45 protein-coding genes and 6 pseudogenes (1 of these 51 cut by a window edge) are annotated in these 56,548 nt (G+C 70.4%); 24 read left to right on the forward strand and 27 right to left on the reverse strand.

Features of this window, described 5'->3' with window-relative positions:
- Positions 1-262 precede the first annotated feature (262 nt).
- The gene (locus ACZ4RZ_RS31305) at positions 263-898 is read left to right on the forward strand and encodes a hypothetical protein (RefSeq protein ID WP_467749661.1); all 636 of its coding nucleotides are present in this window, start codon (positions 263-265) and stop codon (positions 896-898) included.
- Positions 899-965: 67 nt separating this feature from the next.
- Here the strand turns inward: ACZ4RZ_RS31305 and ACZ4RZ_RS31310 are convergent.
- Positions 966-1,223: pseudogene (locus ACZ4RZ_RS31310) on the reverse strand (site-specific integrase); the annotation flags it as partial.
- A 4-nt stretch (positions 1,224-1,227) separates the two neighbouring features.
- Here ACZ4RZ_RS31310 and ACZ4RZ_RS31315 point away from each other — a divergent pair.
- From ACZ4RZ_RS31315 to ACZ4RZ_RS31325, 3 genes and pseudogenes are all read left to right on the forward strand, one after another.
- A pseudogene (locus tag ACZ4RZ_RS31315) lies at positions 1,228-1,413 on the forward strand (dCTP deaminase); the annotation flags it as partial.
- Positions 1,410-2,507, forward strand: a pseudogene (locus ACZ4RZ_RS31320) (glycosyltransferase family 4 protein). The pseudogenes ACZ4RZ_RS31315 and ACZ4RZ_RS31320, both read left to right, overlap by 4 nt.
- An 82-nt stretch (positions 2,508-2,589) precedes the next feature.
- Positions 2,590-3,642, forward strand: coding sequence for a serine hydrolase domain-containing protein (locus tag ACZ4RZ_RS31325; RefSeq protein WP_467749663.1), 1,053 nt, complete (start codon positions 2,590-2,592; stop codon positions 3,640-3,642).
- Between the two features lie 12 nt (positions 3,643-3,654).
- On the opposite strand, the gene ACZ4RZ_RS31330 is transcribed toward ACZ4RZ_RS31325, so the two are convergent.
- From ACZ4RZ_RS31330 to ACZ4RZ_RS31340, 3 genes and pseudogenes are all read right to left on the reverse strand, one after another.
- Complete coding sequence (locus ACZ4RZ_RS31330; protein ID WP_467749665.1) at positions 3,655-4,344, reverse strand: YdcF family protein; 690 nt, start codon at positions 4,342-4,344, stop codon at positions 3,655-3,657.
- A gap of 53 nt (positions 4,345-4,397) precedes the next feature.
- A pseudogene (locus ACZ4RZ_RS31335) lies at positions 4,398-4,627 on the reverse strand (hypothetical protein); the annotation flags it as partial.
- Between the two features lie 41 nt (positions 4,628-4,668).
- On the reverse strand, positions 4,669-5,520 hold the full coding sequence (locus tag ACZ4RZ_RS31340; protein ID WP_467749667.1) for a helix-turn-helix transcriptional regulator: 852 nt from the start codon (positions 5,518-5,520) through the stop codon (positions 4,669-4,671).
- Positions 5,521-5,605: 85 nt separating this feature from the next.
- Here ACZ4RZ_RS31340 and ACZ4RZ_RS31345 point away from each other — a divergent pair, with 85 nt between their 5' ends.
- Both ACZ4RZ_RS31345 and ACZ4RZ_RS31350 read left to right on the forward strand, forming a co-directional pair.
- Positions 5,606-6,400, forward strand: coding sequence for an SDR family NAD(P)-dependent oxidoreductase (locus ACZ4RZ_RS31345; protein ID WP_467749669.1), 795 nt, complete (start codon positions 5,606-5,608; stop codon positions 6,398-6,400).
- Positions 6,401-6,553: 153 nt separating this feature from the next.
- A complete protein-coding gene (locus ACZ4RZ_RS31350; RefSeq protein ID WP_467749671.1) occupies positions 6,554-7,309 on the forward strand; it encodes an SDR family oxidoreductase in 756 nt (251 codons plus the stop codon).
- Between the two features lie 353 nt (positions 7,310-7,662).
- Here the strand turns inward: ACZ4RZ_RS31350 and ACZ4RZ_RS31355 are convergent, their stop codons facing one another.
- Positions 7,663-8,760, reverse strand: coding sequence for a magnesium and cobalt transport protein CorA (locus ACZ4RZ_RS31355; protein ID WP_467749673.1), 1,098 nt, complete (start codon positions 8,758-8,760; stop codon positions 7,663-7,665).
- 202 nt (positions 8,761-8,962) lie between these two features.
- Here ACZ4RZ_RS31355 and ACZ4RZ_RS31360 point away from each other — a divergent pair, with 202 nt between their 5' ends.
- From ACZ4RZ_RS31360 to ACZ4RZ_RS31375, 4 genes and pseudogenes are all read left to right on the forward strand, one after another.
- On the forward strand, positions 8,963-9,499 hold the full coding sequence (locus ACZ4RZ_RS31360; protein WP_467749675.1) for a universal stress protein: 537 nt from the start codon (positions 8,963-8,965) through the stop codon (positions 9,497-9,499).
- 165 nt (positions 9,500-9,664) lie between these two features.
- Positions 9,665-10,090, forward strand: a complete 426-nt coding sequence (locus ACZ4RZ_RS31365; RefSeq protein ID WP_467749677.1) for an SAV_915 family protein — start codon at positions 9,665-9,667, stop codon at positions 10,088-10,090.
- Positions 10,091-10,103: 13 nt separating this feature from the next.
- On the forward strand, positions 10,104-11,498 hold the full coding sequence (gene lysA / locus ACZ4RZ_RS31370; protein ID WP_467749679.1) for a diaminopimelate decarboxylase: 1,395 nt from the start codon (positions 10,104-10,106) through the stop codon (positions 11,496-11,498).
- Positions 11,499-11,516: 18 nt separating this feature from the next.
- Positions 11,517-12,020 (forward strand): annotated as a pseudogene (locus ACZ4RZ_RS31375) (potassium-transporting ATPase subunit KdpA); the annotation flags it as partial.
- A 138-nt stretch (positions 12,021-12,158) separates the two neighbouring features.
- Here the strand turns inward: ACZ4RZ_RS31375 and ACZ4RZ_RS31380 are convergent.
- Complete coding sequence (locus ACZ4RZ_RS31380) at positions 12,159-12,923, reverse strand: hypothetical protein (protein WP_467749680.1); 765 nt, start codon at positions 12,921-12,923, stop codon at positions 12,159-12,161.
- Between the two features lie 457 nt (positions 12,924-13,380).
- Between ACZ4RZ_RS31380 and ACZ4RZ_RS31385 the strand changes: the two genes are divergently transcribed.
- Positions 13,381-14,130, forward strand: a complete 750-nt coding sequence (locus tag ACZ4RZ_RS31385) for a hypothetical protein (protein ID WP_467749682.1) — start codon at positions 13,381-13,383, stop codon at positions 14,128-14,130.
- A 134-nt stretch (positions 14,131-14,264) separates the two neighbouring features.
- Positions 14,265-14,930: a class F sortase gene (locus ACZ4RZ_RS31390; RefSeq protein WP_467749683.1), complete on the forward strand. Its 666-nt coding sequence runs from the start codon at positions 14,265-14,267 to the stop codon at positions 14,928-14,930.
- On the opposite strand, the gene ACZ4RZ_RS31395 is transcribed toward ACZ4RZ_RS31390, so the two are convergent.
- The 3 genes from ACZ4RZ_RS31395 to ACZ4RZ_RS31405 all read right to left on the reverse strand — a co-directional run bounded on the left by ACZ4RZ_RS31395 (position 14,923) and on the right by ACZ4RZ_RS31405 (position 18,106).
- Positions 14,923-15,672, reverse strand: a complete 750-nt coding sequence (locus tag ACZ4RZ_RS31395; RefSeq protein WP_467749685.1) for a polysaccharide deacetylase family protein — start codon at positions 15,670-15,672, stop codon at positions 14,923-14,925. The genes ACZ4RZ_RS31390 and ACZ4RZ_RS31395 overlap by 8 nt on opposite strands.
- Positions 15,669-17,183 (reverse strand): MGDG synthase family glycosyltransferase, encoded by a 1,515-nt coding sequence (locus tag ACZ4RZ_RS31400; protein ID WP_467749686.1) that lies wholly within the window; start codon positions 17,181-17,183, stop codon positions 15,669-15,671. The genes ACZ4RZ_RS31395 and ACZ4RZ_RS31400 overlap by 4 nt, the downstream gene beginning before the upstream one ends.
- Before the next feature lie 86 nt (positions 17,184-17,269).
- The gene (locus tag ACZ4RZ_RS31405; RefSeq protein ID WP_467749688.1) at positions 17,270-18,106 is read right to left on the reverse strand and encodes an undecaprenyl-diphosphate phosphatase; all 837 of its coding nucleotides are present in this window, start codon (positions 18,104-18,106) and stop codon (positions 17,270-17,272) included.
- Positions 18,107-18,245: 139 nt separating this feature from the next.
- On the opposite strand from ACZ4RZ_RS31405, the gene ACZ4RZ_RS31410 reads away from it, so the two are divergent.
- Positions 18,246-18,650: a BlaI/MecI/CopY family transcriptional regulator gene (locus tag ACZ4RZ_RS31410; RefSeq protein ID WP_467749689.1), complete on the forward strand. Its 405-nt coding sequence runs from the start codon at positions 18,246-18,248 to the stop codon at positions 18,648-18,650.
- 14 nt (positions 18,651-18,664) lie between these two features.
- On the forward strand, positions 18,665-19,675 hold the full coding sequence (locus tag ACZ4RZ_RS31415) for a M56 family metallopeptidase (protein ID WP_467749691.1): 1,011 nt from the start codon (positions 18,665-18,667) through the stop codon (positions 19,673-19,675).
- Here the strand turns inward: ACZ4RZ_RS31415 and ACZ4RZ_RS31420 are convergent.
- Positions 19,627-20,016, reverse strand: coding sequence for an ATP-binding protein (locus tag ACZ4RZ_RS31420; protein WP_467749693.1), 390 nt, complete (start codon positions 20,014-20,016; stop codon positions 19,627-19,629). The genes ACZ4RZ_RS31415 and ACZ4RZ_RS31420 overlap by 49 nt on opposite strands.
- Positions 20,017-20,301: 285 nt before the next feature.
- Here ACZ4RZ_RS31420 and ACZ4RZ_RS31425 point away from each other — a divergent pair, with 285 nt between their 5' ends.
- From ACZ4RZ_RS31425 to ACZ4RZ_RS31435, 3 genes are read left to right on the forward strand one after another with little or no spacing between them, the layout of a single operon-like run.
- Positions 20,302-21,147, forward strand: a complete 846-nt coding sequence (locus ACZ4RZ_RS31425) for a helix-turn-helix domain-containing protein (RefSeq protein WP_467749695.1) — start codon at positions 20,302-20,304, stop codon at positions 21,145-21,147.
- Between the two features lie 11 nt (positions 21,148-21,158).
- Complete coding sequence (locus ACZ4RZ_RS31430; protein ID WP_467749696.1) at positions 21,159-21,338, forward strand: DUF397 domain-containing protein; 180 nt, start codon at positions 21,159-21,161, stop codon at positions 21,336-21,338.
- A 3-nt stretch (positions 21,339-21,341) separates the two neighbouring features.
- Positions 21,342-23,612 carry a serine/threonine-protein kinase gene (locus tag ACZ4RZ_RS31435; RefSeq protein WP_467749698.1) on the forward strand — a complete coding sequence of 757 codons (2,271 nt, stop codon included), beginning with the start codon at positions 21,342-21,344 and terminating at the stop codon, positions 23,610-23,612.
- A gap of 27 nt (positions 23,613-23,639) precedes the next feature.
- Here the strand turns inward: ACZ4RZ_RS31435 and ACZ4RZ_RS31440 are convergent, their stop codons facing one another.
- The 8 genes from ACZ4RZ_RS31440 to ACZ4RZ_RS31475 form a co-directional block, all read right to left on the reverse strand.
- Positions 23,640-24,200, reverse strand: coding sequence for a GNAT family N-acetyltransferase (locus tag ACZ4RZ_RS31440; RefSeq protein WP_467749699.1), 561 nt, complete (start codon positions 24,198-24,200; stop codon positions 23,640-23,642).
- Between the two features lie 123 nt (positions 24,201-24,323).
- Positions 24,324-26,897: a DUF4118 domain-containing protein gene (locus ACZ4RZ_RS31445; protein WP_467749700.1), complete on the reverse strand. Its 2,574-nt coding sequence runs from the start codon at positions 26,895-26,897 to the stop codon at positions 24,324-24,326.
- Positions 26,898-26,912: 15 nt separating this feature from the next.
- Complete coding sequence (locus ACZ4RZ_RS31450; protein ID WP_467749702.1) at positions 26,913-27,596, reverse strand: response regulator; 684 nt, start codon at positions 27,594-27,596, stop codon at positions 26,913-26,915.
- A gap of 136 nt (positions 27,597-27,732) precedes the next feature.
- Complete coding sequence (locus ACZ4RZ_RS31455; protein WP_467749703.1) at positions 27,733-28,401, reverse strand: potassium-transporting ATPase subunit C; 669 nt, start codon at positions 28,399-28,401, stop codon at positions 27,733-27,735.
- Positions 28,402-28,425: 24 nt separating this feature from the next.
- Positions 28,426-30,558, reverse strand: a complete 2,133-nt coding sequence (gene kdpB / locus ACZ4RZ_RS31460) for a potassium-transporting ATPase subunit KdpB (protein ID WP_467749704.1) — start codon at positions 30,556-30,558, stop codon at positions 28,426-28,428.
- Positions 30,555-32,255, reverse strand: coding sequence for a potassium-transporting ATPase subunit KdpA (kdpA, locus tag ACZ4RZ_RS31465; RefSeq protein ID WP_467749706.1), 1,701 nt, complete (start codon positions 32,253-32,255; stop codon positions 30,555-30,557). The genes kdpB and kdpA overlap by 4 nt, the downstream gene beginning before the upstream one ends.
- A gap of 8 nt (positions 32,256-32,263) precedes the next feature.
- The gene (gene kdpF / locus ACZ4RZ_RS31470) at positions 32,264-32,353 is read right to left on the reverse strand and encodes a K(+)-transporting ATPase subunit F (RefSeq protein WP_043188605.1); all 90 of its coding nucleotides are present in this window, start codon (positions 32,351-32,353) and stop codon (positions 32,264-32,266) included.
- A gap of 235 nt (positions 32,354-32,588) precedes the next feature.
- Positions 32,589-34,430, reverse strand: coding sequence for an APC family permease (locus ACZ4RZ_RS31475; protein ID WP_467749708.1), 1,842 nt, complete (start codon positions 34,428-34,430; stop codon positions 32,589-32,591).
- A 225-nt stretch (positions 34,431-34,655) separates the two neighbouring features.
- Here ACZ4RZ_RS31475 and ACZ4RZ_RS31480 point away from each other — a divergent pair, with 225 nt between their 5' ends.
- Positions 34,656-35,210 carry a hypothetical protein gene (locus tag ACZ4RZ_RS31480; RefSeq protein WP_467749710.1) on the forward strand — a complete coding sequence of 185 codons (555 nt, stop codon included), beginning with the start codon at positions 34,656-34,658 and terminating at the stop codon, positions 35,208-35,210.
- Between the two features lie 199 nt (positions 35,211-35,409).
- On the forward strand, positions 35,410-37,386 hold the full coding sequence (locus ACZ4RZ_RS31485; RefSeq protein WP_467749812.1) for an APC family permease: 1,977 nt from the start codon (positions 35,410-35,412) through the stop codon (positions 37,384-37,386).
- Positions 37,387-37,595: 209 nt separating this feature from the next.
- On the opposite strand, the gene ACZ4RZ_RS31490 is transcribed toward ACZ4RZ_RS31485, so the two are convergent.
- Positions 37,596-38,453, reverse strand: coding sequence for a DUF4118 domain-containing protein (locus ACZ4RZ_RS31490; protein WP_467749712.1), 858 nt, complete (start codon positions 38,451-38,453; stop codon positions 37,596-37,598).
- A complete protein-coding gene (locus tag ACZ4RZ_RS31495) occupies positions 38,450-40,942 on the reverse strand; it encodes an ATP-binding protein (protein ID WP_467749713.1) in 2,493 nt (830 codons plus the stop codon). The genes ACZ4RZ_RS31490 and ACZ4RZ_RS31495 overlap by 4 nt, the downstream gene beginning before the upstream one ends.
- A gap of 180 nt (positions 40,943-41,122) precedes the next feature.
- Between ACZ4RZ_RS31495 and ACZ4RZ_RS31500 the strand changes: the two genes are divergently transcribed.
- Positions 41,123-42,697, forward strand: a complete 1,575-nt coding sequence (locus ACZ4RZ_RS31500) for a Na+/H+ antiporter (RefSeq protein WP_467749714.1) — start codon at positions 41,123-41,125, stop codon at positions 42,695-42,697.
- Positions 42,698-42,851: 154 nt separating this feature from the next.
- Here ACZ4RZ_RS31500 and ACZ4RZ_RS31505 read toward each other — a convergent pair whose 3' ends face one another.
- Positions 42,852-44,264, reverse strand: coding sequence for a hypothetical protein (locus ACZ4RZ_RS31505; RefSeq protein ID WP_467749716.1), 1,413 nt, complete (start codon positions 44,262-44,264; stop codon positions 42,852-42,854).
- A 633-nt stretch (positions 44,265-44,897) separates the two neighbouring features.
- Here ACZ4RZ_RS31505 and ACZ4RZ_RS31510 point away from each other — a divergent pair.
- Positions 44,898-45,545, forward strand: a pseudogene (locus tag ACZ4RZ_RS31510) (P-type ATPase actuator domain-containing protein); the annotation flags it as partial.
- A 27-nt stretch (positions 45,546-45,572) separates the two neighbouring features.
- Here the strand turns inward: ACZ4RZ_RS31510 and ACZ4RZ_RS31515 are convergent.
- Positions 45,573-46,802: a cytochrome P450 gene (locus tag ACZ4RZ_RS31515; protein ID WP_467749717.1), complete on the reverse strand. Its 1,230-nt coding sequence runs from the start codon at positions 46,800-46,802 to the stop codon at positions 45,573-45,575.
- A 285-nt stretch (positions 46,803-47,087) separates the two neighbouring features.
- On the opposite strand from ACZ4RZ_RS31515, the gene ACZ4RZ_RS31520 reads away from it, so the two are divergent.
- Positions 47,088-49,043 (forward strand): APC family permease, encoded by a 1,956-nt coding sequence (locus ACZ4RZ_RS31520; RefSeq protein ID WP_467749718.1) that lies wholly within the window; start codon positions 47,088-47,090, stop codon positions 49,041-49,043.
- Between the two features lie 195 nt (positions 49,044-49,238).
- Here the strand turns inward: ACZ4RZ_RS31520 and ACZ4RZ_RS31525 are convergent, their stop codons facing one another.
- The 4 genes from ACZ4RZ_RS31525 to ACZ4RZ_RS31540 all read right to left on the reverse strand — a co-directional run bounded on the left by ACZ4RZ_RS31525 (position 49,239) and on the right by ACZ4RZ_RS31540 (position 53,622).
- Positions 49,239-50,711, reverse strand: a complete 1,473-nt coding sequence (locus ACZ4RZ_RS31525; RefSeq protein ID WP_467749720.1) for a HAMP domain-containing sensor histidine kinase — start codon at positions 50,709-50,711, stop codon at positions 49,239-49,241.
- A 90-nt stretch (positions 50,712-50,801) separates the two neighbouring features.
- Positions 50,802-51,515 carry a response regulator transcription factor gene (locus tag ACZ4RZ_RS31530; protein WP_467749722.1) on the reverse strand — a complete coding sequence of 238 codons (714 nt, stop codon included), beginning with the start codon at positions 51,513-51,515 and terminating at the stop codon, positions 50,802-50,804.
- Positions 51,516-51,898: 383 nt separating this feature from the next.
- The gene (locus ACZ4RZ_RS31535) at positions 51,899-52,504 is read right to left on the reverse strand and encodes an FMN reductase (RefSeq protein WP_467749723.1); all 606 of its coding nucleotides are present in this window, start codon (positions 52,502-52,504) and stop codon (positions 51,899-51,901) included.
- The gene (locus ACZ4RZ_RS31540; RefSeq protein WP_467749725.1) at positions 52,501-53,622 is read right to left on the reverse strand and encodes an LLM class flavin-dependent oxidoreductase; all 1,122 of its coding nucleotides are present in this window, start codon (positions 53,620-53,622) and stop codon (positions 52,501-52,503) included. The genes ACZ4RZ_RS31535 and ACZ4RZ_RS31540 overlap by 4 nt, the downstream gene beginning before the upstream one ends.
- A 139-nt stretch (positions 53,623-53,761) precedes the next feature.
- On the opposite strand from ACZ4RZ_RS31540, the gene ACZ4RZ_RS31545 reads away from it, so the two are divergent.
- Positions 53,762-55,183: an MFS transporter gene (locus tag ACZ4RZ_RS31545; RefSeq protein ID WP_467749726.1), complete on the forward strand. Its 1,422-nt coding sequence runs from the start codon at positions 53,762-53,764 to the stop codon at positions 55,181-55,183.
- Here the strand turns inward: ACZ4RZ_RS31545 and ACZ4RZ_RS31550 are convergent.
- A complete protein-coding gene (locus ACZ4RZ_RS31550; protein ID WP_467749728.1) occupies positions 55,180-56,070 on the reverse strand; it encodes an NADP-dependent oxidoreductase in 891 nt (296 codons plus the stop codon). The two genes, ACZ4RZ_RS31545 and ACZ4RZ_RS31550, sit on opposite strands and share 4 nt — an antisense overlap.
- Positions 56,071-56,193: 123 nt before the next feature.
- Between ACZ4RZ_RS31550 and ACZ4RZ_RS31555 the strand changes: the two genes are divergently transcribed.
- Positions 56,194-56,548, forward strand: the 5' portion of a protein-coding gene (locus tag ACZ4RZ_RS31555) for a winged helix-turn-helix transcriptional regulator (protein WP_467749729.1). It continues 53 nt past the right edge of the window; the window shows 355 of its 408 coding nt (coding positions 1-355); the start codon lies at positions 56,194-56,196; its stop codon lies off the right edge, out of view.

The raw sequence follows: 56,548 nt of genomic DNA on the forward strand, positions 1-56,548 counted from the left end.
CACATACGGAAGATCCCGGCCATCGCGGGGCGCCGTGGGCCGATGCCCGGTACGACAACCGGGCGCGGTCCCCCGGCCATCTGCGAAACTGGGGCTTCGTACGGACAGCTCACATGATTCATGGTGTTCAGAGCCCGCGAAGATCCTGCGGTCAGGTGTTTCAGCGCACGTTTCGGCGTGCGGCCGTGGGGGAGGTCACTGTCACGTTGATCGGGTTGCGTGGCGGGGGTCGCGCGCCTTAGAAAAGCAGTCGGGTGGAGATATGCATCGCGGTGGCGGACTGGGCGAGGGGACCGATGACCTCGGTCCTCGGCGTGCCCGGCGGGGAAGGCACCGGCGCGAGGCGGAGGAAGCGGCCGAGACCCGGGCTGGACAGACACAAGGATCGCAGGGTGGTGACGCCGAGCGGCTGGACCGCACGGTCGAGCGGCTGCGGGCGGGGAGCGGGAATGGTGGCCGGGTGGGGGTGACGTACAAATACTTCGGCGCGCCGGACGGAGCGACGGCGGCCCGCGTCCCGATCTCGATGCGCCCCGAGGAACTCGGCGGCGATGAGCTCGGCATGAACGGCATGTTCACCAAGATCAAGCCCGAGACGATGGCCGCGATGGTCCTCACCGGCATCGAGGGCGTCCCCCTGCACAAGGTGCCCCCGCTGGAGCTGGTCGTCCTCCACCCCGACTACGCCGTGGTCAAGCTCCCCATGACCGTCGTGGACCCCCTCCGCGGCATCGGCGAGGAAGCGGTCGGCGCTGCCGCCTTCATCTGGTCCACCGTGCCGGACCGGGGCGGGCCCCGGGACGCCTTCAACGTCTACCAGCTGCTGCACGAATGGCAGGATTTCAGCCATCGTTTGCATGAGGCGGGGCATCAGCCTTATTGCCTTGTTTGGCCGTGACCTGGGGTTTCGTTTGGTGCGGGCGGGGCTTTCGGGTCCCGCCTTTGTCATGTGCCGGGAGGGGCCGTCAGGCGGCCAGGGCACATTGAGGGCACATTGGTTTCGCTGGTGGCCCTGATATGCCCTGGGCTTCGCCGGTCGGCTGGGCCTCCGGTTCAGTGAAGGCGTCATCGATCGCCTTACGGGTGCGGGTCTCGCTGGACGGCAGCAGGTGTGTGTACATCCGCAGCGTGAAGCCCGGGTCCGAGTGGCCGAGGTACTCGGAGAGCGCCTTGATGCTTTCTCCCGCGTCCAGCAGCACGGAGGCGTAGGCGTGCCGGAGGGCTTACTGGACCCTGGAAATCCGTGCCGCCAGACCCGTCCGCGTCTATCCCCGGATGACCTTCGGCAAGCTCGTCTTCCTCCATTGCCTCGGCACTCCCACCAGCTACCAACAGCACGGCCTCAAGTACACCGCGACCGCCGGCATCGACATCTCGCGCCTCTACGAAGAGCTCGCCGGAGGTGCCACGTGAGTCCTCGGGTAGCGACGGTCCTCGACCTGCCCTTCGGCAGCGCCGGCGGCAGCGTCGAGCTCTTCCTCGACCTCTACACCGGCGAGAACCCGCTGGTTCCGGCCCGCGGCTTCATGCTCGCCCCACAAGCGCCTCCACCCCACCTGCCTACGGGGCTGGAACTGCTGACCGTGCCCGGCAAGTGCCTCTCCGGGCCGCCCTTCACGGCCTACGTCAACGCGTTGCGCGCGAGCGCTGACGCAACGTGTCGACCCGTCCAGCGTCGATGTCCTCCACCTCCAGCACCTCACGTTCGGCGGCACGCCATCGCTGATCCGCGCCCTACCCGCACACCCCCGGATCGCGCTCGTCCACGGCACCGACCTGCTGTTCGCCGAAGCCCACCGCGACCAACTGCGTCTCGTGAAGGAAACCGCGCGTCTCGCGGACGCCATCGTCGTCCCGACCGGCGCAATGGCGGACCGACTCCTCCAGCTCGCGCCCACCACCGAGCGCAGGAAGATCACCAAGATCCCCTGGGGCATCCCCGATCATCTGCTCACCACCCCACCGCCGCGCCCGGCCCGCCGACCGACCGGACACCTCCGGCTGCTCTACGCGGGACGCCTCACCGCCGAGAAGGGCATCGAGGCGCTTCTGCGCGCGATGCCCGTAGCCCAAGCCGTCGAACTGAGCATCGCGGCACCCCGCCACCAGTTCCACGGGCTGCCCCGCTCCTGCGCCTGCTCAAGGTCCGCGTCCGCTACCTCGGCTGGCTCAGCCGTCCACAACTGTGGAAAGCATTCGCCGACCACGACGCCCTCGTCATGCCCTCGACCACCCTCGAAGCCATGGGCCTGGTCGCTCTCGAAGCCCAAGCCTGCGGGCTGCCGGTCGTCTATCAGCCCGTTCCAGGGCTGAGCGACACGCTCGCCGCCACCGGCCTGGCCACCGACTTCACCAACCCGGCCGCCCTCGCCCAGGACCTCAACCGACTCCGCTCCACCCCCGGCCTGCTCCCGGCTCTCCAAGCTGCCGGCCGTGCCAACGCCACTCGCTATCCCCTCACGGCTACCGCCGCTGCCCTGGCCGACCTCGGCAAACAGCTCATCTGACCTGTCCGCGCCGCAACCAGTTTGGCCGCCTCACTACGCTGACCACCGGGACATCTCACGGCCCACGATCGATCGGGAGACCATGGCGCTCGACCTCGACACCGACCGCATCCACCAACTCCTCCACGACGGTGCCCGCGACAAGATCTACCCGGGCGCCGTCTGGGCCGTCGGTGACAGCCTAGGAACCCAGGCCAGCGGCAGCACGGGCGTCCTGGATCCCGAACGGCCCGACGAGCCGATGCGGCACGACACCGTCTTCGACGTCGCCAGTCTCACCAAGATCCTCGCGGTGTGGTCGGCCATCGGCAGCCTCGTCGAGAACGGGAAACTCCAACTCGAAGCGCAACTAGGCGACTTGTGGCCCGAAGTGAGCGAACACCCACTGGCGCAGGTGACCGCACGCCACCTGCTCACCCACACCGCCGGCCTCCCCCTCCGGGCCAACCTCAAGAACCTGTACGGCACCGACCCGCAGGACGTCCGCGACGGCGTCCTCCGAGAAGCCCTGCACCGCCAGCCCGGTGAGGCCGTGGAATACACAGACCGCGCCGCCCTCATCCTCGGCTACCTCGCCGAACACCTCTCCGGCCAGCGGCTCGACGCGCTCGCAGCCGACCGCGTCTGGCACCCGCTGGGCATGACACAGACCTGCTTTGGGCCGTTGAGTCCCGATGCGGCGGCTCGCTGCGCGCCGACCGAACTCGACGACAGCACAGGAACCCATCTCAAGGGGCACGCCCACGACTTCTCCGCCCGCCTGCTCGGCGGGGTGTGCGGCATCGCGGGCGCTTTCTCCGTCCTCGACGACGTCGCCACGTTCCTGCGCTATCTCCTCGATCCGAACCAGCTGAACGCATCACCCGGATTCGGGACGGACTGGATCAAGGAATCTCTCCAGATCCACACTGGTGAACTGACGCCGCCCCGGGGCTTGTTCTGGCATCCCGCACCAGGCACGACGCCGGAAGCCGACGATGTCTGGGTGCACTACGGCTTCACAGGCACCGGCATGTGGCTCTCCCCCAGGAAGGACCGCTGGGCAGCTCTGCTTACCAACAAGCTCTACTACAGCCGTGAGCGGGAGCCACTCACCCGCGTACGCAACGAGTTCCGCTCTCTCGCCTTCGCTTGAGCAGCACCGATTTCACGCTCTGACCAGGCGGCTGTCGAAGCCTGCTCGGACAAGGCGTCGGTAAGCATCACGGACATCGCTGGGTACATCCTGTTCGATGGCGAAGCCAAGCTTCGGGTACTCGATCACCCGCTGCAGGTCGCCGACGAGCATGTCCACGACGAGCTTCCTGTCGCCGATGGACTTGATGTAGTCGTCTAACTCCAGCGGCTCGGAGGCACACACGACGTCCACCTCGGGCCACAGCTTGCGGCAGGTCGCGTACGAGCGGCGCTCCATGTACGGCTTGGAGATCAGCAGCAGCGACTCGACCGTGATGCCGGCCTCGGCCAGCAGCTCGCGGGAGAAGGTGATGTTCTGGCCGGTGTTGGCCGCCTTCGGCTCGACCAGGATCGCCTCTTCCGGTGCACCCAGACCGAGGGCGTGCTCGCGGTAATGGACGGCCTCGCCGCGCGCGAAGCGGGCCCGGGTGGTGCGGCTGTTGCCGCCGCTGAAGACCACGACCGGGAAGAGGCCGGCGCGGAAGAGGTCTACGGCCGTGGTGGCGACGCCGAGGTCGTGGCTGCCCAGGCCGATCGCCGCCGAGCAGGGCCGCTGCTCGTGGCCCATCTGGTGGTAGTTCCAGATCAGCGTCGCGTCGTGGAACTGCTCGTCGGTGATCTGGCGCTGCTCGTGCTGCGGCACTGGCACTCCCTGGCTCATCCCTGCTGGTCCTTTCGGATGCCCTCGATACTGCGCAGCTCGTGGCTCAGTCCCTACTGGCGGGCCATCTGTGCCGCCTGGTCGAGGACGGAGCCCATCCTTCCGGGTCGCCGCATACGACAGAAGGATGCGTACTCGTTGTTGCCCTCTTTGCTCAGCGCCGTACCCACCCAGAGTCGCGCCCTGGCACGGTCGCGAGGGCTCAAGCGCTCGTCCAATGCGAGGAGTTCGTACTGGCAGGCAGAGGATTCCAGCTGGCCGACATCTCCTGGACGACGGCGAGTCGCCCCTGCCGGCGGTGTTCCGCCGTGGCCAGCTGCGGCGCTACCGCAGGTAGTCACTGGCCTCGGCGCCAAGTACGTTCAGAAGTGCCAGCGCATCGGCGCCGGGGGATCCTGGCGGCGCGGTGAAGAGCACGAGGTACTGGTCGCGGTCGGCGAGGGTGAGCGTGTCGCAGTCGACGGTGACCTCGCCGACGGCCGGGTGGTGGAAGGTCTTCGTGAGCATCGGGGCGGCCTGTACATCGTGCCGTTCCCAGAGCCGGGCGAAGTCGGGGCTGGCGTCGCGGAGTTCGTCGACGAGGCCGGTCACCGCGGGATCGGTGGGGTAGCGGGCGACGGTGGCGTGAAGCTGCATCACGACGCTCAGGCGGAAATCGGCGGCGTCGGAGATCCCGTACAGCGTCGCATCGGTGCTCTGCGGCCCGAGGAAGGCCCGGCGTGCGAGGTTGCGGTCCTTGGGGGTGAGCGGGGCGAAGTCCTCCATGAGCGCGGCCGCGAGGTCGTTCCAGGCGAGGACCTCGCATGCGGCGGACATCACGAAGCCGGCCGTCTGAGGCAGCCTCTCCAGGAGCGCGAGGACGCTGGGGCGGACGTCGCGCCGGTGCAGTCCGGTGCGATTCGGCGCGGTGCCCGCGAGGACGTGGAGATGGTCGGACTCGACGTCGGTGAGCCGCAGCGCGCCCGCGATCGCGGCCAGGACGTCGCCCGAGGGGCGTGGCGCCCTGCCCTGCTCGAGCCGGATGTAGTACTCGGTGGAGATGTGCGCGAGGACCGCCACCTCCTCGCGGCGAAGACCTGGTGTGCGGCGTCGCGGGCCGGAGGGGAGGCCGACGTCCTGCGGGCGGAGCCGCTCGCGGCGGCTGCGGAGGAACGCCCCGAGTTCCTGTTTGTCCATACGCCCAGTGTGCGCGCGGCGCGGCGGCGGATCCTGGTACAGCCTGTGCCTGTATCCGGCCGGCAGTCGGCCGGACGCTGTTGCCATGACGAACAACACGCACACCACCGACAGCGCACCCATCGGCCTGCTCACCGGCAAGGTCATCTTCATCACCGGCGCCAGCCGCGGCATCGGGGCGGCCGCGGCCCGGCTCTTCGCCTCCGAGGGCGCCGCCGTCGTGCTCGCCGCCCGCAGCACCGACGCCCTCGACCGCATCGTGAAGGAGATCCGCGCCGACGGCCACGTCGCCGACGCCGTCACCCTCGACCTCGCAGACCCCGCGAGCATCCGCGCGGCGGTCGACCGCGTCGAGGAACTGCACGGACGCCTCGACGGTGCTTTCAACAACGGTGCGATTGTCCAGCAGCAGCCCGGCCCGCTCGACACCACGATCGACGCGGACATCGACGCGCAGTTCGCGGTGAACTTCCGCTCGCACTGGACCGCCATGACCGCCGAGGCCGCGCTCATGCGGCAGAACGGCGGCGGGGCGATCGTCAACACCTCCAGCATCGGCAGCCGCCGCGCGGTACCGCCGCTGCCCGCGTACGGCGCCATGAAGCGCGCGCTCAACAGTCTCACCGAGACCGCTGCGGTGACCTGGGCCCCGGAGGGCATCCGGGTGAATGGCATCACTCCCGGCGGCACGGCCACGGAGATGATGGAGGAGTGGGAGGCGGCGACTCCCGGCATCATCGCGGCCAGTACCGCGGGGACACCGCTCGGCCGCATGGCCGAGCCCCGCGAGGTCGCCGAGGCGGCCGCGTGGCTGCTCAGCGACCGCGCCTCGTTCGTGACCGGCGCGATCGTTCCGGTCGACGGCGGCGCCGGCGCCTGAAAGAGAGCGGCCCGGACCCCGGGCCGCTCCCTCACCGGCACAACATCTGAACGGCGGCAGTACTGCGATCACCGGCGATGCGTCCGGTATCGGTCCCGGACCCGCACGCAAGCCGCGGGACGCCGAAAAGAGAGGAACAAAGGGGAATCAGTCATGACGGATCTCACGGGCAAGGTAGCCGTCGTCACCGGCGCCAGCCGGGGTATCGGGCAGGCGGTCGCGATCCGCCTGGGCCGGCTCGGCGCAAGCGTCGTGGTCAACTATGCGCGGGGCGCAGCAGGCGCCGCCGCAACGGTCGCGGCGATCGAAGACGCGGGTTCGCAGGCCATCGCCGTCCAAGCGGACGTGTCGAAGCCGGACGAGATCGAGGCTCTCCTCGACACGGCGCGCAGCCGGTTCGGCCAGCTTGACATCGTCGTGGCGAACGCCGGCCTCGACGAGGGCCTCGGCCCGGTGCTGGACGTCACCGAAGCCGAATACGACCGCATCTTCAACGTCAACGCCAAAGGCGCGTTCTTCACGCTGCAGAAGGCAGGAGCCATGGTCGACAGCGGCGGCTCGATCGTCTACATCGGATCCAGTTCCACGCTCCGCCCGACGGCCGGCTTCGGCCTCTACACGTCGAGCAAGCTGCCGGCGAGCTTCCTGGTCGGCGTGCTCGCCCAGGAAATCGGCGAACGAGGGGTCACGGTCAACGCAGTCGTGCCGACCGCGACAGACGGCGCAGGCTACTTCACCGAAAGCAAGGCCGACGACCCGCTCCGTCGGCTCGTGCAGAACGCCAGCCCCCTCGGCTCACGCATGGGAACGGTCGATGACGTCGCGGACGCAGTCGAGTTCTTCACTGGCAAGCTGGCCCGCTGGATCAGCGGGCAGCAGCTGCTCGTCAGCGGCGGCGCGCTGAGCTGATCACGCGCCCAGGCCCTTCCTGGGAGTCATCTGCGGCCAAGCCGCGTTCAAGACGGCGATCGGGGTGTCGGCCAGTAGAGCGACCTGCGCCCTCGTCAGGGGAGTCGGAGGGCACATCCAGGGCACATGAGCCTGGGAAACGGCGTTGACCCGTGAGAACTACGGAGATGAGTTTCCCCAGGTCAACGCACATTTCACCGAGAAATCCCAGGTCAGCGCCCCGCCCCTCCCATTCGCTGCACGAATGGCAGGATTTCAGCCATCGTTTGCATGAGGCGGGGCATCAGCCGTATTGCCTTGTGTGGCCGTGAGCCCTTGCGCGGCCGTGCGCCGCAACTGGCGTGTGCGGGCGTTCACAGCCACCCCTTGCGTTTGAAGCCGCGGTGGATGACGAAGCAGGCGGTGGCGATGACGGTGAGGGCGAGCGGGTAGCCGTAGCGCCAGTGGAGTTCGGGCATGTGGTCGAAGTTCATGCCGTAGACGCCGCAGACCATGGTCGGTACGGCGATGATCGCGGCCCAGGCGGTGATCTTGCGCATGTCCTCGTTCTGGGCGACGGTCACCTGGGCGAGGTGGGCCTGGAGGATGGAGTCGAGCAGGGCGTCGAAGGCGTTGAGCTGCTCGGTGACACGGGCCAGGTTGCCGGCGACATCGCGGAAGTACGCCTGTATTTCGGGGGCGATCGTGCGCATCGGCTCTGTGGCCAGGAGATGCAGGGGGCGGCTCAAGGGAGCCGCTGCCCGCTTGAGTTCCAGGAGTTCTCGCTTGAGCTGGTAGATGCGGCCCGCGTCCGCGCTTCGGGGGCTGCGCGGTGAGAAGACGTCCGTCTCCACCTGGTCGAGGTCGTTCTGGACGGCGTCGGTGACAGTCAGGTAGTCGTCGACGACATGGTCGGCGATGGCGTGCAGCACCGCGGCCGGGCCCTTGGCGAGCTGGTGCGGGTCGGCTTCGAGGTCCTCGCGCAGCGGGCCGAGGGAGCCATGGCGTCCGTGCCGTACGGTCACCACGAAGTCGGGTCCGGCGAAGACCATGATCTCGCCGGTGTCGACGACCTCGCTGGTCGCGGTGAGTTCGGCGTGCTCGAGGTAGGTCACCGTCTTGAAAACGGCGAACAGGACGTCGCCGTACTGCTCGACCTTGGGGCGCTGGTGGGCGTGGACCGCGTCCTCGACGGCGATCGGGTGCAGGCCGAACAGTTCGGCGACCCGCGCGAACTCCGACTCGGTGGGTTGGTGGAGACCCAGCCAGACAAAGCCGTGACCGCCGCGCGTGCGGACGCGGGCGACGGATTCCTCGACGCTGGGGGCGGCTTCCTGGCGCTTGCCGTCGCGATAGATGACGCAGTTGACCACCGTGGAGCCGAGCGGGGAGCGGGCCGGATGGCTGAGGTCCACGCGGCGTCCCCGCGTCGCCAGACGGGCGACTCTGCGCAGGTTGTCGACCATCGACATGCGTACTCCTTCGGCGGGTGCGGCCAGTCAGTGTGCCAGGACGAAGTAAGCGGGATGTCAGAGCCGGCGCCTGCGGCGTCAGGGGTGCGTCATGAACCGGGCCTGCGGCGTCAGACAAGCGCCAACGCCCCGGCCCGCTCCCTCCCCCGGCACCTTCCATGAGAGACGGATGTCTGTTTGGGCGTACGCCAAGGGGTGACTGATGGGTGAGAGTGAGCGGCTGCGCGTCGTTGCCGGGGTGAGTGGGTCGCTGGGAAGTCTGGCGGCGCTGCACCGGGCCGCGTACGAGGCCCGTCGTGCCGGTGCCGAGCTGCTGGTCGTGCTCGCCTGGCAGCCGCCCGGCGGTGACACCGCCCACGGGCGCGCGGCGTACCCGTCTCCGCTCGTCGACTTCCGGCGGGAGGCGGGCGAGCGGCTGCTCACCGCGCTGCGCACGGCCTTCGGCGAAGCCGGGCCCGGGGTTCCGTTCCAGGGCCTGGTCGTACGGGGCTCGACGGGGCGTGCCCTGGTGGAGACCGCCGACCGGGCCGACGACCTCCTGGTGATCGGCGCGGGGTGTCGCGGCCGGGTGCACCGCGCCCTGTTCCCTTCCGTCAGCCGGTACTGCGTCGCGCACGCCACCTGTCCGGTGCTGGCCGTGCCGCCCTCGCCCCTGCAGCGCGAGCTCGCCACCGTGCACCGCCGCATCGGCCTGCGGCTGCCGCTCGACGCGCGGGAGCTGACGGACGGCAGGTCGTGACTCGGGTCGTGACCGCCCCGTCAGCGTCGCGTTACGGGTACGGGGCTTCCCGTCAAGTATTCGTCAGCGGGGCGCTCCGTTTCCGGACAGGCGGGCAAAGCTTTCACCGAAGCGCCCAGCCGAATCGATCGGCGGCGCACACAGCCTTCTTCGAGGAGCAGCACGATGTCTGCAGTCGAACATTGCGAGGACCCCGAGCCTTCTGAACCCGTCCCGGCCGGACGTCCCGGACTTCTCTTCGTCCCTGTCCGGTCGGGGCCCGCGGGCTGCACGGCCCGGTTCTTCCGCACCCCCCTGGGCGGCCGTACGGCCGTCGGATTCACATCGGCGGCGAAGCTCACCGCCACTCTGGGCACGGACCAGGCCTGCATCAGGCTCTCCGAACCCGCGCTGCGCGCGCTCGCCGCGCCTCTGGGCGTCACGGCCCTCACCGTCGACCCGCCGCTCTCGGCCCCCGCGGCCGACCGCACCGCGGCAGCGGTCCGTGAACGCGAGAACTCCTGGCGCCGCTGGCATCCCCAGCACGTCGGCGCCCTGCGCGTGACCAGCGCCGCCGCTGTCGTCGCGTGTCTGAACCTGCTGATCGGCTGAGGAGGCGCCCGCAATGACCGTTTCCCTTCCCTCGTCCCTGCCCTCGGATCCCGAGGCGCTGTCCCGCCTCCTCGGCGACAAGGACAGCGACAGTGGCAGTGACCGCGACACCGACGGCCTCTCCGTCTGGCCCCGCTCCGCTCGCCCCGAGGCCGACGGCGACGTCTCCGTCGGCGGGGTCTCCCTCGCCGAGGCGGCCGACCGCTTCGGCACCCCCGTCTACATCCTCGACGAGCAGGAGGTCCGGGAGCGCTGCCGTACGTACCGCACGGCGTTCCCCGAAGCCGACATCGTCTACGCCGCCAAGGCGTTCCTGTGCCGCGCGATGGCGCACTGGGTTCAGGAGGAGGGGCTGGGGCTGGACGTCTGCTCGGCCGGTGAGCTCGCGCTCGCCGTCACCACCGGCTTCCCGCCGGAGAAGATCGTGATGCACGGCAACGCCAAGAGCCCCGAGGACCTGCGCACCGCGCTGCGGCTCGGTGTCGGACGCATCGTCGTGGACAGCACCTCGGAGATCGCACGCCTTGCCGCGCTCACCCCGACGGACACCCGCCAGAAGGTCATGGTGCGGGTGGTGCCCGGCATCGCGGCCGGCGGGCACGCCAAGGTGCGCACCGGCACGGACGACCAGAAGTTCGGCCTGTCGATCATCGACGGGTCCGCGCAGCACGCCGTCACCCGGATACTCGATCAGCCGCACCTCGAACTCGTCGGCCTGCACTGCCACATCGGCTCACAGATCGCCACCGTCAAGCCGTACGTCGCCGCGGTGCGCCGACTGGTCGGGCTGCTGGCCCGCATCCGCGACCAGCACGGCGTGGCCCTCCCCCAGCTGAACATCGGCGGCGGCCACGCCATCGCCTACCGGCCCGGCGAGGAGAGCATGAACGTCTCCGTCCTGGCCGGCCGGGTCCGCGCCGAACTGGAGGACGGCTGCGCACAGGCCGAGCTGCCCGTGCCGCGGCTCACCCTGGAGCCGGGCCGGGCGGTCGTCGGACCCGCCGGAGTCGCCGTCTACCGGGTCCTCTCCGTCAAGCGCACAGGGGAGCACACCTTCGTCGCCGTAGACGGCGGCATGAGCGACAACCCCAGGCCCGCGCTGTACGGGGTGCGGTACGCGCCCCGGCTCATCGGCCGCCCCTCCTCCGCGCCGCCCCGCCTCGTCACCGTCGTCGGCCGGCACTGCGAGGCGGGCGACATCCTCGCGGACGAGGTGGCACTCCCGGGCGACGTACGCCCCGGCGATCTCCTCGCCGTCCCGGCCGCCGGCGCCTATCACCTGTCCATGGCCTCCGGTTACAACCTCGTAGGCCGGCCGCCCGTCGTCGCGGCGGCCGACGGCATCGCCCGCGTCCTCGTACGCCGTGAATCGCTGGACGACATGAGCCGCCGGGACGTCGGGCTGTAGCGCCGAGTCTCCTCATCGATCGAGAACCCGAGCGCCTGGACCAACGCCTTCGAGATCGTGCTGATGCTGCTCATCCCCGCGGCCTGTATCCGCATGTTCGGCCGGATGATCGGCAGCCTGAAGCAGAGCTGGACCCTGCTCACGGTCGTCGGCATCCTCTTCGGCCTGCTCCTCGCCGCGGGCACGCTCGCGCAGAGCGCCCACACCGGCACGGTCACCCAGGCGGTCGGCGGACAGTACGAAGGCACCGAGACCCGCTTCGGCATCCCCGGCTCGACGTTCTTCGGCGTCGGTGCCACGGGCTCGGCCGACGGCGCGGCCAACTCCTCGTACGACAGCTTCTCCAGCCTCGGCGGCGGTGTGCTCCTCGCCGCGATGATGCTCGGCGAGATCGCCCCCGGCGGCACCGGCAGCGGGCTCTACGGTCTGATCATGGTGGTCCTCATCGCCGTCTTCATCGGCGGCCTGATGGTCGGCCGGACGCCCGAATACCTGCGCAAGCGGATCGGATACGCGGAGATGCGCTGGGCGTCAACTTCGTGGTCCTGGCCACGGCCGCGGCCGTCATCCTGGCGCTGCTCAACTTCCTTCCGGCGCTGTCCCTCGGCACGATCGCCGACGGACTCCTGTAACCCCGTACCGGCTGAGCCCCCCGGCCCGTCACAGGCTCAGCCGGTACGGCACCACGCACACGACGACATCGGTACGGGCCCTCAGCGCGGCCGCCAGCAGGAGGCCGCGCTGATTCTGCAGGATCTGGTAGCGGCGGTGGAGGGGCTCGACCTCCGGGATGAGAACGGCGATCTGCCGTCCCCCCTCCGCCGCCCGCCGGACGTAGTCGACGATCGGCTGGACGAGCGAGCGCTGGGGGCTGTCGATGATGTCCAGCCGTACGCCCGGGTCCCAGCGCTCCCAGCTCACCTCCAGGGCACGCGCCTTGGCGGGATTCCCGTGCACGGCGACCGCGACGACCTCGTGGCCGAGGGCGCGGGCCGCCGTCAGCGCGAGCTGGGTGAGCTTGCTGACCTCGCCGACCGGCACGATGACCAGGGAGTCGGTGACGCGCGGCGGGGGCGGGATCTCGCCGAGCGCGAGTTCCAGACCGACGGCCGTGTAGTACCGCTGGACGCGGGCGAACAGCAGCATCAGCAGGGGGATCGCGACCACGACCACCCAGGCTCCTTCCAAGAACTTGGTGGTCAGCAGGACCACGCCCGCCACGGTGGTCAGCACCGCGCCGAACCCGTTGAGCACCGCGCGCCGCAGCCAGCCGGGCGGGCGCTGTGCGGCCCAGTGCCGCACGAGCCCGATCTGGCTGATGCTGAAGCCGATGAACACGCCGATCGCGAACAGCGGGATCATGCGATGCGTGTCGGCGTTCACGGCGATCAGCAGCAGCGCCGCGAGCAGAGCCAGGGCCACCACTCCCCAGCGGTACACCGGGACCTCGCGGTGCAGGGGGCAGCGGGAAGGGCCGTGCGAGGCCAGTGTGACCGGCCCCCTGCGGTGCGGGGCGTCAAGGACGCGCCAAGGTCGGCCTCCCTTCGGAAAAGTGCCACTCTCCCTGCGACTTCCCCTGCTCCAACCGGTCCTGACGCCTCCTCGTGTGCGCAGTCGTGTTGCGACCGATCGGGTTATACGTACGGCGCGCCGCGCGCCATAACGCCGCTGCTGAGCTAATGCGAAACGCCAGGTCAGAAGTGATCCCTCCGGCCCCGGAGCGGGCAGCGGGACGCCCGTGCGCGTGATCTGGGGGGTGCGCCAGGTGAGCGGCTCGAGTGGTGGGCGCGGCAGGACGGCCTGACGGTGGATCACGTCGGGGCCTGGTTTTCTCACGCTGACGCGGTGTCAGCAGCCCGGCTGCGACGGAAGGACACCGACGATGCGATCTGCCCGCATGCTCCTCGCTACCGCGACGGCCACGGCCGCTCTGGCGATCGGTGCCCCAGGCGCCTACGCCGCCGCGGGTGACTGGGACAGCAGCGATGACTCTTCGTACAGCAAGGAGCACGACAAGGACAGCAGCGATGACTCTTCCTACAGCAAGGAGCACGACAAGGACAGCAGCCACGACAAGCCGAGCGGTGGGATGCACACGGGCGGCGGTGCGCTGACCACGGTGCGCAGCGACGACTGGAGCAAAGGGGACGACGAGAATAAGGACGACTCCGGCTCCGGCCACGGCAAGGACGACTCCGGCTCCGGCCACGACAGCGGCTCCTCGGGCTACGACGATGACTCCTCGGGCTACGACGATGACTCCTCGGGCTACGGCGAGGACTCGGACCACGACAAGCCCAAGGGCGGCGTGCACACCGGCGGCGGCGCGCTGGCTCTCCTCAGGAGCGACGACGGGAGCAAGGACGACGGGGACAAGAGGTTCGACCCGGAGACCTACAAGAACAAGGACTCCGGCTCCGGCTCCGACTACGGCAAGGACGACTCGTACGGGGACGACTCGTACGGGGACGACTCGGACTCCGACCGCGACAAGCCCAAGGGCGGCATGCACACCGGTGGCGGTGCGCTCGCCTCGACGGGTGTCACGGCCGGCGGGCTGGCGGTCCTGGGGGTCGCCGGCGCTGGTGCGTACCTGCTGCGCCGTAAGAGTGCGGGGGGCGGTGTGTCCTGACGAATGTCTGACGACATAGGTGACATAGACGTCATAACAGCCTGGGCCGCCGTCCGTGCACCTCGCGGCGGCCCGGCTGGCTCGCTTCGTGCCGTATCCGATCCGCTGCCGTGATCCCAGTGAGGTGGTGCCCGATGGCAGCCCGGTTGTCCTCCCTCGTCGAGCCCGAACCCGTGCCGCCCAAGCGGGGCTTCTGCCGCGCGCTGACCTGGATCGTGTGGTCGGTCCTGCTCCTGGCCGTCGCACTGAACCTGTTCGGCGGCCCCGGCAAACCCTCCGACGATTCCTCCACGCCCCGCGGCTCGGCGGCGCACGCACAGTCGGCCATGGGGTCGAGCGGAAGGCATCTGCCACGCTCCACGCCGACGCGGCTGCTCATCCCGAAGATCTCCGTGGACGCCCCCTTCACCACCCTCTCCATCGACTCCGAGGGCAAGCTCAACCCCCCGCCCGCCGACGACACGAACCTGGTCGGCTGGTACGCGGACGGCGCGTCCCCGGGAGAGGCGGGAGCCTCGATCATCGCCGGGCACATCGACACGGCCACGTCCGCCGCCGTGTTCGCGGGCCTCAGCGAGCTGGAGGAGGGGGACAAGTTCAAGGTCAAGAGGGCCGACGGGCGCACGGCCTCGTTCGTGGTGGACAGTGTCGAGACCTTCGAGAAGGACGACTTCCCCGACAAGCGCGTGTACGCCGACACCCCCGACGCCGAGGTCCGGCTGATCACCTGCGCCGGCGACTACGACCACAGCGCGAAGGACTACACCGAGAACCTGGTGGTCTTCGCCCACCTCATGTGACCGGCCCCGGGATGCCGTGTTCGCGCAGGGGGCCGATCCGCCAGCCGTGGGTCTCGCAGGTGTCGAGGATGCGGGGCAGGGCGGCGAGGGTGGTGCGCCAGGAGCCGGGGGCGGAGGTGCAGTCGGAGTCGTGCAGCAGGACGGTGCCGCCGCCGGACAGGTCGCGGGTGACGGTGCGGTGGACCGAGTCCGGTGTGGCCCGTCTGCGCCAGTCCTCGCCCCAGGCCGTCCACAGGACGGGGGCCAACCCGAGACGGCGGCAGGCGAGATGGGCGGCGGTGTTCATCACCCCGTACGGGGGCCGGAAGAGGGTGGGTGCCCGGCCCGTGACTTCGGTGACCGCGTCACGGGCGCGGGCGATGTCGTCGTACGTGGTTCGGGGGCCGCGCAGCAGCAGCGGGCGGTGGTACCAGCCGTGGATGCCGATCTCGTGCCCCTCTTCCGCCAACTCCTTGGCCAGGCCCGGTGCGCGGTCCAGCATCGAGCCGAGCAGGAAGAAGGTGGCGCGGATGTCGCGGGCGTCCAGCAGCCGCAGGAAGTGCGGGGTGGACAGCGGGTCGGGGCCGTCGTCGAAGGTGAGGGCGATGTGATCGGGGTGGCCGCGTCCGGCGAGGCGGGGCATGGCCCGGTTACGGAGGGGGCCGAAGGTGGAGATCACCGGTGCGGCATGGGCGACGGCGAGCGCGGGCAGGGTTCGCGCCCCGGCCCACCGCGCGGCGCGCACGAGCTGGTCCGCCCTCATCGGTCGTCGTCCTCCAAGTAGTGGGTGAGCGCCCCGAGGTGGTGGCCGGGGGCTTCGCCGTAGGCGTCGGCGAGCGGTGCGCCGATGCCCAGCGAGACGGTGGCCGCCACGGCGGCGAGCATGAGGGTCATCCGGCGCCGGTTCCGTCGGGGCGACGCGGTGAGCCGGGCGGCCGCCGTTTCGCCGAACACCGGCGCCGCGGACGGCACGCCGTCGGGGAGCGTCGGCATCGCACGCCGTGCGACGGCCGGAAGGGCGAGCGCCTCGGATGGTACGGCGGCCGGAAGACCCGGCGCCTCCGACGGCACGGCGCGCCCCTGCGCGCCCGGAGGTGTGGGACGTACGACGGGCAGCGGACGTCCGGCCACGGCGGCGACCGTCTGCGCGGGGCCGGACGCGGCGTTGGTGTAGAGGGCGAGGCCAGCCACGCGCTGGGCGTGGCGGCGGGGGCCGTGCAGGAGTTCCGTCAGGGTCGGTGACAGGCGGTGCGGTTCGCGGATCCAGGGGGCCAGGCCCGCCTCCTCCAGGGCGGCGGCGTTGGTCTGGCCGTGGCCGGGGATGCAGCGGTAGCTGACGACCGGGAGCCCGCTGGCGAGCGCCTCCAGGGAGGTGAGCCCGCCGGCGTTCTGGACGAGGACGTCGCAGGCGTGCATCAGGCCGGGCATGTCGTCGACCCACTCGTGGACGTGGGTGATGCCGTCCGCGCGAAGCCCTTCGGCGAGCGCGTGATTGCGTCCGCACACCACGACGGGCAGCGCGACACCGGTGTCGCGGATCTCGGCGGCGGCCTCCCGCACCGGGCCGACTCCCCACGAACCGGCGACGAGCAGCGCCAGCGGCGCGTCCTCGGGCAGGCCGAAACGGGCTCGGGCGGCGCGCCGGTCGTCCTCGGTGGCGGGGCGGAAGCGCGGGTCGGTCATGGGGCCGGTCACGGTGACGCCCGCGGCGCCCTGCTCGTGCGCCTGGGCGGCGGGTATCGCGTGCGCGGCGAGGTGGGCGTCGATGCCGGGCGCGACCCACAGGGAGTGGACGGAGAAGTCGGTGAGATAGGTCAGAGCCGGTATCGCGAGCCGGCCGCGCAGCCGCAGGGCGCCCAGGACCTGGCTGGCTCCGGGATACGTCGATACGACCGCGCAGGTGTCGGGGGTGACGGTGGCCAGGGTGCGGCGTTCGGCACCGCGCAGCAGGGCCCGTACGGCGAGGCTGGGACGCCGGTCGTGCTCGGTGGCGGCGTAGATGCGCTGGTAGCCCGCGGGGGCCCAGGTCAGCAGCCGGTGGTAGCCGTCGCAGAGCAGCTTGCCGATGCCCGCGGGCAGCAGGTCGAGGAAGTCGTGCCGGTCGACGTGGAAGCCCGCTGCCGTGAGGTGGCGGGTGAGTTCGGTCGCCGCGCCGTCGTGCCCGGCCCCCATGCTCGCGGATATGACGGCGATCCGCCGCGGCCCCGGGCCGCCGAGGCCCACGACGGACGGGGCCCCCGCCGGTCCGTCCGCCGGATTGTCGAGGTACGGCACAGCAGATCAGCCTCCAGAGTGGTGCGGGCACGACGGGGGGACTCCGGCTCCCGTACGACGGGGACCGGCGCCTGCAAGGGCCTGGCTCAGGCGGTGAGTGCTCCGGTGCCCAGCAGCGCGAGGAGCAGCGTGCCGACGGCGATCCGGTAGATGACAAAGGCGTTGAAGGAGTGGCGGGCGACGAACTTCAGCAGCCAGGCGATGGACGCGTACGCCACCACGAAGGAGACGGCCGTGCCCACGACGAGCGGCGCGGCGCCGACGCCGGTGCCGACGGCGTCCTTCAGCTCGTACAGACCGGCGCCGGTCAGGGCGGGGATGCCGAGGAAGAAGGAGAGCCGGGTGGCGGCCACCCGGTCCAGGTCCAGGATGAGCGCCGTCGACATGGTGGCCCCGGAGCGGGAGAAGCCGGGGAAGAGCAGGGCCAGGATCTGTGAACAGCCGACCAACATCGCGTCCTTGAGGGTGGTGTCGTCCTCACCCCGCTTGTGCCGCCCCATTTGGTCCGCCGCCCACATCACGCCGCTGCCGACGATCAGCGAGGCCGCGACCACCCACAGCGAGCCGAGCGGCCCCTCGATGAGCTTCTTCGCCGCCAGGCCCACGATCACGATCGGGATGGTCGCGTAGATGACCCACCAGGCGAACTTGTAGTCGTGGTGCTGCCGTTCCTCCCGGTTGCGCAGTCCGCGCCCCCAGGCGGAGACGATCCGCACGATGTCCTTGAAGAAGTAGACGAGCACGGCGGCGATCGCGCCGACCTGGATGACCGCGGAGAACCCGACGACGGCGTTGTCGTCGACGGGAATCCCCATCAGCCCTTCGGTGATCTTGAGATGGCCGGTGGAGGAAACGGGGAGGAACTCCGTCACTCCCTCGACGACTCCGAGGACGGCTGCCTGACCGATGCTGATAGCGCTCATGGGATCCATCTCTGCGGTGAACAGGGCCGGTACGGCAGGGGGCGGTGACGGGGGCACCGGCGCATGGCACACTCGGACCACGGCAGCATTTACACCGCCGTAGAAGCCCAAGTTTTACACGACTGTAGAAGATAGACCGGTGAACGACAAACCCATGAGCGGCGATTCACAAGGGCGGGGCTCCAAGCGGGCCAGCGGCGAGCGCGAGGCCGAGATCCTCGACGTGCTCCAGCGCGCCGACGGTGCGCTGACCCCGGGCGAGGTCGCCGAACGACTTGGCGGCGAGCTGACGTACAGCACCGTGGTGACGATCCTGACCCGGATGCACACCAAGCAGCTGCTCAACCGCACCCGGCGCGGCCGCGCCTACGCCTACGCGCCCGTCACCGACGACCCCGGTTTCGCCGCCCGCCGTATGCGCACCGTCCTGGAGGAGCGCCCCGACCGCGAGGCGGTGCTCGCCCGCTTCGCCGACAGCCTGTCCGACACGGACGCGGACCTGCTGCGCCAGCTGTTGGGACCCGACGCGGACACCGACAGGTAAAGGGGCCCGCCAGGATGCGCATCGCCGTCTACCTCCCGCTGCTCCTGTCTCTGATCGCCCCCTTCGGCGCCCGCCCGCTCTCCGAACGCTGCGAACCCCGCCTGGCCACCTGGCTGCTCACCGCCTCCGCGCTGATCCTCGGCGCGGCGACCACCATCTCCCTGGCACTGCTGGCCGTCACCGGCCTGATCGGCTTCCCACCACTCGCCGCCTTCGGCCACTGGTCGGCGCAGACCGCCCAACTCGACGACCCCGCCGAACCGCCCATCGCCCTGGCCGCCGGCCTGCTGCTCGGCGGCGCGGTGCTCACCGCGGCCCGGATGCTCTGGCGCCGCGCCCGTTCACTGGCCGCGGCCGCCTGGGACGCCGCGTGCATGCCCACGCACGACGGCCTCGTCATCGTGGACGACGAGGCCCCGGACGCGTACGCGCTGCCCGGACTACCCGGCCGCGTCGTCGTCTCCACGGGGATGCTCCGCACACTGGACAAGCACGAGCACGGCATCCTGCTCGCCCACGAGCGCGCCCATCTCGCCTGCCACCACTATGCGTTCGTCGCCCTGGCCGGCTTGGGCGCCGCCGCCAATCCGCTCCTGCGCCCCCTCGCCACCACCGTCACCTACACCGTGGAACGCTGGGCCGACGAACGCGCCGCCCGCGCCACCGGCGACCGCCGCCGGGTCGCCCGCGCCGTCGGCAAGGCGGCGCTGGCCGCCCACGGCGCCTCGGCCCCCCTGCGAACTCCGGGGGCCGTCCTCGGCATCCTCGGCTTCTTCGGCCGCCGCAACCCGCTCGCCGGCGCGGGCCCCGTCCCCCGCCGCGTCGCCGCCCTCCTCGCCCCGCCGCTCACCCGGCGCCCCACCCTCGTCCTCGCCACCACCGCCCTCCTCGCCGTCGCGACGCTGGCCACCCTCGAAGCGGGCCACGACCTCCACGTCCTGCTGGAGGCCGTCGGCGTCTCGCACCACGACCCTCATCACCTCGGAGCGGGCAGGTCGAACCACACCGCCTTGCCCTCCGGGTAAGACGGGACGGTGCCCCAGCGTCCGTCCGTGAGGGCGTCCACCAGGTGTAATCCGCGGCCTCCCTGTTCCCACCCCTCGGGAGTCAACTCCCTTATCACCGGCGGGTTCTCGTCACCGTCGCAGACGATGACGAGAACCCGCGCGGGCTCCACGGACAGCCACAGGGCCGAGCCGTCACCCTTCGCGTGCACGCAGGCGTTCGTGACGAGTTCGGAGGTGCAGAGCGTCGCCGTGTCGACGAGGGCGTCGAGTCTTTGGGCACGGAGGACGGAGGCGACGAAGTCGCGGGCGATACAGGGGGATGTGTCGAGAGGTGGGCAGAGGAGGGTGTACTCGGGCATGGGGCATCAACTCCAGGGAGCGGGTGAGGGGTTGGGGGGCGGTGGGTTCCCTGCCGGGTCAGTGGCCTCGCCTAGGGTGTCGACAGCCCTTGGCGGCACTTCCAACTGGCAGTACGCAGGGGAGAGTTGCGGACCGAGTGACCACTCCGACACTCTCCGTGAATACGGGACGGCAGTAGCGGTGATAATTTCAACTCCGCAACCGCGTCGGCCGAATCGCCCTGAACTCCGTGGTGGTTGAGTTGACGACGCGGCAGACTCAGGGGCGATCACAAGGAGGATGCCATGCCACCGAGGACCATCCCGACCGCACGTCAGGGGCGTCTTGGTGCGGAGTTGCGCAAGCTGCGCGAAGCCGCCGGTGTGGTGTCCCGGGACGCCGCCGAGTTCCTCGGCACGAGCCAGGCCCAGATCAGCAATATCGAGGCCGGGAAGAACGGGGTCAGCGAGGAGCGGTTGCGCAGGCTCGCCATGATCTACGCCTGCGATGACGCCCAACTCGTCGACGCGCTGGCCGACATGGCAAACGAGCGGGACAAGGGCTGGTGGGAGGAGTACCGAGGCGTACTGACCCCCAAGGCGCTTGACCTTGCCGAACTGGAACACCACGGTACGTACATCCGCACCTTCCAGGCCGTGCACATCCCGGGTCTTCTACAGACGGAGGATCACGTGCGGGCGGCCTCAGCCTTCGTGCAACCCAACCTTCCGGAAGACGATCGTGAAGCCCGCGTCGCGTTCCGGATGCGGCGCCAGGGGGTGCTCGAATCCGGGACACCGTACGACGCGATCGTCCATGAAGCGGCCCTCCGCATGCTTGTCGGCGGCCCCAAAGTTGCCCGCGCTCAGCTCGAACATCTCCTCAAGGCGTCCGGTAGGGAGACCGTCACCGTTCGCGTGATCCCGTTCACGGCCAACGGTTTCGCCGGCGCGGGGCACTCCATGCAGTACATCGGCGGAGCCGTCCCACAGCTGGACACCGTGCAGATCGACACCGCGCACGGGGCCGAGTTCATCGACGCCACCGCCCAACTGCACCGCTACCGAGCCCGTCTCGAACGTGTCGACAGCGCCACCCTCACGCAGGACGCTTCGCTCGACCTCATCCGCCGTATCGCCCAAGAACTGTGAAAGGCCCCCTCATGTCCCCCGCTCTGCACTGGCAGAAGTCGTCGTTCTCCGGAGGCGGCGAGGATGAAGACTGCCTGGAAATAGCCTCCTCCCCAACCGCCCTCCACCTCCGGGAAAGCGACCGCCCCACCACGATCCTCACCCCAACCCCCAGCGCCCTCCGCGCCCTGCTCAACGCGGTGAAAGCCTGACCCGTGCGCGGACGACGACTCGACAACCGATACGAATTGATCGAACTCCTCGGCTCCGGCGGTATGGGCGAGGTCTGGCGGGCCCGGGACGAGGAGCTGGACCGCGAGGTGGCGGTCAAGATCCTGCTCCCGGCGAGGGACGACGACGCGGACCGCGACGAGGCGCTCGCGCGGTTCCGGCGCGAAGCCCGGGTCGCCGCGTCCCTCGACAGCCCCCACATCGTCGCCGTGCACGATCACGGGACGGACGGCGAGAGCCCCTACCTCGTCATGGCGCTCGTCGAGGGGCGCACGCTGGAGGCGATCCTGCGGGAGAACGGCCGCGTGCCGGTCGAGGACGCGCTGCGGTGGATCGCGGATGTGTGCCGGGGGCTGAGCGCCGCTCACTCCGCCGGTGTCGTGCACCGGGACATCAAGCCCGCCAACATCATGGTCACCGGCGAAGGCGACGCTTCCGTGGCGAAGATCGTCGACTTCGGGATCGCCAAGTTCACCGAACTCCGGGCCACCGACCCGCGGTTGACCCACACTGGCCAGCTTCCCTTCGGCAGCGTTCAGTACATGGCGCCCGAGCGCTTCCACCAGCGGCGGGGCGACGGCCGTACCGACCTGTATGCCGTGGGGTGCGTACTCTACGAACTCCTCGTGGGCAGACCCCCGTTCGTCGGTGACGCGGCGGGCATCATGTACAACCACCTGCACGACGAACCCCTGCGGCCGAGCCGGGCTCGTACCGAACTCACCCCCGCGGCCGACCGGTTGGTCCTCGACCTCATGGCCAAGGACCCGGACGACCGGCCCGCGGACGCGGAGACGGCGCTCGCGCGTATCGAAGCGCTGGTGCGGTCGCCTGCCCCTACTCCGGCACCGGAACCGGCACCGGCACCGGCACCGGCGGCACCCGTTGCCGTACGAGAACCAGAGCCCGAAGACGCCAAGCCACCCGCGCCCGCCCCGCGCCCCGTGGCCAAGGAGGCGTCGAAGGAGTCCCCTTGGGTCCCCGCGTCGCCACCTCCCTCCGCCCCGCGCCGCCGCCGCCGTACTCCCGTACTGGCCACGGTCGCCGCCCTCCTCGCCGTAGGCATCCCCGCCGGGATCGGCCTGAGCATGTCGTCCTCGGACGACACGGATGACGACGGCAAGGCCCAGGCACCGGCCGCCGGGAAGACCTCCGCCGCCCCGACGACGTACACGCTCGGCGTGGGTTACGCCTGGGGAGAGGACGAGGACGGACAGGTCCCCGAGATCCGCACCCAGGTCGTCAAGGCCGCGCTGAAGGAGGCCGAGCGGCGGGCGAAGCGGAAGATTCCCGTGAACGCCGTCGCCGTGGAGGACTACGGGCAGACTCCGGCCGAGAAGCTGCTGGAGCAGCACCCCGGGATGATCGCCATGGTCGGCGACATCGGGGACTTCGCGAGCGCCAAGGTCGACTGGTCGCCGCAGATGGCGATGGTCGACACCTGTAGGGACGGGGGCCGCCCCGACTACGAATACGCCCTTCCCGCAACGGAGTTCGAGGTGGGGCAGCAGGCGGGCCGCTATCTCAAGGAGGCGTACGGCGTCGCCAAGGTCGTGGAGACCTCGGACAGTTACTGGGACACGGACACCGACAAGGACACCTTCGGGCACGGGCTGCGCGCGGCCGGGCTGACCGCGCTGCCGTTGCCCGCGCAGAAGGAGTCCGACGACCTGACCAAGAGCCGGATCGCGGCGGACCTGGACACGTCGCGACCGGACGCCGTGACCGTGGCGGATCTGCGGGCCGGCGGCGGCGAGGAGAACATCGTCCCGGCCGTGCGGAGCCGCGGCACACTGATCGCCGTCCACGCCAGCTACGCGTCGGCCTGCGACATCTCGGACGACTTCGAGATGTTCGCCAGGGAGGACAAGCAACTGCCCGACGGAAGCCTCCGTTTCCGTACCTTCAACGTCGAGGCGCAGAAGCCCGACTGCACCGATTTCCCCAAGCTGTGCACGGACGACGCCGAGCTGAGGAAACTGCTGAAGTACCGCGGCACGGCCGAGCTGTACGACGCCACGCTCGCCGTCGCGGCCGGGATCAATCAGGTGCTGGGCGACGGAGAGGGTGAGCGGCCGGGCGCCGACAGCGCTCGTACTCAGCTGCGGGCCACCCTGGAGACGGTCGAGACCGACGGGCTCCTCGGGCACTACGCCTTCAAGGGGCACCAGGCGCAGGACCGTCCGGTGTGGGTCGACCGTCTCGTGAGCGGCAAGTGGAAGCAGCTGGGGACGGTGAAGCGGCTCACCGGGTGATCGAGGTGATCAAACCGCCGAAGCGGCTCACGCGGTCCCAGCGGCTCCAGCGGCTCCAGCGGCTCCAGCGGCTCCAGCGGCTCCAGCGGCTCCGAGGGTGATCCAGAAGCGGTCCTCGCCGTGCGCCCGACCGTCGGGCACACCGCCGTTGGCCCGGATGACCCGGCGTGACGGCTCGTTGTCGGAGTCGCAGGTCAGCAGGACGCGGTCGAGGCCCAGGCGGCGGCACTCGGCGAGCCCCGCCGCGAGCATCCGCGTGGCGTGGCCCTGTCGGCGCCACGGTCTGACGACGTGGTACCCGACATGGCCGCCGGCCTCGGCCAGTGCGGGCGTCAGGCTGTGCCGGACGACCAGCGTGCCGAGGTAGTGCTCGCCCGAGACGTACCAGAACACGGTGGACGGGACACCCCAACGTTCCCGCACGCCGCGCCGCTGTGCGACGAAGGCCTCGAAGTCGTCGCCCGCCGGGCCGAGCCATTCCGTGCTGCGTCCTTCCGCCTCGCAGTCGGCCCGCTCACCGGCCAGATACGAGTCCCGCACCGCGGCTGTCGGCCAGACCAGACCGGGCGGTTCCTTCAGAGGGGTCATGCCCTTCAGTCTTCATCCAACTCCGTCGCGGCTCCTCCCATTTTTCTTCCACGATGGGGGTCCCCCCGCTCGAGCGAAGCCGAGAGTGGGGGAGGGTAGGAGCGGCGGGGGCGAAGAAACCCCTCAAGCTCCCGCCTGGCTGGACGGGGCCGCACCACCCCGGATGGTGCCCACCCGCGCCGGAGCGGGTTCGCCAGGCCGAGGGATCTCCGCCCGGAGCGTGAGCACCATGGTGAGTCCGCCGCCGGGGGTGTCCTCGGCATTGAGCGTGCCGCCCATCGCCTCGGCGAAACCGCGTGCGACCGCAAGGCCGAGGCCGACGCCCGCGCCGCGCGGGGCGTCCCCGTAGCGCTGGAAGGGCGCGAAGATGCGGTCCTTGGCCTCGTCCGGGACGCCCGGACCCCGGTCCACCACCCGCACCTCCACGCGGTCGGCGATGGCGCTCGCGGACACGAGCACCGGCGCATCGAGGGGGCTGTACTTGACCGCGTTCTCGACCAGGTTGGCGACCGCACGTTCCAGCAGCCCGGGGTCCACGGCGACCATCGGCAGGGTCTCGGGGATGTCGAGGTCCACGCTGTCCTCGGGTACGCCGCCGAGCGCCATCGGGACGACCTCGTCGAGGTCGATCTCGCGGACCAGCGGAGCGACCGTGCCGGTCTGGAGGCGGGACATGTCCAGGAGGTTGCCCACGAGATGGTCGAGGCGGTCGGCACCCTCCTCTATGGCCTCCAGCAACTCCGCCCGGTCCTCCTCGGACCACTCCACGTCGTCCGACCGGAGGGACGACACCGATGCCTTGATGCCTGCCAGTGGGGTACGCAGATCGTGGCTGACGGCGGCCAGCAGGGCCGTACGGATGCGGTTGCCCTCGGCCAGGTCGCGGGCCTGCTCGGCCTCGTGCTGGAGGCGCTGCCGGTCCAGAACCACCGCGGCCTGCGCGGCGAAGGCGGCGAGCACCCGGCGGTCGGAGGCAGGCAGCACCCGGCCGGAGAGCGCGAGCGCCATGTGGTCGCCGACCGGGATGTCGACGTCGGCGTCCTCGGGACGCACGCACGGCGCCGGACCTACACTGCCCGCGCACGTCCACGGGTCGACGTCGCTCTCCCGCTCCAGCAGCGCGACCGACTCCATCCCGAAGGTCTCTCTGACCCGTTCCAGCAGGGCCTCCAGGCTGGTCTCGCCGCGCAGCACACTGCCCGCCAGGAAGGAGAGGATCTCCGACTCCGAACGCAGGCGCGCCGCCTGATGCGTACGGCGGGCGGCCAGGTCCACCACCGACGCCACCGACACGGCTACGGCGACGAAGATCGCCAGCGCGATGATGTTCCTCGGGTCGGCGATCGTGAGCCGGTGAATGGGCGGTGTGTAGTAGTAGTTCAGCAGCAGAGAGCCGAGGGCTGCCGAGGCCAGCGCCGGGTAGAGGCCGCCGAGCAGGGCCGTCGCCACCGTCATGGCCAGGAACAGCAGCATGTCGTTGGCGAGACCGAGGTCGGGGGCGCCGCTCAGGACCAGGGTGAGCAGCGGCGGGCCGCCGATACCGACCAGCCAGCCCCAGATGAGCCGAGCGCGGCCGAGCTGGGAGCGCGGAACGGTGGCCAGGCCGCGCCCCTTTCCCACCTCGTCGTGGGTGATCAGGTGGACGTCCAGGTCCGGGCCCGACTCGCGAGCCACCGTCGCGCCGACGCCCGGCCCGAAGACGTACTGCCATCCCTTGCGACGGGAGACCCCGAGCACGATCTGGGTGGCGTTGACCCCGCGTGCGAACTCCAGCAGGGCCGCGGAGACGTCGTCGCCGATGACGTGGTGGAAGGTGCCGCCCAGGTCCTCGACGAGGGTGCGCTGGACGGCGAGTTCCTTGGGCGAGGCTGCGGTGAGCCCGTCGCTGCGGGCGATGTAGACGGCCATCACCTCGCCGCCCGCGCCCTTCTCCGCGAGCCGCGCGGCGCGGCGGATCAGGGTGCGGCCCTCGGGACCGCCGGTCAGTCCGACGACGATCCGCTCGCGCGAGCCCCAGATCTTCGAGACCCGGTGCTCACTGCGGTACTCGGTCAGATAGGCGTCGACCCGGTCGGCGACCCAGAGCAGCGCCAGCTCGCGCAGCGCGGTCAGGTTGCCCGGGCGGAAGTAGTTCGCGAGGGCCGCGTCGACCTTGTCCGGCTTGTAGATGTTTCCGTGCGCCATCCTGCGGCGCAGGGCGGGCGGTGACATGTCGACCAGTTCGATCTGGTCGGCCCGCCGTACGACTTCGTCCGGCACGGTCTCCCGCTGCCGAACCCCGGTGATCGACTCCACGATGTCACCCAGCGACTCCAGGTGCTGGATGTTGACGGTCGAGATGACGTCGATTCCGGCGGCGAGCAGCTCCTCGACGTCCTGCCAGCGCTTGTCGTTGCGCGAGCCGGGGATGTTGGTGTGGGCGAGCTCGTCGACGAGAGCCACTTGGGGGCGCCGGGCCAGTACGGCGTCCACGTCCATCTCGGTGAAGACGGACCCGCGGTACTCCAGCTCCTTGCGCGGCACCTGCTCAAGGCCGTGCAGCATCACCTCGGTGCGCGGCCGCTTGTGGTGCTCCACGAAGGCGACCACGCAGTCGGTGCCCCGCTCGACGCGGCGGTGTGCCTCGGAGAGCATCGCGTACGTCTTGCCGACGCCCGGCGCCGCGCCGAGGTAGATCCGGAGTTTCCCGCGTCCCATGTGTCTCTCAGGCCCTCACGCCTCGAAGCGGTAGCCCATGCCGGGCTCGGTGATCAGATAACGCGGGTGGGAGGGGTCCGCCTCCAGCTTGCGCCTGAGCTGTGCCATGTAGACCCGCAGATAGTTGGTCTTGATTCCGTAGGAGGCGCCCCACACCTCCTGGAGGAGTTGTCGCTGCGTGATGAGCCGGCCCGGGTTGCAGACCAGGATCTCCAGCAGGTGCCACTCGGTCGGGGTGAGGCGGATGTCGTGCCCGCCGCGGGTGGCCTTCTTCGCGGCCAGGTCGACGGTGAAGCCGTCCGTGGTGACGATGACGGTCTCGGGGGCGGGCGCCACCGTCTCCGTACGGCGGACGGCGGCCCGCAGCCGGGCCAGCAGCTCGTCCATGCTGAACGGCTTGGTGATGTAGTCGTCGGCGCCCGCGTCGAGCGCGGCGACCTTCTCGTCGGAGGCCCGGCGCGCGGACAGCACCAGGATCGGTACGCGGGTCCAGCCGCGCAGCGCCTTGATGACGTCCACTCCGTCCATGTCCGGCAGGCCCAGGTCCAGTACGACCACGTCGGGCTGGCGCGCCGCGGCGAGCCGGAGCGCGGTGGCGCCGTCGGGCGCCGGGTCCACCCCGTACCTGCGGGCCTGCATGTTGATCACGAGCGCACGTACGAGCTGCGGATCGTCCTCAACCACCAGCACCCGGGTCATCGGTGTGCGCCTTTCCTGTTGTACGGAGGGTCGTACGGAGGGCCGGTGGGCGAACAACCGGCGTCATGGCTACGGGAGTTGACGATTCCGGGATTCCTCCCGAGCCGCCAACTCCCGCGTACTGCGCGTAAGGCCATCAGCTCTTCGCCACGAGTCCCTTGAGCGCGATGTTGAGTTCGAGGACGTTGACGGTGGGCTCACCGATGAAGCCGAGGGTGCGGCCGTCGGTGTGCTCGTCGACGAGCTTCTGCACCTGGGCGACGGACAGGCCGTTCTTCTCCGCGATGCGGTGGACCTGGATATCCGCGTACTCCGGGGAGATGTCGGGGTCCAGGCCGGAACCGGAGGACGTGACCGCGTCGGCGGGTACGTCGGAGGGCTTGACCGTGTAGCCGCCCACCGAGTTGTCCTTGATGACGGCGGCCTTGGCGTCCTTGACCCACTTGATCAGGTCGGCGTTGTCACCGGAACGGTTGGTGGCGCCGGACAGGATCAGCTTGTACTGGGTGTTGACGCTGTTGGTGCCGAGGCCGTTCTGCAGGCGGCCCTGGAACCACTTCAGGTCGGGCTCCGGGGTCTCCTGGCCCTTCTTCAGCGGCAGGTTGTAGGACTGGCCGATCAGCGAGGAGCCGACGACCTTGCCATCCGCCTTGATCTCCGAGCCATTGGCCTTGTCGGAGAACAGCCCTTGGGCGACCCCCGTGACGGCGAGCGGATAGAGGACGCCCGTCACCACGGTGAGCACGAGAAGCGCTCGCAGGCCGGCCCAGAGCAACCGGGCAGTGTTCGTAACCGAGTTGTTCATGGCGATCAGCACGCTTTCAAAAAGTTACAGCCCGGGGATGAGGGAGATGATCAGGTCGATGATCTTGATGCCGATGAAGGGCGCGATCAGGCCGCCGAGACCGTAGATCCCGAGGTTGCGCCGCAGCATCTTGTCGGCGCTCACCGGGCGGTACTGCACACCCCGCAGGGCGAGCGGCACCAGCGCGATGATGATCAGCGCGTTGAAGATGACCGCGGACAGGATCGCGGAGTCGGGCGAGGACAGGTGCATGATGTTGAGCTTGTCCAGGCCCGGGTAGACCGCCGCGAACAGCGCCGGGATGATCGCGAAGTACTTCGCGACGTCGTTGGCGATCGAGAAGGTCGTGAGCGCACCGCGGGTGATCAGCAATTGCTTGCCGATCTCCACGATCTCGATGAGCTTGGTGGGGTTGGAGTCCAGGTCCACCATGTTCCCGGCCTCCTTGGCGGCCGAGGTACCGGTGTTCATGGCCACGCCGACATCCGCCTGAGCGAGCGCGGGCGCGTCGTTCGTACCGTCACCGGTCATCGCGACGAGCTTGCCGCCCGCCTGCTCACGCTTGATGAGCGCCATCTTGTCCTCGGGAGTCGCCTCCGCGAGGAAGTCGTCGACGCCCGCCTCATCGGCGATCGCCTTGGCCGTCAGCGGGTTGTCACCCGTGATCATGACGGTCTTGATGCCCATGCGGCGCAGCTCGTCGAACCGCTCCCGCATGCCGTCCTTGACGACGTCCTTGAGGTGGATGACGCCCAGGATCCGCGCGCCCTCAGTGTCCTCGATGGCCACGAGCAGCGGCGTGCCGCCCGCCTCGGAGATCCGGTTGGCCAGGATGTCGGCGTCCTCGGACACCTCGCCGCCCTGCTCCTTCACCCAGGTGATGACCGAACCGGCCGCGCCTTTGCGGATCTTGCGCCCGTCGACGTCCACACCCGACATACGGGTCTGGGCGGTGAAGGCGATCCACTCGGCGCCCGCGAGTTCGCCCTGGTGCCGCTCACGCAGCCCGTACTTCTCCTTCGCCAGAACGACGATGGAGCGGCCCTCGGGCGTCTCGTCCGCCAGCGAGGAGAGCTGGGCGGCGTCGGCGACCTCGGCCTCGGTGGTGCCGGTCACCGGCACGAACTCGGAGGCCTGGCGGTTGCCGAGGGTGATGGTGCCGGTCTTGTCGAGCAGCAGCGTGGAGACGTCACCGGCGGCCTCGACCGCGCGGCCCGACATCGCCAGGACGTTGCGCTGGACCAGGCGGTCCATGCCCGCGATACCGATCGCGGAGAGCAGCGCGCCGATGGTGGTCGGGATCAGGCAGACCAGGAGGGCCACCAGGACGACCATCGTGAGGTGCGTGCCCGCGTAGTCCGCGAAGGGCGGCAGCGTGGCCACCGCGAGCAGGAAGACGATCGTGAGGGACGCGAGAAGGATGTTCAGCGCGATCTCGTTGGGCGTCTTCTGCCGCGCGGCGCCCTCGACCAGGGCGATCATGCGGTCGATGAAGGTCTCGCCCGGCTTCGTCGTGATCTTGATGACGATCCGGTCGGAGAGGACCTTCGTACCGCCGGTGACCGCGGACCGGTCGCCGCCGGACTCACGGATGACGGGGGCCGACTCACCGGTGATCGCCGACTCGTCGACGCTCGCGACACCCTCGACGACGTCACCGTCGCCGGGGATGATGTCGCCCGCCTCGCAGACGACCAGGTCGCCGACGCGCAGCTCGGTGCCGGGCACCTGCTCCTCGGTCTTGCCGTCCTTGCTCAGACGACGGGCCACCGTGTCCGTCTTGGCCTTGCGCAGAGTGTCCGCCTGCGCTTTGCCACGGCCCTCGGCCACCGCCTCCGCCAGGTTGGCGAAGATCACGGTCAGCCACAGCCAGGCGCTGATCGCCCAGCCGAACCAGTCGCTCGGGTCCTTGAACGAGAAGATCGTCGTCAGCACAGAGCCGACGAGGACCACGAACATCACGGGGGACTTGACCATCACCCGCGGGTCTAGCTTGCGGCAGGCGTCAGGCAGCGACTTCAGCAGCTGCTTCGGGTCGAACAGACCCGCGCCGACCTTTCCTTCGTCCTTGCGTCCGGTCGGCACATCGCTGTGCGGCGCCCGGGTCGGGGTGGCTGTGGACATCGAGTCCTCTTGCTTCTCTATACGAGTGGTCATGACGCCAGCCCCTCGGCCAGCGGACCCAGCGCCAGGGCCGGGAAGTAGGTCAGACCGGTGATGATCAGGATTGCGCCCACGAGGAGACCCGTGAACAGCGGCTTCTCGGTGCGCAGGGTGCCTGCGGTCGCCGGGACCGGCTTCTGCTCGGCCAGCGAACCGGCCAGGGCCAGCACGAACACCATCGGCAGGAAGCGGCCGAGCAGCATCGCGATACCGATGGAGCTGTTGAACCACTGCGTGTCCGCGTTCAGACCCGCGAAGGCCGAGCCGTTGTTGTTGGCGCCGGACGAGTAGGCGTACAGGATCTCGGAGAATCCGTGTGCCCCGCTGTTGGTCATCGAGTTGCCCGGGGTCGGCAGGGCCATCGCCGCGGCGGTGAAGATGAGCACCAGCACCGGAGTGATGAGGATGTAGCAGGCCGCGAACTTGATCTCACGGGTGCCGATCTTCTTGCCCAGGTACTCGGGCGTACGCCCGACCATCAGACCCGCGATGAACACCGCGATGATCGCCATGATGAGCATGCCGTAGAGGCCGGAGCCGGTACCACCGGGCGCGATCTCGCCGAGCTGCATGCTCAGGATGGTGATGCCGCCCCCGAGTCCGGTGAACGAGGAGTGGAAGGAGTCCACCGCACCCGTCGAGGTCAGCGTGGTCGACACCGCGAAGATCGAGGAGGCGCCGACGCCGAAGCGGCTCTCCTTGCCCTCCAGCGCACCGCCGGCGATGTCGAACGCCGGGCCGTGGTGGTTGAACTCGGTCCACATCATCAGAGCGATGAAGCCGACCCAGATGGTGGCCATGGTCGCGAGGATCGCGTAGCCCTGGCGCAGCGAGCCGACCATGCGGCCGAAGGTGCGGGTCAGGGAGAACGGGATGACCAGGAGCAGGAAGATCTCGAAGAGGTTCGAGAACGGGGTGGGGTTCTCGAAGGGGTGGGCGCTGTTGGCGTTGAAGTAACCGCCGCCGTTGGTGCCGACCTCCTTGATGGCCTCCTGCGAGGCGACCGCGCCGCCGTTCCACTGCTGCGAGCCGCCCATGAACTGGCCGACCGAGTGGATGCCGGCGAAGTTCTGGATCGCGCCGCAGGCGACCAGGATGATCGCGGCGACGACGGAGAGCGGGAGCAGGATGCGGATCGTGCCGCGCACCAGGTCGGCCCAGAAGTTGCCGAGCTCACCGGTGCGGATGGGGGTCCCCCCGCTCGAGCGAAGCCGAGAGTGGGGGAGGGAGAAGCCGCGTACGAGGGCCACCGCGACGGCGATACCGACCGCGGCGGAGACGAAGTTCTGCACCGCGAGGCCGCCGGTCTGCACGACGTGGCCCATGGCCTGCTCGCCGTAGTACGACTGCCAGTTGGTGTTCGTCACGAAGGACGCGGCGGTGTTGAACGCCTGGTCCGGGTCGATGGCGGAGAAGCCGAGCGAGCCGGGCAGGTGGCCCTGGATGCGCTGGAGCAGGTAGAGGAAGAGGACGCTGACGGCGGAGAAGGCGAGGACACCGCGCAAGTAGGCGGGCCAGCGCATCTCCGTGTCCGGGTTGGCGCCGATGCCCTTGTAGATCCACTTCTCGACACGCAGGTGCTTGTCGGAGGAGTAGACCTTGGCCATGTAGTCGCCGAGGGGACGGTAGGCGAGTGCCAGTGCCGCTATGAGCGCGAGCAGCTGGAGTACGCCGGCGAGGACGGGGCTCATGCCTGTGCTCAGAACCTCTCCGGGAAAACGAGGGCAAGGATGAGATAGCCCAGCAGGGCGACGGCCACGACAAGGCCGACGATGTTCTCGGCGGTCACAGCTTCGTCACCCCCTTGGCGACGAGGGCCACCAGCGCGAACACCGCGATCGTGGTGACGACGAAGGCCACGTCGGCCATCGTGAGCTCCTAGATAAGGTTCGGGTTGAACGGACTGTTAGAGGAAAGCGCCTCGCTGGCCGAATTCGTCCGTCGTTGACGGCTCCCTTACGGGGCGCAGTACGCCTTTGACGGATCCCTTACGGGTCGCTGCGGAACCCCGGCTCGGAACAGGCTCAGGACAGCCGGAAGCGCAGCCGGCAGATCACCGCGTCCGTGTCTTTCCGCACGGCATGGGCGACGACCGCGCCCCGCTGGTTCTGCAGCAGACGCTGCCAGAGGCGGTCGGGCTCGACCTCTGGGATGAGGACTGTGACGCGGGTGGCGGGCTCGTGGACGGCGACACGGGTCACGTACGACGCAATGGGGCGCCCCAGCGACCGGCGCTCGGAGGCGAGCCGAACGAGTGGGACCCCGGGGTTCCACTCCTCCCAGGCCCGCTCCAGGGCCGCGACCTGGGCGCGGTCCTCGGCGTCCGGATGGCACACGGTGACGGCGCGCACCTCGTCGCCGAGCGACGAGGCGGCGTTCAGCGCCTCGCAGGTGAGCCGGGACAGGTTCGACACCGGCACGACGACCACGGAGCGGTCGCGGTGGGGCCGCTCGGGAATCCGCCCGAGGCCGAGCCGCTCCCCGATCCGCGCGTACGCCCGGTGCACCGTCTCGAAGGCCGCGACCAGCAGCGGCAGCGCGATCACTATCAGCCAGGCACCGTCCTCGAACTTGGTGGCGGTCACGACGACGGTGGAGACGCCGGTGAGCAAAGCGCCGAAGCCGTTGAGCAGCGCCTTGCCCTGCCAGCCCCGGACCCGTTCCTCCCGCCAGTGCCGGACCATGCCGACCTGCGCGATCGTGAAACCGATGAAGACGCCGATGGCGAAGAGCGGCACAAGGGTGTTGGTGTCTCCGCCGGAGAAGACGAGCAGCGCGGCGGAGATGGCCGCCAGCATGAGCACGCCGTGCCGGTGGACCTGGCGGTCGGCCTTCAGAGCGAAGACGTGCGGGAGGTAGTTGTCGCGGGCCAGCAGCTTCAGCAGGACGGGGAGGCCGCCGAAGGACGTATTGGCGGACAGCGCCAGCAGGATCATCGTCGCGAACTGGATGACGTAGAAGGCCCAGTTGTGGCCGAGCGAGGCGTCCGCGAGCTGCGCGAGGACGGTGACGCCCTCCACGGGCTGAAGGTGGAAGCGCGAAATCAGCACCGACAGGCCGATGAGCATCACACCGAGTACGGCGCCGAGGGCGACCTCCGCGCGCTGTGCCCGGCGCACGCGCGGGACGCGGAAGGACGGCACGGCGTTGGCGAGAGCCTCGACGCCGGTGAGCGCGCTGCACCCGGAGGCGAAAGCTTTCAGCAGAAGCAGGGCGCCGACGGTGGTGGCGTTGTCGGCGAGCACGGAGGCGTGCCCGGCGGCCGCCGCGGTGCTGACGGGCGCGGACCGGAAGAGACCGACGGCGATGAGGACGAGGATCGACACGACGAAGACGGCGGTCGGCACGATGAAGGCGCGCGCCGACTCCACGATCCCCCGCAGGTTCACGCCCGTGATCAGCGCGAGCACGGCGAGACATATCCACAGCCGGTCGTCGTAGAGCGACGGGAACGCCGAGGTCAGAGCGGCCACACCGGCCGTGACGGCGACGGCGACGTTGAGCACGTAGTCGAGGACGAGCGAGGCCGCGGCCACCAGGCTCGTACGGGCGCCGAGGTGGGTCCTGGCGACGGCGTACGAGCCACCCCCGTCCGGAAACGCGGCGATCACCTGCCGGTACGAGGCGACGAGCACCGCGAGCAGACCGGCGATGGCGAGCGTGACCGGCAGCGTGAAACCGAGCCCGTGCGCCCCGGCTGCGGCCAGCACGAGGACGATGGCCTCGGGGCCGTACGCCACCGACGCCATCGCGTCCAGGGAGAGGGCGGCCAGGCCCGTGAGGGCGGTGAGCCGGTGGCGCTCGCCGGTATCCGGGGGTTCCTCGTCGGCGGGGGCGGCGCCGGACTGGGCGGTCAGGACGGACATGGGGCACGTGCTCCTTCACTCACTCACTGCACGAAAGGAGCCGCGCACGCGGGGAGGCGGTGCGCGGCTCAGCCCAGATTCGGCCCGCTCCGGCCACGTACGAGCGCCCCTTGCGCCTTCTTCGCGCGCAACCCCCGGTCCTTGTCGAATCCTTGACGCCGAAGCCCATCAGAGACGCGTCAAGGCATGCTGCTCCCGCCCTTCCGAGTCTCTACCGTCGGTCTTATGGAACGCCGCAACGATGCGCCCAACGCGGTCGAGGCACACTCCGGGTCACCCGCGGAAGTGGCGCACGATCGCCACTGGGCCTCGGACCTGCGCAGCTCGGTCCGCTGCGCGGCCGTACTCCTCGCCCTTCTGCTGCTGATCGACTGGGGCGCCGGCACCCTCACGGACCTGCGCGCCCTGCTGTGGGGCACGCTCGCGGTGCTGCTGTTCCTGGTGCTGTATCCCACCAGGGTCGCCGCCGGTGAGGGCTGGCTGACCGCGCGCGGGCTGCTGCGCGCCCGGCGGGTGCGGACCGACCACCTGGTGTCGGTGCGCTGTCTGGACGGTGTCGGGCAGCGACTCGTCCTACGGGACACGTTCGGTGCGCGCGTCGAGATCGATCCGCGCGTCCTGGTCTCCAACCCCCCGCTGTGGCACCGCCTGGACGAGGACGCGCGTGTCTCCGCCCTCCGCGGCTCACTGACGTGCGGGGCGACCGCGCTGCGCCGCGTCTCGGAACGGATCGACCGCGAGACGGCGCAGACGGTGTTCAAGATGTCGGGGCTGGACTGATCCTTCGGGTTGGGCGGCCACCTTTCGCTCCGCGCATGGACGCCCTTTTGCTCCATATGTACGAGTTTGGCGAAACCCTAACGGTCCCTTAACGCCCTGCGGGCCTCCTACCCTCCCCCTCCGTCTCCTTTCCCCGGCTTACTCTCCGCCCGTGTTCAACGTGACGGGGATCCTCAAGCGGCTGGTGATCGGCCGGGCGATGCGCAGCGAAGAACTGCACGAGACGCTGCTGCCCAAACGGCTCGCCCTGCCGATCTTCGCCTCGGACCCGCTGTCGTCGGTGGCGTACGCGACGCAGGAGATCCTGCTGGTCCTCACGCTCGGCGGACTGGCGTATCTGCATTTCACGCCCTGGATCGCGGCTGCGGTCGTGGCACTGATGACGGTCGTGGTGCTGTCGTACCGCCAGGTGGTGCACGCGTATCCCAGCGGCGGCGGCTCGTACGAGGTGGTGTCCACGAACCTCGGCGCGTCCGCCGGACTGGTCGTCGCCGCCTCACTGCTCGTCGACTACGTCATGACGGTCGCCGTCTCGGTCGCCTCAGGGGTCGACAACATCATCTCGGCCCTCCCCGAACTCGCCGACCATCGCGTCCTCATGGCGATCGGCTTCGTCGCGATCCTGACGGCGATGAACCTGCGAGGCGTACGCGAGTCGGGGCGGGCCTTCGCCGCACCCACTTACCTCTTCATCGGCGGCGTCCTGATCATGGTGATCACCGGTCTGATCCGGTACTTCCTCGGGGACGCGCCGGTCGCCGAGAGCGCCAAGTACGGTGTCACGCCGGCCCCTTCGGACGCGCATCTCACGGGCCTGGCCCTCGTCATGCTGGTGCTGCGCGCTTTCTCGTCCGGCTGTACGGCGCTGACCGGTGTAGAGGCGATCTCCAACGGCGTACCGGCGTTCCGCAAGCCCAAGTCGAGGAACGCGGCCTCGACGATGGCGTCAATGGGCATCATCGCGATCGTCATGTTCGTCGGCGTCACCGCGCTGGCGCTGATCACCAAGGTGCACATCACCGGCGACTCCTGCCGACTGACCGGCCTGAACGGCGACTGCTCCTCGTACACGCAGCGCACCGTCATCGCGCAGATCGCGGCGGCGGTCTTCGGCGGCGAGCACAGCGTCGGCTTCTACTTCATCCAGGCGGCGACCGCGCTGGTCCTGATCCTGGCCGCGAACACCGCGTTCAACGGCTTCCCGCTGCTGTCGTCGATCCTGGCCCAACACCGTTACCTGCCCCGCCAGCTGCACAACCGGGGCGACCGGCTCGCCTTCTCCAACGGCATTGTGGCCCTGGCGGTCGTGGCGGGCCTGCTGCTGTGGGGCTTCCGGGCGAACGTCACCAGCCTCATCCACCTCTACATCCTGGGCGTGTTCACCTCCTTCACGCTCTCCCAGCTCGGCATGGTGCGGCACTGGAACCGTGAGTTGCGCGCGACACCCGACCCGGCCGCGCGCCGTCGCCACCACACGGCCCGCGTGATCAACGCGTTCGGCGCGGTCGTCACGGGCCTCGTCCTGGTGATCGTCCTTGCCACCAAGTTCACACAGGGCGCATGGCTGGCGGTCCTCGCGGCGATCGTGCTGTGGGTGATGATGCGCGGGATCAGACGGCACTACGACGCCACGGCGGCGGAGCTGGCGGTGACCGACCCGCACAGTGAACTCGTACCGCCCAGCCGGGTGTTCGGGATCGTGCTCGTGTCGACGATCCACAAGCCGACCCTGCGCGCCCTCGCCTACGCGCGCGCCTTCCGCCCCGACCGGCTGGAGGCCCTGACGGTCTCGGTCGACCGCGAGGAGGCCGCCGCCTTGCGGCAGCGCTGGGAGGAGTACGGCATCGACGTCCCGCTGAAGATCATCGACTCCCCGTACCGCGAGGTGACCCGCCCGGTCGTCGAGTACGTCCGCTCCATCCGCCGCGAGAGCCCGCGCGACGTCGTCGCCGTCTTCATCCCCGAGTACGTCGTCGGCCACTGGTGGGAGAACCTGCTCCACAACCAGTCGGCCCTCTGGCTCAAGAGCCGCCTCCTGTTCACCCCCGGCGTGATGGTCACCAGCGTCCCCTGGCAACTGACCTCCTCCGCCCACGCCGACCGCCCGGCGGCACGGGCCCCCGGCTCGTTCCGCCGCGGCGAACCGCAGAGCCAGGTGGGAACGCGACACAGGTAGGGCCCGGGGCTCATCCCCGCCGGTCCGCCGAATATGCCGGCTGCACCCCCGTCATCAGGATGTCCAGGCCGCGCCGAGTCGTCGCCAGTACGACCCGGTCGCCCGCCCGCAGCACCCTGCCGTGCGCCGGGCGCCCATACGGGACCGGCCGTCACACGGAACCGGCCGTCAGCCGTTGGCGTGCGGCGCCGCTCTCCCTGCCCCGGCCGTCAGCCGTTGCCGTCCCGCACCGGCCCCGCCGTGTCGAGCGCCCCGCCCGTCCGGTCGGCGAGGGCGATCGCGACGAGACGGGCCTGGAGAGGCGGCACGGCTCCCGGGCCGGGGGTGAGCATGAACCGGCCGATGTAGTGGCCGTTGCCGTACGTGCGCAGTTCGATCTCGCCCTCCGGCCAGCCCCAGCTGTCGATGTCCCAGCGTTTGCGTCCGACCGCCACGGTGCCGTCCTGCCCCAGGCGCGGCGGCTGCCCCATGAGGGTGCCGTACTCGAAGCGGCAGGCGCGCAGACCGAGCAGCTCGGTCAGCTGGTGGCGCACATGCTCGACCACGGCGTCCGCCGAGGTGCTGGACTGGGCGAGGTCGGCCGTCTCGTGGATACGGGCGAGATAGTCCGCTTCCGTCACCGTGATGACTTCGAGGCGCCGGGCGCGCGCCGCGAGCTGCGACACGATCAGCCCGACGACCAGGAGCAGCACCGCCGTCTCGATGTCGTCGGAGTCGGAGATGTTGAACGTCTGGTACGGGCGAGTGAGGAAGAAATCGAACCAGGCAGCCGCCGACAGCGCCGCGAGCGCTCCCGCCGCGCGGCTGCCGACCGCGGCGACCGCGACGACCACCACGACCACCACGACCACCACGACCAGGATCAGTGCCGCGTTCGTGCGCGACAGGTCCGTGCGGAACGGCACGAGCACGAGCGCCACCAGGAACGGGCCCACGAGGCCCGCCGCCAGCGCGATCCGGTCCCGCAGCGGGTATCGGGTCAGCGGGTTGCCCGTCACGGGATGGCCGGTCCGGCGGTTGCCGGTCAGGGAATTGCCGGTCCTGACGCCGTCGCCTCCTGCACTCATACTCCGCCCCCTACGATCTGCGTACCACTGGGGTGCTCCGCCTGCTCGGCGAAGGGCAGGGAGAGCACCATGGTCAGGCCCCCGCCGGGGGTCTCCTCCGGGACGAGAGTGCCGTCCATCGCCTCGGTCAGGCCCCGGGAGAGGGCCAGTCCCAGGCCGAGGCCGGTCGTGTTGTCGGTGTCGCCCAGGCGCTGGAAGGGCTCGAAGAGCCGGTTGCGGTCGGTGGGCGGGAGGCCGGGGCCCCGGTCGACGACGCGGATCTCGACGCGGCCCGCGTGGGCGCTCGCGGCTAGGAGGACCTTGCGCCCGGCCGGGCTGTAGCGGGCCGCGTTGCCCACCAGATTGGCGATCACGCGTTCCAGAAGCGGGGGGTCGGCCAGTATGGCCGGGATCTCCTCCAGGTCCAGCACCTCGACCTCGGGGGTGTCCGCGAGCGCCGCCGGGAGGACCTCCTCCAGCGCGGTGACGCGCAGGTTCAGAGTGAGGGCGCCCGCCTGGAGGCGGCTGAGGTCGAGGAGGTTCTCCACCAGCCGGTTCAGTTTGCCCATCGACTCGTCGGCGGTGGCGAGGAGTTCGTCCCGGTCCTCGGCGGAGAACTCCACGTCGCGGCTGCGCAGCGAGGCGACGGCGGCCCAGCCGGCGGCGAGCGGGGTGCGCAGGTCGTGGCCGACCGCCCGCAGCAGCGCGGTACGCATCCGGTCGGCGGCCTTGACCGGCTCTATCTCGGCGGCGGCCTCGGCGAGCCGGGCCCGCTCCACGGCGGCGCCGACATGCGCGGCGAAGGCCGCGAGGACGCGCCGCTCCGAGGACGGGAGCGTACGGCCGTACAGCACGAGCCAGGAGCCGGAGCCGATGGGCACCGAGGCCGCACCCGTATCGGGCGGCTCGTCCACCAGCTCCGCCGAGTCCATCCCGAACGTCTCCCGGGTACGTTCCAGCAGCGCCGGGATCGTCGCGCCGCCGCGCACGATGGTGCCCGCCAGCGACGACATGGTCTCCGCCTCCGCGGTGGCGCGGGCGGAGCGTCTAGACAGCCGCAGCGACCGATCCACGACGGCCGCGACGGTGGCGGCGACGATCGCGAAGACGACCAGGGCCAGCATGGCGTTCGGATCGTTGAGGGTGAACTGGCCTATGGGCGGGATGAACCAGTAGTTGAGCAGCAGCGACGCCGTGATGGAGGCGATCACGGCCGAGGCCACGCCGCCTATGCAGGCCACGCCCACCACGGCGAGCAGGAACAGCAGGGCATCGCTGGTCAGGTTGACGGTGCCCCGCACCTGGGCCAGGAAGAGGGTGAGCAGCACCGGCAGGACCAGTCCGGCCACGGGTCCCGCGACCAGTCGCGCGGTCGGCAGCGTACGACGCCGGGACGGCAGCATCGTGCCCCGCCCGGCGCGTTCGTGCGTGACCATGTGGATATCGATGTCCTTGGAGAGCTCGACCACCGTCTCCCCGGTGCCGCGCCCGGTGACGAAGCGTTCCAGACGGCCACGACGGCTGGTGCCGAGGACGAGCTGGGTGGCGTTCTCAGCGCGCGCGAACTCCACCAGGGCGGTGGCCACGTCGTCACCGACGACCGAGTGGTAGCTGCCGCCGAGGTTCTCGATGAGCCGCCGCTGCCGGGCGAGCGAGGCGTGCGAGGAGCCCGCGGCAAGACCGTCGCTCCGGGTCACGTGCACGGCGAGCAGGTCACCGCCGGCGGACCTGTCGGCGATGCGGGCGGCCCGCCGGATGAGGGTGTCCCCCTCGGGCCCGCCGGTCAGCGCGACCACCACCCGCTCCCGGGTCTCCCACACGCCGCCGATGCCGTGCTCGGAGCGGTACGACTGAAGCGCCTCGTCAACGCGGTCGGCCACCCACAGCAGGGCGAGCTGGCGCAGGGCGGTCAGATTGCCGGGCCGGAAGTAGTTGGCGAGGGCCGCGTCGATCTTCTCGGGGGCGTAGATGTTGCCGTGGGCCATGCGGCGGCGCAGTCCCTCGGGCGGGATGTCCACCAGCTCGATCTGCTGCGCCCGTCGTACGACCTCATCGGGCACCGTCTCGCGCTGGGGGACGCGCGTGATCTTCTCGACGACGTCGTTGAGGGACTCCAGGTGCTGGATGTTGAGCGCCGTGACGACGTCGATGCCGGCGGCGAGGAGTTCCTCGATGTCCTGCCAGCGCTTGGGGTTGCGGCCGTCGCCGGGGACGTTGCTGTGGGCGATCTCGTCGACGATCGCGACCTGTGGGCGGCGCGCAAGGACGGCGGCGAGGTCCATTTCCTTGAACTCGCCTCCTCGGTAGGCGCATTGAAGGGGCTCGACGGTCTGCAGACCGTCGAGCATGGCCTCGGTGTGCGGGCGCCCGTGGCACTCCGCGAAGCCCACCACCACATCGGCGCCGCGCGCTGCCCTGCGGCGCCCCTCGTCGAGCATGCGGTACGTCTTGCCCACTCCGGGAGCCGCCCCGAGATAGACCTTCAGCCGTCCGGGCCGTACGTCATTCATCCCTGCCAGAAAAGCCCTCGGCTCCCCACCGTGGAGGGATCTTGACGCGTCCCTGGCGCCGCTCACGTGGAAGTTGACACTGCCTTGACGGGCCCTGGCCCGATAGGGTGAAGGAGGTGTGCCGGGAAGTCTGGTCGGCAGGGAGCCACAAGGCCTCCCTTTGATGGCCAAGGGGACGGCATGCGCAGCGTAGGAACAGTCCTGGCTCTTGTCGTACTCGCCACCCTCGTGGCGACGTTCGCGCGCCGCTGGCGTATCCCAGCCCCCTCCCTCCTCGTGGTCGCGGGCCTCGCGGTGGCGCTGCTGCCGGGCACCCCGGAGATCGAGATCAGCCCCGAGATCATCGGGCTCGTCGTGCTGCCGCCGCTGCTGTACGCGAGTGCCGAGGAACTGTCCTGGCGCGAGCTGCGCGCGGTGTGGAAGCCGGTCGGGGTGCTGTCGTTCGGCCTGGTACTGGCCTCGGCGGCGGCGGTGGCCTGGGTGGCGTCCCTGGTCACGCCCCTGTCGTGGCAGATGGCGTTCGTGCTGGGCGCGGTGCTCGCCAGCACCGACCCGGTGGCGGTCACCGCGCTGGGCAGACGGCTCGCGCTGCCGCCCAAGGTGCAGGTCCTCGTCCAGGCCGAGAGCCTCTTCAACGATGCGACATCCCTCGTACTCTTCCGGGTCGCGGTGAGCGTGGCGGTGGCGTCGGCCGCCGCGAGCTGGGGGTCGGCGGGCGGGGAGTTCCTGCTGCTTGCGGGCGGCGGCACGGTCATCGGCGCCGCGGTCACCGGGGTGGTCGCGCTGATCCGGCGACGCACCGAGGACCCGGTCCTGGAAACCGTGATAGCCCTGGTCACCCCGTACGCCGCGTACGTCCTGGCCGAGGCCGCGCACACCTCGGGCGTCACGTCCGTCGTCGTCGCCGGAGTCGTCCTCGGCGGCCGCGGCGACCGCCTCACCAACGCCCGCATCCGCCTCCAACTGCACGCCGTCTACGGCACGGTCGTCTTCCTGCTGGAGAGTGTCGTCTTCAGCCTCATAGGGCTCGCCCTTCCCGCCCAGGTGCAGGCGCTCTCCGACGGCGACCGGGCCTGGCCCCTGTACGCGCTCGCCGTCGCCGCCACGCTCATCGCCGTACGACTGCTGTGGCTGGCGCCGCTGTCGGCGGTGGTGCAGCGCAAGGGCGGCATCACCCGCATGAACTGGCGGGTGCCGGTGGTGCTGACCTGGGCGGGCACCCGGGGCGTGGTCCCGCTGGCCGCCGCCCTGTCGATCCCCGTGGCGACGGACCCCCACTCCCCGCTGGCGGAACGCCCGCTGGTCCTCGTCCTGACCACCTCGGTCGTGGTGGTCACGCTGGTCGTCCAGGGCTTCAGCCTCGCCTCGGTGGTCCGGCGCTCCGGCATCGCCCTGGAACCCGACCACACGGAGCGCGAGGAGGCGGAGGCCCGCTGCAGCCTGGCGAACGCGGGCCTGAGCCGCCTGGACGAGATCTCGGAGTTGGAGGCCGTCCCCGACGTCGTCCTCGACCGGCTCCGCCGCGGCCTGACGGCCCGCCTCGACGACGCGAGCGACCGCCTCGCGGTGGCGCACGGCAACGGCGTCGCGACCGAGTCCGCCGACCTCGTCTACCGCCAGCTGCGCCGCGACCTCATCGCGATCGAGGCCGCCGAACTCCAGCACCTGTACGACGAGCACCGCATCAGCGATACGACCCGCAGACGGCTGCAGCGGTCTCTGGACCTGGAGGAGGCCCGCCTGACGGACGCGTGAGCCCGCCGGCGGGTTTTCGCCCCCTCCGCCCCACCTGCGCAGTTCCCCGCGACCCTTTAGGGGCGCGGGGAACTGCGCGACAAGCCCCCACCCACCCGCAGCCGAAAGGCAGGTACGGGACGGGCAGGGGCGGAGGGGGCGAAGAAACCCCACCTCAGCGGAACTCCGCGAACCGTGGCCGCAGTCCCAGCATGGTCAGCACGCCGGCCGCGAGCAGCAGCCCGCACGTCCAGGGCGGCAGCCCGGTCGCCTCGGAGCGGCCCGCGTCCACGGAGGCCGCGAAGTGCTGCCTGTTGATGTCGGTCACCTTGTCCAGCGCGGCCATCCACTCCCCGAAGTGCGCGTTGGACGTGCCCGGCTGCCAGCCCATGCAGAACTCGACGGCCTCGCGCTCCTTGCCCTGGGCGACCAGGGCACGGATCTTGCGGTCGTCGCGCTGGTAGACGGCGTACGTCTCGACCGTCTTCTCGGCGGCGGCCCGCTCGCCGGGGAAGGTGACATTGGCGAGCTCGCGCCGGAACTCGCCGGTGAATTCGAGGTCGTTGTGGTCGGTCTCGTACATCTGCCAGGTTCGGTCGAGATCAGCGTCGTAGTTGGACAGGGTCACGCCCGAAAGCCCGTACAGCTCCTGAGACTTGGCGAGGAAGGACGGCCCGTACTGGTCGCGGCGCTCGGGGTCGAGGAGCCAGCGGCTCTCGTCGGCGTTCGCGTCGTACGCGATCGCGCGGGCACGGGAGAGGGCGACGACCGAGTCGAAGGCGTCGCGCCGCGCGCCGCGCAGGTGCTCGGCGGAGGCGGCGAGCACCTGGCCGCCGAGGAGTACGGCGAGCAGGGCGCAGACCGTGGCGGCCAGCACGCCGGGGTTGAGGATCCGGTGGAAGCGGTGGGCCAGATACCACTGCAGGACGCCGAGCGCGGCGAGCAGCAGCAGACCGAGCGCCACGACGGCGGCGAGCTGGGCGGCGAGGGTCGAACGGGCCTGCGCGTACTCGGCGTTGAAGGCCTGATTATTGGAGTCGACCAACGTACGGGCCTCCGGCAGGAGTTGACCCTGCAGCAGATCGGTCGCGGTGCGGTAGTCGTTGAGCGCGGCCGCCTTGCCACCCGCGCGGGCGTCGTTCTCCAGGGCGCGCCCTATCCGCTCCTGGTACTCGGCGAAGTTGTCGGTGAGGGACTCCACCGTCCGCTCGTCGGCCCGGTCGCCCTGGGCGGCGACGGCGAGCGTGCGCAGGTCGTGGCCGATCTCGCGGCGGGCGTCGCCGTAGAAGCCGAACGCCTTGTCGTACGGCGTCTCCAGGCGCCCTTTGCCCGCGTTGCCGCTGGACAGCAGGAGGTTGGCGGCCTGTGCGTCCATGTCGTTGAGGGCGAGGTTGAGGTCGGCGGCGCTGGTGGTGCGCGGCGCGTCGCGTCCGGCGACGGCGTCCCAGGTGCCGCTGGCGGCGAGACCGGCGAGCGCGAGCAGCAGGGCGAGGGCGGCGGTGAGCAGGACCGCGGTCGCGCGCAGAAGTCGCAGCCGCGCGGGCACGGTGGCCCAGAAGCGGCGGCGCAGAGCGGCCCGCGCGACCACGGTCCGGCGACGGAGGCGCCGCCCGGGGCCGCCCGGCCGCGGACCCCCTCTCGGCCGCGGGCCAGGCCCGCCCCCGGGCGGGGCGAACTGTCCGTGCGGTGGCTGTGGAACTGTCGTGACCCCCGCCACAGGACTGCCCTTGGTGCCGGCCGTGATGGTCACGAGCCCTCCAACGTCACGCCACGGACGGTCGCCCGTGTCCCCCGTGCCGCTCAGTCTGCGACCGGTTTCGGCCACGCATGCCGCGCCTTGACGCGCCCCTGACGTCTTCTCAGGTCACCTTGACGGGGCTTTGACACCGCTGCCCGATGGCGCGTAAGAGAGCCGCAAATACCTCGCTCCACTGGGCAGTTCGGGCATTCGCCCCGGCTAAATTCTTCTTGGCCGCCGGCGAGGCCGCGGACGTCAGTGGCATGACGGCTTTCCTCCGGAAACATCCATGGAGCCTCGTGGCGGCCGAGCACGCGGCGGCGTTCTCGTCGTCTCGCCGCCGACGTCCGTGCGCAGCTCTGCGGTGCCGGGGCCCCGGCACCGCAGAGCCCGGCGGCCACCAGTCCTGTTGTCAGCTCGACCGGGCGTCGGCGCGCCGCTGGGCGCGTGGGCCCGGTTCCTCACCGACGCCCGAAGGTCCCCATGCATCCCGCCGCTCCCCCGCAGGCACCGCCGACCCGACCTGAACGGGTCGTCCAGCAAAGCGCCCGACGGCGCGCCCCGAGCGGTCTCTTCGAACCCGCCCAGCTCGTCCAGTCCTTCCCCGAGGCACTGCGCAAGCTGCACCCGCGGGTCCTCGTCAAGAATCCGGTGCTGTTCGTCGTCTCCGTCGGAGCCGTCCTCACCACCCTCTCCGCGGTCCTCCACCCGGCCGTCTTCACCTGGGTGATCAGCGCCTGGCTGTGGCTGACAGTGGTCTTCGCCAACCTTGCCGAGGCCGTCGCCGAGGGCCGCGGCAAGGCGCAGGCGGAATCCCTGCGCAAGGCGCGTACGGACACGGTCGCGCTGCGCCTGCGCCACTGGAGCTACGGCACCGACGCGGGGCACGCCGAGACCGAGGCGGTGGCCGCCACCGAACTCAAGCCGCTCGACGTCGTCCTGGTCGAGGCGGGCGAACTGATCCCCGCCGACGGCGACGTCATCGACGGCGTGGCGGCGGTCGACGAGTCCGCGGTCACCGGGGAATCCGCGCCCGTCATCCGGGAGTCGGGCGGCGACCGCAGCGGTGTCACCGGCGGTACGACGGTCCTGTCCGACCCGACCGCAAGGGCGGCCGGCGCTGGGCCAGGTCCGCGTTCCCGCCGGCCGGTCCGGTTCTCAGAACCGGACCGGCAGCCCGATCGGGTAGGTGCCGTCGCCCGCGAACCCGACGCGCTGGAGGTCGCCTCGCTCGACTGCGAGGGTGAGGCCTTCGCGCCGCAGCAACAGCTGTTCCAGGATCACCTCGGTCTGCAGGTTGGCGAGCGCGGCGCCGATGCAGCGGTGCGCGCCGTGCCCGTACGCGATGTGCCCGCCGCCGCGCGCCGCCTCGCGATTGAGGTCGAGTCGCCCGGGGTCTCCGAACGTGCCGGGATCGCGGTTGGCGGCGAGCAGCCCGCTCGTCACACCCTCGCCGCGACGGACCAGGACCCCACCGAGTTCCACATCCTCGGTGGCGTACAGGGTGGCGCCGACGCGGACCGCGGACACATACCGCAGCAGCTCCTGCACGGCGCGCGGCAGCAGTTCGGGCTCGGCGCGCAGCCGTGCCACCTCCTGCGGGTGGTCGAGGAGGGCGAGCACCGCGTCGGTGAGGAAGAACGCCGGCGGCGCGATCCCCGTGTTGATCAGCAGGAAGACCAGCGCGATCATCTCCTGCCGACTGAGCCTCTGCCCCTCCTCCGCCTCCGCGCTGGAGCGCAGCAGATAGGAGGCCAGGTCCTCGGCCGGCTCGGCGGCACGGCGGTCGAGGAGGCCGTCGATGTACGCGGCGAGCTGGTCGATCCCGGGGAGGAAGCGGTCCGGCTCGCCCGACTCGTAGTCACGGATCCAGCCGCCCACCGTCGGCCGGTCCGCCTCCTCGACCCCGATGATTTCGCAGATCACGTTCGTCATCAGCGGGTATGCGAAGGCGCTCAGCAGGTCGAACTCGCTTCCCTTCGCGGCGAGTTCCTCTGTCAGGTCCCCGGCGATACGCTCGATCCGCGGCCGCAGCGCGGCTATCCGGCGCGGCGCGAAGGCCCTCATCACATGGGTCCGCAGCCGGGTGTGCTCCGGCCCGTCGACCATCACCAGGATCTCCAGGTACTGCCGGTACTCCGGCGGCAGCCCCGCGCCGTCGAGCAGCTCCGCGCCGACCCCGCCGCCCTCCATCCCCGCAATCTTCGTCGGATCCCGTACGAACCGGCTGTCGCCGAGTGCCGCCTTGACCACGTCGTAGCGCGCGGCCAGCCACACCGGGGTCCCGGTCTGCGGCAGAGTCACCCGCATCAGCGGCGCGTGGCCGTGCGAGGCGTCGTCCACCTGGGCGTGGGTCAGTTCGAGCGGGGCGGCGGTGGGCTCGGGCATGTCGGTACTCCGCTTCGTGTTCGGTCGGTACACCTGTTCGGTCGGTACACCTGGCTGTGCGCTGCTCCGCATGGTGCGGGGAGGACGGATCAGCACGGTTTCACGGCGGTTTCACGGCCCGGGAAGCGTGACCCGTGAAGGTGCGCGACCGGCCGGTCTTAACGCAGTCTTGACGCGTTCGGCCCAGCTATCCGTGGGCCCGGGGATCACTCTCTGCATACGCTGGTCCTGCCGTGTCCTCGATGGCCGGAACCCTTCGAAGAGCCGTACGTCAGGAGCACGCCGATGGCCGCCACCGACCACGACGCCCGCACGAGCCGCCTGCGCGGGTGGATGCTGGAAGGCCTGTCCGACATGGCCAAGCACCAGCAGGGGGAGCAGGCCGTCGAGCCGGAGCCCGCGCACAAGGGACAGCGCTGGTGGCGGGTGATGTGCCTGACCGGCGTCGACTACTTCTCCACCCTCGGCTATCAGCCGGGCATCGCCGCCCTGGCGGCCGGTCTGCTGTCCCCCGTGGCCACCGTCGTGCTCGTCATAGTCACCCTGGCGGGCGCACTGCCCGTCTACCGGAGGGTGGCCGAGGAGAGCCCGCACGGCGAGGGTTCCATCGCGATGCTGGAGAGGCTGCTGTCCTTCTGGCAGGGCAAGCTGTTCGTCCTCACCCTGCTCGGCTTCGCCGCCACTGACTTCCTGATCACCATCACCCTTTCGGCGGCGGACGCCTCCACCCACCTCGTCGAGAACCCCCATCTGACCGCCACCCTCCACGACAAGCAGATGCTGATCACGTTGATCCTGGTCGCGCTGCTGGGCGCGGTCTTCCTCAAGGGCTTCCTGGAGGCGATCGGGGTGGCCGTGGTCCTGGTGGCGATCTATCTGGGGCTCAACACCGTGGTCGTGATCAACGGGCTGTGGCACGTGATGTCCGCAGGGCATGTGGTCACCGACTGGTCCAGCGCCCTGACCGCCGAACACGGAAACATCTTCGCGATGATCGGGGTGTCCCTGCTGGTCTTCCCGAAGCTGGCCCTCGGTCTGTCCGGCTTCGAGACCGGTGTGGCGGTCATGCCGCACGTCGAGGGCGACCCCGGCGACACCGAGGAGAACCCCAAGGGCCGTATCCGGGGCACGAAGAAGCTGCTGACCACGGCCGCCCTGATCATGAGCGTGTTCCTGATCGCCACCAGCTTCATCACCACTGTGCTCATCCCGGAGAAGGAGTTCGAGTCCGGCGGCCAGGCCAACGGCCGTGCGCTGGCCTACCTGGCGCACGAGTACCTCGGCAACGCCTTCGGCACGGTCTACGACGTCTCGACGATCGCCATCCTGTGGTTCGCGGGAGCCTCCGCCATGGCCGGGCTGCTCAACCTGATGCCCCGCTATCTGCCGCGCTACGGCATGGCCCCGCACTGGGCGCGCGCCGTCCGCCCCATGGTGATCGTCTTCACCCTGGTCGCCTTCCTGGTCACCTGGATCTTCGACGCGGACGTCGACGCGCAGGGCGGCGCCTACGCCACGGGTGTCCTGGTCCTGATGTCCTCCGCGGCGATCGCGGTGACCATCGCCGCGCGCAAGGCCCAGCAGCGCAACTGGACGATCGCCTTCGCCATCGTCTCGGCGGTCCTCCTCTACGTCACCGTCGTGAACGTCATCGAACGCCCCGACGGTGTCAAGATCGGCGCCTGCTTCATCGCCGGCATCATCCTCGTGTCGTTGCTGTCCCGGCTGGCCCGCGCCTTCGAGCTGCGCGTCACCAGCGTGACGCTGGACGACCTGGCGGAACGTTTCGTACGGGACATCGCCAGCCGCCGGATCCGGTTCATCGCCAACGAGCCCGACAACCGCGACATCACCGAGTACCGGGAGAAGGTCGAGCAGATCCGGGCGGACAACGACCTTCCGCCCCAGGAGGACTTCGTCTTCCTCGAGGTCACCGTCCTCGACCCCTCGGAGTTCGAGGCCGGCCTGAACGTACGCGGCGAGGTCCTGCACGGCCGCTACCGCGTCCTGACCCTGGAGTCCTCCTCCATCCCCAACGCCCTCGCCGCCCTCCTCCTCCACGTCCGCGACGCCACCGGCTGCACCCCCCACATCTACTTCGAGTGGACCGAGGGCAACCCCTTCACCAACTTCTTCCGCTTCTTCCTCTTCGGCCAGGGCGAGGTCGCCCCCGTCACCCGAGAGGTCCTCCGCGAGGCGGAACCGAACCGCTCCCGGCGTCCGCGCGTCCACGTCGGCTAGAGCTTTTTCGCCCCCTCCGCCCCTACCCGTCCCGTCCCTGGGGGCTGCCGCCCCCAGACCCCCGCGTACAAGACTGCGCAGTTCCCCGCGCCCCTGAAGGGGCGCGGGGAACTGCGCGACAAGCCCCCACGCACCCGCAGCGGAAAGACAAATACGGGACGGGTAGGGGCGGAGGGGGCGAAAAACCCACCCCCCTCAGCCCTCGTCCGCCGGACCGTCCACGCCCACCGTGAACCCGATCACCGTGCCACCCCCGTCCCGCCGGAAGGCGAACGGCGTGCCCCCGTGGGCGTTGGCCACCTCGCGGACGATGGACAGGCCGAGCCCGGAGCCGGGCAGGCTGCGGGCCTCGGCAGCGCGGTAGAAGCGGTCGAATATACGGACGAGGTCGCCGTCGGCGATGCCGGGACCACGGTCGAGGACCTCGACGCGGACCGGCCCGGGACGACCGGCCGCGGCGCCCGCGTCGACGCCCGCACGGCCACCGTCGGCATCGACGGCGACACGACGGCCGGCACCCATCTCCTCCACGACGATCTCGATCGGCGCCTTCCCCTCCCGATCGAACTTGGCCGCGTTCTCGACCAGATTGGAGATCGCCCGCTGAAGGGCGGTGGGCCGCCCGTCGACCGTCGTGTCACCGCTCACCCGCACGGTGATGTCCCGCCCGGTACGCCGCCGGGCGACGATCGCGACGTCCTCGGCGAGGTCGGCGAGGTCCAGCCGCTGGACGGGTTCGGTGTCGGACCGGCCGGCCGCGAGGGCGACCAACTCGTTGACGAGGTCGGTCAGTTCGCGAGACTCCAGGGCCAGGTCTGCGACGAGTTCCTCGCGGGCGTCGGGCGGCAGCTCGTCGATACGGCGCAGCATGGAGATGTTCGTACGCAGCGAGGTCAGCGGCGTACGCAGTTCATGACCCGCGTCCTGGACCAGTCGCCGCTGGTCCTCCTCGGACTGGGCGAGCCGGCCGAGCATCCGGTCGAAAGAGCGGCCGAGCCGGGCCACCTCGTCGTACCCGGTGACCGGCACCTGGATGCCGAGCCGCCCGGTGCGCGCGACGTCCTCGGCGGCCCCGGCGAGCCGCACCAGCCGCCGCGTTATCCGCCGGGCCAGCCACCAGCCGAACAGCCCCGCCGCGATCACGACCGCCCCGACGAGCAGCACGGTCCGCTGCTGCAGCTCGCGCAGCAGATCCTCCGTGTCACTGAACTGCTGGGCCACCTGCACCGCGCCCCGTCCGCCGCCGAGCGCGACGGTCGCCACCCGGTAGCGGTCACCGGCGACGTCGACGTCCTTGTGCTCCTCCAGCTTGCCCGCCGTCCCGTCGTCGGCGATCGCCCGGTCGGGACTGTTCACGGGCAGCGGCGGGTTGCCGCGGTCGACGATCGCGCCGCCGGGCCCGAGCACCTGTACGTCCGTACGGCTCGGCCGGATGATGTCGTCGAGCGGCCCGTCGTGATCGGGGTCGGACGACGCGAAGTCGCCCGGCTGCAGCGGGTGCTCGCGCACCTGGTCGCGCAGGTCCTGCACGACCTCGGCGAACACGGTCTGCTGGTCCACGCGCACGAGCCGGGCGGCGGCGTCGTAACTCAGGAACCCGACGAGAACCGTCACGGCGGCGGCGACGGCCGCGAAGGACACGGTGAAGGTGGCCCGCAGGGAGGACACCCGCCGAAACCGGGGCCGGGCAAGCCGGAGCGGCCTGCGAAACCAGGTGGATCCGGGCGAGCCGGGGGATCTAGTGGAGCCGGGCGGCACTCAGTCCTCCCTCAGTACGTACCCCACGCCCCGCACCGTGTGGATCAGCGCCGGCGCTCCCGGCTCGTCGAGCTTGCGCCGCAGATACCCCACGTACACGGCGAGGTTCTTGGAACCGGGACCGAAGTCGTAGCCCCAGATCCGGTCGTAGATGGTGGCGTGGTCGAGGACGATGCCCGCGTTGCGGACGAGCAGTTCGAGGAGCTCGAACTCGGTCCGGGTCAGCTCCAGCTCCCGCGGCCCGCGCCAGGCGCGCCGCGCCTGGATGTCCATGCGCAGCCCGGCCGCGACGACCTGCCCGTCGGGCTCCTTCGACGGCGGTACGTCGACGGAGGTGCCGTTCGCCGCGTCCGTGCGGCGCAGCAGGGCGCGCAGCCGGGCGAAGACCTCCTCGACGTCGAACGGCTTGACCACGTAGTCGTCGGCGCCCGCGTCCAGGCCCGCGATGCGGTCCGCGGTCTCGACGAGCGCGGTGAGCATCAGGATCGGCGTGCGGTTGCCCTCCGCGCGCAGCACGCGGCACACCTGGAGCCCGTCGATGCCGGGCATCATCACGTCCAGGACCAGCACGTCCGGTGGGGTGCGGTGGGCCTGGGCCAGCGCCTCCACCCCGTCGGCGACCGCCGTCACCTCATAGCCCTCCAGTGCCAGCGCCCTTTCCAGGGCGTGACGGATGGCACGGTCGTCCTCGGCGAGCAGCACATTCTGGGGCACCCCACCAGTCTGCCAAGCCCTCGGCCGGGTACCACCTGATGAGAGCCCCCGCGACCACCCTTCTTACCCGCCTCTCACCACGTCCCGGCGCGTCGCCTTACCTCTCCCGGTCACTGTGTCCCGTATGTCAGGACGGCCCGGCCCTGACACGCCCCGGTCGCCCCGAGGACTCCCCGGCTCGGGGCCGACCGGAGCGCAGGGGCGGCCGGGGCGGCTTCTTTCGCCCCTGTCGCGCAGTTCCCCGCGCCCCTGTTCAGGGGCGCGGGGAACTGCGCAATCTTTCAGCGGGGGTCTGGGGGCGCAGCCCCCGGGGACGATGGGGGTCCCCCCGCTCGAGCGAAGCCGAGAGTGGGGGAGGGTAGGGGCGGCGGGGGCGAAAAACCCTACGGCCGCAACGCCCCCAGCTGCTGCTCGAACGGGATCACCTCGAAGCCACCCCCGCCCCTGACCGGGGCCGCAGCCGCCGCCGGCACGGCCCCCATCAACCCCGCCAACTCCCCCGCCGCCCGCTCAATCCGCTCGGCCAACCCCTCCGCCCCCCAGTCCTCCGAAGCCGCGTACACCCCGGTCGGCACGACCACAGCCCGCAGATACGAGAAAAGCGGACGCAGCGCGTGTTCAAGGACCAGCGAGTGCCGCCCGGTACCACCGGTCGCCGCGATCAGCACCGGCTTCCCGGCGAGCGCGTCCTTGTCCCCGACGGTCAGCACGTCGAAGAAGGACTTGAACAGCCCGCTGTAGGAGGCGGAGAAAACCGGCGTGACGACGATGAGACCGTCCGCGGACGTCACCGCGTCGATCGCGTCGGACAGCCCCGGCCCGGGAAAGCCGTTCGTGAAGTTGTGGGCGATCTCAACGGCGAGCTCGCGCAACTCGACGACCTGGACGTCGGCAGCCGTGCCCCGGGCCGCGGCGGCCGCCAGCCGGTCGCCCAGCAGCCGCGTGGACGACGGAACACTCAGCCCCGCCGAGACGACGACGAGCTTCATACGACGGTCACTCCCTCCGAAGCCTCTGAAACCTCCGACGCCTCCGAAGCGGCGGCGGCCACCCGAGCCGCATGCGCCGGCGCCTCCGGCACATCAGCCGCCCGCCCCTTGGCGAACTCCTCGCGCAGCACCGGCACGACCTCCTCGCCCAGCATGTCGAGCTGCTCGAGGACGGTCTTCAGCGGCAGCCCCGCGTGGTCCATCAGGAAGAGCTGGCGCTGGTAGTCACCCGCGTACTCGCGGAAGGACAGCGTCTTCTCGATCACCTGCTGCGGCGAACCGACGGTGAGCGGAGTCTGCTCGGTGAAGTCCTCCAGGGACGGCCCGTGCCCGTACACCGGCGCGTTGTCGAAGTACGGCCGGAACTCCCGTACCGCGTCCTGCGAGTTGTGCCGCATGAACACCTGGCCGCCCAGCCCGACGATCGCCTGTTCGGCCGTGCCGTGCCCGTAGTGCGCGTACCGCTCGCGGTAGAGCTCGACCATCCGCTTGGTGTGGTCGGCCGGCCAGAAGATGTTGTTGTGGAAGAAACCGTCGCCGTAGTACGCGGCCTGCTCGGCGATCTCCGGCGAGCGGATCGAGCCGTGCCAGACGAACGGCGGTACGCCGTCCAGCGGCCGCGGCGTCGCGGTGAACGACTGCAGCGGCGTGCGAAACTTGCCCTCCCACGTCACCACGTCCTCGCGCCACAGCCGGTGCAGCAGCGCGTAGTTCTCGATGGCGAGGTTGATGCCCTGGCGGATGTCCTGCCCGAACCAGGGATAGACGGGCCCGGTGTTGCCGCGCCCCATCATCAGGTCGACCCGGCCGTCGGCCAGGTGCTGGAGCATCGCGAAGTCCTCCGCGATCTTCACCGGGTCATTGGTGGTGATCAGGGTCGTGGACGTGGACAGGACGAGCTTCTCGGTGCGCGCGGCTATGTAGCCGAGCATCGTGGTCGGCGACGACGGCACGAACGGCGGGTTGTGATGCTCACCGGTCGCGAAGACGTCCAGTCCGACCTCCTCGGCCTTCTGCGCGATGGCGACCATGGCCTTGATGCGCTCGTGTTCGGTCGGCGTCCTGCCCGTGGTCGGATCGGGGGTCACATCACCGACGCTGAAGATCCCGAACTGCATGGTCGCTCACCCTCCAAGTTGTTTACGATTCAACTATACCCCCTAACGACCACACCCCGGCCGGTATTCCGCACATCTCGCGCACCCCCTCCGGCTAATCGCTTGACCCAGTCACCCGCCATGCGTCAGATTTACCTGCGTGACACAGACACTGCACGACACAAAAGAAACCTCGCATCCTCCCGCCCGAACCCGCTGGGCCATCCTCGGAGTGGTCCTCGCCGCCGACGTCCTGGACCTCCTCGACGGCACCATCACCAACATCGCCGCCCCGACCATCGCCGAAGACCTCGGTGGCGGCACCGGCCTCATCCAGTGGCTCGGCGCCTCCTACGCCCTCGCGCTAGGCGTACTCCTCGTCCTCGGCGGACGTCTCGGCGACAAGTACGGCCGCCGCCGCCTCTTCCTCGCCGGACTCGGCGGCTTCACCGTGGCCTCGGTCGCGTGCGGCCTGGCGCCGACCCCCGGCACACTCGTCGCCGCCCGCCTCGCACAGGGCGCCTTCGGCGCGCTGGTCATCCCGCAGGGCTTCGGCATCCTCGGCGCCGGCTGGCCCCGGGACCAGATCGGCAAGGCGTACAGCCTCTTCGGCCCGGTGATGGGCCTCTCCGCCGTCGGCGGCCCGATCCTCGCCGGATTCCTCATCGACACCGACATCGCCGGCCTCGGCTGGCGCTCGATGTTCCTCATCAACCTCGTTCTCGGCGGCGCCGCCCTCCTCGCCGCCGCCCGCGTGCTCCCCCGCGACACCGGCGACCGCACGGTCACCGTCGACGGCCCCGGCTCCGCCCTCCTCGGCGCCACCATGCTCGGCCTGCTCGCCGGCCTCATCGAAGGCTCGGCACACGGCTGGACCCCCACGAGCACCGCACTCGTCGCCGCCGGAGTCGCCCTCTTCGCCGCCTTCTGGCACCGCCAGCGCACCGCGGCCAACCCCCTGATCCAGCCCTCCCTCCTCCACAACCGGGGCTTCACCTCGGGACTCGTGCTCGGCATCGTCTTCTTCGCCGCGGTCGCCGGACTCCTCTACGTCGTCTCACTCTTCCTCCAGCAGGGCCTCGGCCGCTCACCCGCGGGCGCCGCACTCGGCCTGATGCCCCTGTCCGCCGGCATCGTCATCGCCTCGATCGCCTGCTACCGCCTGATCGGCGCACTGGGCCGCCGCCTCGTCCTCATCGGCCTGCTCATCACCCTCGCCGGGACCGGCTACCTGCTCGCCCTCGTCTCCACCTCCGGCGCGAACACCGGCAGCTGGGCCCTGGTCCCGCCGTTGCTCGTCGTCGGCCTCGGCATGGGCACCTGCTTCGGCTCGGTGTACGACGTCACGGTCGGCGACATCGCCGCCGACGAGGCCGGCAGTGCGGGCGGCTCGCTCGGCGCGGTCCAGCAGCTCGCCAACGCGATCGGCGCCGCCGCCGTCACCACCGTCTACTTCAAGGCGAACGGCGGCGAACCTCACGCAACCACCGTGAGCCTCACCGCCGTCGCCGCCGTCACCCTCCTGTGCTGCCCCCTCGTGGGCCTGTTGCCGCTCAAGGCCCCGGAGGAACAGCATCACTAGGGCTGGAGGACCAGCCGCCCCCGCAGACCGCCCTCCGCCAGCCGGGCGTGCGCCTTGGCCGCCTCGTCCAGCGCGTACGTCTCGGCGACCCGGAGCGTCAGCACCCCCTCGTCGACGAGCGCCGCCAGCTCCGCGAGCCGCGCCCCGTCGGCGGCGACCTCCACCGAGCTGGTCCGCACGCCCCGCGCGGACGCCGGGTGGGCCCCCGGGATGACCCCCACGAACGCGCCACCGTCCCGCACCCACTCCAGCGCCGCCTCGCCGAGGATCGCCGCGTCCAGCACCCCGTCCACGCTGCCCGGCGCCACGGCACCCGACACGAACCGGGCCGCCCCCAGCGACCGTACGAGCTCCTCGTCGGCCTCCCGGGCAAGGGCGGTCACCGACAGCCCGCGGTGCGCGGCGAGTTGGACGGCGTAGCCACCGACCGCGCCCGCCGCACCCGTGACCAGCAGGCTCTGCCCCGGCTCCAGTCCCAGCAGATCGAGGGCCTGCGTGGCGGTCAGGGCGTTCAACGGCAGGCTCGCCGCCTGCACCGCGTCCACCGAGGCGGGCGCCTTGGCCACGGCATCGGCGTCCACGACCACGTAATCGGCGTGCGTACCAAGGGACTTGGCGGGGCCGTAAGCCAGCGCCACCACCTCATCGCCCACCGACCATCCCGTCGCCACACCCGTGGCATCGACGGTCCCGGCCACGTCCCACCCCAGCCCCAACCGCTTGCCCGCACCCCCGAAGCCGCCCGCGCGCACGCCCGCGTCGACCGGATTGAGCGCGGCCGCCGCGACCTTGATCCGCACCTGCCCAGCAGCCGGCTCCGGCACCTCGACCTCGACGATCTCCACGGCTTCCGGACCACCAAAAGCGTTCACAACCGCTGCACGCATGGCAACTCTCCCCATCAATGATGATTTGCGTGGGTTTCTTTCCCGTTGCAACAACCCTATGAACAGTTACTATCCATTGGTAAGTAGGCACCTGAAAGTGCGTACGTCACCCGGAGGTGAGCCATGGCGACCACGATGGCGGCCCAGCGACGCGAGAAGGCGCGCGCCGAGTACGACGCGTTCATCAAGAGCTGCCCCACCAACCAGCTCCTCGACCGCATCAGCGACAAGTGGGTCAGCCTGATCGTCAGCGCACTCGCCGCAGGGTCGATGCGCTACAGCGACCTCGGCCGCAAGATCGCGGGCGTCAGCCCCAAAATGCTGACGCAGACACTGCGCTCACTGGAGCGCGACGGCATCGTCACCCGCACCGTCACCCCGTCCGTACCGGTCCGGGTCGACTACGAACTCACGCCCCTGGGCATGAACTTGAGCTGCCTGCTCACCGCCGTGAAGGACTGGGCGGAAAGGCACATCG

The organism is Streptomyces sp. NPDC027189 (assembly GCF_055566975.1).

Coding starts and splice junctions, on each gene's coding strand:
- ACZ4RZ_RS31305 (WP_467749661.1), top strand. CDS start 263: ATGCATCGCGGTGGCGGACTGGGCGAGGGGACCGATGACCTCGGTCCT.
- ACZ4RZ_RS31325 (WP_467749663.1), top strand. CDS start 2,590: ATGGCGCTCGACCTCGACACCGACCGCATCCACCAACTCCTCCACGAC.
- ACZ4RZ_RS31330 (WP_467749665.1), bottom strand. CDS start 4,344: ATGAGCCAGGGAGTGCCAGTGCCGCAGCACGAGCAGCGCCAGATCACC.
- ACZ4RZ_RS31340 (WP_467749667.1), bottom strand. CDS start 5,520: ATGGACAAACAGGAACTCGGGGCGTTCCTCCGCAGCCGCCGCGAGCGG.
- ACZ4RZ_RS31345 (WP_467749669.1), top strand. CDS start 5,606: ATGACGAACAACACGCACACCACCGACAGCGCACCCATCGGCCTGCTC.
- ACZ4RZ_RS31350 (WP_467749671.1), top strand. CDS start 6,554: ATGACGGATCTCACGGGCAAGGTAGCCGTCGTCACCGGCGCCAGCCGG.
- ACZ4RZ_RS31355 (WP_467749673.1), bottom strand. CDS start 8,760: ATGTCGATGGTCGACAACCTGCGCAGAGTCGCCCGTCTGGCGACGCGG.
- ACZ4RZ_RS31360 (WP_467749675.1), top strand. CDS start 8,963: ATGGGTGAGAGTGAGCGGCTGCGCGTCGTTGCCGGGGTGAGTGGGTCG.
- ACZ4RZ_RS31365 (WP_467749677.1), top strand. CDS start 9,665: ATGTCTGCAGTCGAACATTGCGAGGACCCCGAGCCTTCTGAACCCGTC.
- lysA (WP_467749679.1), top strand. CDS start 10,104: ATGACCGTTTCCCTTCCCTCGTCCCTGCCCTCGGATCCCGAGGCGCTG.
- ACZ4RZ_RS31385 (WP_467749682.1), top strand. CDS start 13,381: ATGCGATCTGCCCGCATGCTCCTCGCTACCGCGACGGCCACGGCCGCT.
- ACZ4RZ_RS31390 (WP_467749683.1), top strand. CDS start 14,265: ATGGCAGCCCGGTTGTCCTCCCTCGTCGAGCCCGAACCCGTGCCGCCC.
- ACZ4RZ_RS31395 (WP_467749685.1), bottom strand. CDS start 15,672: ATGAGGGCGGACCAGCTCGTGCGCGCCGCGCGGTGGGCCGGGGCGCGA.
- ACZ4RZ_RS31405 (WP_467749688.1), bottom strand. CDS start 18,106: ATGAGCGCTATCAGCATCGGTCAGGCAGCCGTCCTCGGAGTCGTCGAG.
- ACZ4RZ_RS31415 (WP_467749691.1), top strand. CDS start 18,665: ATGCGCATCGCCGTCTACCTCCCGCTGCTCCTGTCTCTGATCGCCCCC.
- ACZ4RZ_RS31420 (WP_467749693.1), bottom strand. CDS start 20,016: ATGCCCGAGTACACCCTCCTCTGCCCACCTCTCGACACATCCCCCTGT.
- ACZ4RZ_RS31425 (WP_467749695.1), top strand. CDS start 20,302: ATGCCACCGAGGACCATCCCGACCGCACGTCAGGGGCGTCTTGGTGCG.
- ACZ4RZ_RS31430 (WP_467749696.1), top strand. CDS start 21,159: ATGTCCCCCGCTCTGCACTGGCAGAAGTCGTCGTTCTCCGGAGGCGGC.
- ACZ4RZ_RS31440 (WP_467749699.1), bottom strand. CDS start 24,200: ATGACCCCTCTGAAGGAACCGCCCGGTCTGGTCTGGCCGACAGCCGCG.
- ACZ4RZ_RS31445 (WP_467749700.1), bottom strand. CDS start 26,897: ATGGGACGCGGGAAACTCCGGATCTACCTCGGCGCGGCGCCGGGCGTC.
- ACZ4RZ_RS31450 (WP_467749702.1), bottom strand. CDS start 27,596: ATGACCCGGGTGCTGGTGGTTGAGGACGATCCGCAGCTCGTACGTGCG.
- ACZ4RZ_RS31455 (WP_467749703.1), bottom strand. CDS start 28,401: ATGAACAACTCGGTTACGAACACTGCCCGGTTGCTCTGGGCCGGCCTG.
- kdpB (WP_467749704.1), bottom strand. CDS start 30,558: ATGACCACTCGTATAGAGAAGCAAGAGGACTCGATGTCCACAGCCACC.
- kdpA (WP_467749706.1), bottom strand. CDS start 32,255: ATGAGCCCCGTCCTCGCCGGCGTACTCCAGCTGCTCGCGCTCATAGCG.
- ACZ4RZ_RS31475 (WP_467749708.1), bottom strand. CDS start 34,430: ATGTCCGTCCTGACCGCCCAGTCCGGCGCCGCCCCCGCCGACGAGGAA.
- ACZ4RZ_RS31480 (WP_467749710.1), top strand. CDS start 34,656: ATGGAACGCCGCAACGATGCGCCCAACGCGGTCGAGGCACACTCCGGG.
- ACZ4RZ_RS31485 (WP_467749812.1), top strand. CDS start 35,410: ATGCGCAGCGAAGAACTGCACGAGACGCTGCTGCCCAAACGGCTCGCC.
- ACZ4RZ_RS31490 (WP_467749712.1), bottom strand. CDS start 38,453: ATGAGTGCAGGAGGCGACGGCGTCAGGACCGGCAATTCCCTGACCGGC.
- ACZ4RZ_RS31495 (WP_467749713.1), bottom strand. CDS start 40,942: ATGAATGACGTACGGCCCGGACGGCTGAAGGTCTATCTCGGGGCGGCT.
- ACZ4RZ_RS31500 (WP_467749714.1), top strand. CDS start 41,123: ATGCGCAGCGTAGGAACAGTCCTGGCTCTTGTCGTACTCGCCACCCTC.
- ACZ4RZ_RS31515 (WP_467749717.1), bottom strand. CDS start 46,802: ATGCCCGAGCCCACCGCCGCCCCGCTCGAACTGACCCACGCCCAGGTG.
- ACZ4RZ_RS31520 (WP_467749718.1), top strand. CDS start 47,088: ATGGCCGCCACCGACCACGACGCCCGCACGAGCCGCCTGCGCGGGTGG.
- ACZ4RZ_RS31535 (WP_467749723.1), bottom strand. CDS start 52,504: ATGAAGCTCGTCGTCGTCTCGGCGGGGCTGAGTGTTCCGTCGTCCACG.
- ACZ4RZ_RS31540 (WP_467749725.1), bottom strand. CDS start 53,622: ATGCAGTTCGGGATCTTCAGCGTCGGTGATGTGACCCCCGATCCGACC.
- ACZ4RZ_RS31550 (WP_467749728.1), bottom strand. CDS start 56,070: ATGCGTGCAGCGGTTGTGAACGCTTTTGGTGGTCCGGAAGCCGTGGAG.